The 51,237-nt window shown below is 32.8% G+C and carries 53 protein-coding genes and 1 tRNA gene; 44 read left to right on the top strand and 10 right to left on the bottom strand.

Going from position 1 to position 51,237, the window contains the following annotated elements; genetic code table 11:
- Positions 1–100 precede the first annotated feature (100 nt).
- Positions 101–979 carry a helix-turn-helix transcriptional regulator gene (locus tag DW761_RS19370; RefSeq protein WP_117451738.1) on the bottom strand — a complete coding sequence of 293 codons (879 nt, stop codon included), beginning with the start codon at positions 977–979 and terminating at the stop codon, positions 101–103.
- Between the two features lie 114 nt (positions 980–1,093).
- Between DW761_RS19370 and DW761_RS19365 the strand changes: the two genes are divergently transcribed.
- On the top strand, positions 1,094–1,291 hold the full coding sequence (locus DW761_RS19365) for a hypothetical protein (protein WP_117451740.1): 198 nt from the start codon (positions 1,094–1,096) through the stop codon (positions 1,289–1,291).
- A 7-nt stretch (positions 1,292–1,298) separates the two neighbouring features.
- Here the strand turns inward: DW761_RS19365 and DW761_RS19360 are convergent, their stop codons facing one another.
- Together DW761_RS19360 and DW761_RS19355 are read right to left on the bottom strand one after the other, a co-directional pair.
- Positions 1,299–2,144, bottom strand: a complete 846-nt coding sequence (locus DW761_RS19360) for a hypothetical protein (protein WP_117451742.1) — start codon at positions 2,142–2,144, stop codon at positions 1,299–1,301.
- The gene (locus DW761_RS19355; protein ID WP_117519083.1) at positions 2,141–3,373 is read right to left on the bottom strand and encodes a DUF6070 family protein; all 1,233 of its coding nucleotides are present in this window, start codon (positions 3,371–3,373) and stop codon (positions 2,141–2,143) included. Before DW761_RS19355 ends, DW761_RS19360 begins: the two co-directional genes overlap by 4 nt.
- Before the next feature lie 166 nt (positions 3,374–3,539).
- Between DW761_RS19355 and DW761_RS19350 the strand changes: the two genes are divergently transcribed.
- From DW761_RS19350 to DW761_RS19285, 15 genes are all read left to right on the top strand, one after another.
- A complete protein-coding gene (locus tag DW761_RS19350) occupies positions 3,540–4,433 on the top strand; it encodes a MurR/RpiR family transcriptional regulator (RefSeq protein ID WP_117451746.1) in 894 nt (297 codons plus the stop codon).
- A gap of 211 nt (positions 4,434–4,644) precedes the next feature.
- Entirely contained in the window at positions 4,645–5,904 is a 1,260-nt protein-coding gene (locus DW761_RS19345; protein WP_117451748.1) for a PTS sugar transporter subunit IIC, read from the top strand.
- 33 nt (positions 5,905–5,937) lie between these two features.
- Complete coding sequence (locus DW761_RS19340; protein WP_117451750.1) at positions 5,938–7,332, top strand: family 1 glycosylhydrolase; 1,395 nt, start codon at positions 5,938–5,940, stop codon at positions 7,330–7,332.
- Between the two features lie 97 nt (positions 7,333–7,429).
- On the top strand, positions 7,430–7,795 hold the full coding sequence (locus tag DW761_RS19335) for a VOC family protein (RefSeq protein WP_117451752.1): 366 nt from the start codon (positions 7,430–7,432) through the stop codon (positions 7,793–7,795).
- Between the two features lie 70 nt (positions 7,796–7,865).
- Positions 7,866–8,531 carry a TetR/AcrR family transcriptional regulator gene (locus tag DW761_RS19330; RefSeq protein WP_117451754.1) on the top strand — a complete coding sequence of 222 codons (666 nt, stop codon included), beginning with the start codon at positions 7,866–7,868 and terminating at the stop codon, positions 8,529–8,531.
- Between the two features lie 57 nt (positions 8,532–8,588).
- Positions 8,589–9,521, top strand: coding sequence for an ATP-binding cassette domain-containing protein (locus tag DW761_RS19325; RefSeq protein ID WP_117451756.1), 933 nt, complete (start codon positions 8,589–8,591; stop codon positions 9,519–9,521).
- The gene (locus DW761_RS19320) at positions 9,518–10,285 is read left to right on the top strand and encodes an ABC transporter permease (protein ID WP_117451758.1); all 768 of its coding nucleotides are present in this window, start codon (positions 9,518–9,520) and stop codon (positions 10,283–10,285) included. Before DW761_RS19325 ends, DW761_RS19320 begins: the two co-directional genes overlap by 4 nt.
- A gap of 12 nt (positions 10,286–10,297) precedes the next feature.
- Positions 10,298–10,588: a hypothetical protein gene (locus DW761_RS19315; RefSeq protein ID WP_117451760.1), complete on the top strand. Its 291-nt coding sequence runs from the start codon at positions 10,298–10,300 to the stop codon at positions 10,586–10,588.
- Between the two features lie 65 nt (positions 10,589–10,653).
- Complete coding sequence (locus DW761_RS21715) at positions 10,654–10,785, top strand: hypothetical protein (protein WP_255411977.1); 132 nt, start codon at positions 10,654–10,656, stop codon at positions 10,783–10,785.
- Positions 10,786–10,890: 105 nt separating this feature from the next.
- Positions 10,891–12,462 carry a ribosomal protection-like ABC-F family protein gene (abc-f, locus tag DW761_RS19310; RefSeq protein WP_117451761.1) on the top strand — a complete coding sequence of 524 codons (1,572 nt, stop codon included), beginning with the start codon at positions 10,891–10,893 and terminating at the stop codon, positions 12,460–12,462.
- Positions 12,463–12,527: 65 nt separating this feature from the next.
- The gene (locus tag DW761_RS19305) at positions 12,528–12,836 is read left to right on the top strand and encodes a DUF6881 domain-containing protein (protein WP_117451763.1); all 309 of its coding nucleotides are present in this window, start codon (positions 12,528–12,530) and stop codon (positions 12,834–12,836) included.
- 102 nt (positions 12,837–12,938) lie between these two features.
- Entirely contained in the window at positions 12,939–13,331 is a 393-nt protein-coding gene (locus DW761_RS19300) for an SRPBCC family protein (protein WP_117451765.1), read from the top strand.
- 57 nt (positions 13,332–13,388) lie between these two features.
- A complete protein-coding gene (locus DW761_RS19295) occupies positions 13,389–13,586 on the top strand; it encodes a hypothetical protein (RefSeq protein ID WP_117451767.1) in 198 nt (65 codons plus the stop codon).
- Between the two features lie 321 nt (positions 13,587–13,907).
- Entirely contained in the window at positions 13,908–14,570 is a 663-nt protein-coding gene (locus DW761_RS19290) for a DUF1648 domain-containing protein (protein WP_117519082.1), read from the top strand.
- A gap of 164 nt (positions 14,571–14,734) precedes the next feature.
- Positions 14,735–15,217 carry a prolyl-tRNA synthetase associated domain-containing protein gene (locus DW761_RS19285; RefSeq protein WP_117519081.1) on the top strand — a complete coding sequence of 161 codons (483 nt, stop codon included), beginning with the start codon at positions 14,735–14,737 and terminating at the stop codon, positions 15,215–15,217.
- 262 nt (positions 15,218–15,479) lie between these two features.
- Here DW761_RS19285 and DW761_RS19280 read toward each other — a convergent pair.
- Positions 15,480–15,562, bottom strand: a tRNA-Leu gene (locus DW761_RS19280).
- 223 nt (positions 15,563–15,785) lie between these two features.
- Here DW761_RS19280 and DW761_RS19275 point away from each other — a divergent pair.
- The 3 genes from DW761_RS19275 (at position 15,786) to DW761_RS19265 (ending at position 18,689) form a co-directional block, all read left to right on the top strand.
- Complete coding sequence (locus DW761_RS19275; protein WP_117451773.1) at positions 15,786–16,328, top strand: metallophosphoesterase family protein; 543 nt, start codon at positions 15,786–15,788, stop codon at positions 16,326–16,328.
- Positions 16,325–17,284 (top strand): 2-hydroxyacid dehydrogenase, encoded by a 960-nt coding sequence (locus tag DW761_RS19270; RefSeq protein ID WP_117451775.1) that lies wholly within the window; start codon positions 16,325–16,327, stop codon positions 17,282–17,284. Before DW761_RS19275 ends, DW761_RS19270 begins: the two co-directional genes overlap by 4 nt.
- A gap of 91 nt (positions 17,285–17,375) precedes the next feature.
- A complete protein-coding gene (locus DW761_RS19265) occupies positions 17,376–18,689 on the top strand; it encodes an MFS transporter (protein WP_117451777.1) in 1,314 nt (437 codons plus the stop codon).
- Between the two features lie 36 nt (positions 18,690–18,725).
- Here the strand turns inward: DW761_RS19265 and DW761_RS19260 are convergent, their stop codons facing one another.
- From DW761_RS19260 to DW761_RS19250, 3 genes are all read right to left on the bottom strand, one after another.
- Entirely contained in the window at positions 18,726–19,916 is a 1,191-nt protein-coding gene (locus DW761_RS19260) for a serpin family protein (RefSeq protein WP_158552193.1), read from the bottom strand.
- A gap of 37 nt (positions 19,917–19,953) precedes the next feature.
- On the bottom strand, positions 19,954–20,487 hold the full coding sequence (locus DW761_RS19255; RefSeq protein WP_117451781.1) for an adenylate kinase: 534 nt from the start codon (positions 20,485–20,487) through the stop codon (positions 19,954–19,956).
- A 64-nt stretch (positions 20,488–20,551) separates the two neighbouring features.
- Complete coding sequence (locus tag DW761_RS19250; protein WP_117451783.1) at positions 20,552–22,474, bottom strand: aconitate hydratase; 1,923 nt, start codon at positions 22,472–22,474, stop codon at positions 20,552–20,554.
- 141 nt (positions 22,475–22,615) lie between these two features.
- On the opposite strand from DW761_RS19250, the gene DW761_RS19245 reads away from it, so the two are divergent.
- Positions 22,616–23,950 (top strand): citrate synthase, encoded by a 1,335-nt coding sequence (locus DW761_RS19245; RefSeq protein ID WP_117451785.1) that lies wholly within the window; start codon positions 22,616–22,618, stop codon positions 23,948–23,950.
- 2 nt (positions 23,951–23,952) lie between these two features.
- Positions 23,953–24,954, top strand: a complete 1,002-nt coding sequence (locus DW761_RS19240) for an isocitrate/isopropylmalate dehydrogenase family protein (RefSeq protein ID WP_117451787.1) — start codon at positions 23,953–23,955, stop codon at positions 24,952–24,954.
- Positions 24,955–25,027: 73 nt separating this feature from the next.
- Here the strand turns inward: DW761_RS19240 and DW761_RS19235 are convergent, their stop codons facing one another.
- The gene (locus DW761_RS19235; protein ID WP_117451789.1) at positions 25,028–26,272 is read right to left on the bottom strand and encodes a glutamate-5-semialdehyde dehydrogenase; all 1,245 of its coding nucleotides are present in this window, start codon (positions 26,270–26,272) and stop codon (positions 25,028–25,030) included.
- A complete protein-coding gene (gene proB / locus DW761_RS19230; protein WP_117451791.1) occupies positions 26,259–27,062 on the bottom strand; it encodes a glutamate 5-kinase in 804 nt (267 codons plus the stop codon). Before proB ends, DW761_RS19235 begins: the two co-directional genes overlap by 14 nt.
- Before the next feature lie 184 nt (positions 27,063–27,246).
- Here proB and htpG point away from each other — a divergent pair, with 184 nt between their 5' ends.
- From htpG to DW761_RS21235, 13 genes are all read left to right on the top strand, one after another.
- Positions 27,247–29,184, top strand: coding sequence for a molecular chaperone HtpG (gene htpG / locus DW761_RS19225; protein WP_117519080.1), 1,938 nt, complete (start codon positions 27,247–27,249; stop codon positions 29,182–29,184).
- A 283-nt stretch (positions 29,185–29,467) separates the two neighbouring features.
- The gene (locus tag DW761_RS19220; RefSeq protein WP_117451795.1) at positions 29,468–29,707 is read left to right on the top strand and encodes a hypothetical protein; all 240 of its coding nucleotides are present in this window, start codon (positions 29,468–29,470) and stop codon (positions 29,705–29,707) included.
- Positions 29,708–29,765: 58 nt separating this feature from the next.
- On the top strand, positions 29,766–30,377 hold the full coding sequence (locus tag DW761_RS19215; RefSeq protein ID WP_117519079.1) for an HAD family hydrolase: 612 nt from the start codon (positions 29,766–29,768) through the stop codon (positions 30,375–30,377).
- Positions 30,371–31,726 carry a 23S rRNA (uracil(1939)-C(5))-methyltransferase RlmD gene (gene rlmD / locus DW761_RS19210; RefSeq protein ID WP_117519078.1) on the top strand — a complete coding sequence of 452 codons (1,356 nt, stop codon included), beginning with the start codon at positions 30,371–30,373 and terminating at the stop codon, positions 31,724–31,726. Before DW761_RS19215 ends, rlmD begins: the two co-directional genes overlap by 7 nt.
- Before the next feature lie 270 nt (positions 31,727–31,996).
- The gene (locus tag DW761_RS19205; protein ID WP_117519077.1) at positions 31,997–32,986 is read left to right on the top strand and encodes a DUF4062 domain-containing protein; all 990 of its coding nucleotides are present in this window, start codon (positions 31,997–31,999) and stop codon (positions 32,984–32,986) included.
- Positions 32,973–33,173, top strand: a complete 201-nt coding sequence (locus DW761_RS19200; RefSeq protein ID WP_117519076.1) for a hypothetical protein — start codon at positions 32,973–32,975, stop codon at positions 33,171–33,173. The genes DW761_RS19205 and DW761_RS19200 overlap by 14 nt, the downstream gene beginning before the upstream one ends.
- A 23-nt stretch (positions 33,174–33,196) precedes the next feature.
- Positions 33,197–33,868 carry an ATP-binding protein gene (locus tag DW761_RS21250; protein WP_199485667.1) on the top strand — a complete coding sequence of 224 codons (672 nt, stop codon included), beginning with the start codon at positions 33,197–33,199 and terminating at the stop codon, positions 33,866–33,868.
- 21 nt (positions 33,869–33,889) lie between these two features.
- The gene (locus DW761_RS21245) at positions 33,890–34,339 is read left to right on the top strand and encodes a hypothetical protein (protein ID WP_199485666.1); all 450 of its coding nucleotides are present in this window, start codon (positions 33,890–33,892) and stop codon (positions 34,337–34,339) included.
- 123 nt (positions 34,340–34,462) lie between these two features.
- Positions 34,463–35,830, top strand: coding sequence for a reverse transcriptase domain-containing protein (locus tag DW761_RS19190; RefSeq protein WP_117519075.1), 1,368 nt, complete (start codon positions 34,463–34,465; stop codon positions 35,828–35,830).
- Between the two features lie 196 nt (positions 35,831–36,026).
- Positions 36,027–38,045 (top strand): RNA-directed DNA polymerase, encoded by a 2,019-nt coding sequence (locus tag DW761_RS19185; RefSeq protein ID WP_117519074.1) that lies wholly within the window; start codon positions 36,027–36,029, stop codon positions 38,043–38,045.
- 371 nt (positions 38,046–38,416) lie between these two features.
- Positions 38,417–39,340, top strand: a complete 924-nt coding sequence (locus tag DW761_RS19180; RefSeq protein ID WP_117519073.1) for a recombinase family protein — start codon at positions 38,417–38,419, stop codon at positions 39,338–39,340.
- A 143-nt stretch (positions 39,341–39,483) separates the two neighbouring features.
- Entirely contained in the window at positions 39,484–40,062 is a 579-nt protein-coding gene (locus tag DW761_RS21240) for a hypothetical protein (protein WP_199485665.1), read from the top strand.
- Positions 40,063–40,106: 44 nt separating this feature from the next.
- Complete coding sequence (locus DW761_RS21235) at positions 40,107–40,889, top strand: hypothetical protein (protein ID WP_233513137.1); 783 nt, start codon at positions 40,107–40,109, stop codon at positions 40,887–40,889.
- Between the two features lie 369 nt (positions 40,890–41,258).
- On the opposite strand, the gene DW761_RS19170 is transcribed toward DW761_RS21235, so the two are convergent.
- Positions 41,259–41,606, bottom strand: a complete 348-nt coding sequence (locus DW761_RS19170) for a winged helix-turn-helix transcriptional regulator (protein WP_117519072.1) — start codon at positions 41,604–41,606, stop codon at positions 41,259–41,261.
- 91 nt (positions 41,607–41,697) lie between these two features.
- Here DW761_RS19170 and DW761_RS19165 point away from each other — a divergent pair, with 91 nt between their 5' ends.
- The 10 genes from DW761_RS19165 (at position 41,698) to DW761_RS19110 (ending at position 51,165) form a co-directional block, all read left to right on the top strand.
- Positions 41,698–42,375 (top strand): flavodoxin family protein, encoded by a 678-nt coding sequence (locus DW761_RS19165; RefSeq protein ID WP_117519071.1) that lies wholly within the window; start codon positions 41,698–41,700, stop codon positions 42,373–42,375.
- Positions 42,376–43,029: 654 nt separating this feature from the next.
- Entirely contained in the window at positions 43,030–43,167 is a 138-nt protein-coding gene (locus DW761_RS21550) for a hypothetical protein (RefSeq protein ID WP_233513136.1), read from the top strand.
- A 350-nt stretch (positions 43,168–43,517) separates the two neighbouring features.
- Positions 43,518–44,366: a helix-turn-helix domain-containing protein gene (locus DW761_RS21545; protein WP_233513135.1), complete on the top strand. Its 849-nt coding sequence runs from the start codon at positions 43,518–43,520 to the stop codon at positions 44,364–44,366.
- Positions 44,296–44,871: an ATP-binding protein gene (locus DW761_RS21540; protein ID WP_233513134.1), complete on the top strand. Its 576-nt coding sequence runs from the start codon at positions 44,296–44,298 to the stop codon at positions 44,869–44,871. The genes DW761_RS21545 and DW761_RS21540 overlap by 71 nt, the downstream gene beginning before the upstream one ends.
- A gap of 641 nt (positions 44,872–45,512) precedes the next feature.
- Positions 45,513–46,349, top strand: coding sequence for a MerR family transcriptional regulator (locus tag DW761_RS19135; RefSeq protein ID WP_117519069.1), 837 nt, complete (start codon positions 45,513–45,515; stop codon positions 46,347–46,349).
- 77 nt (positions 46,350–46,426) lie between these two features.
- Positions 46,427–46,903 (top strand): tRNA (N6-threonylcarbamoyladenosine(37)-N6)-methyltransferase TrmO, encoded by a 477-nt coding sequence (gene tsaA / locus DW761_RS19130; RefSeq protein ID WP_117519068.1) that lies wholly within the window; start codon positions 46,427–46,429, stop codon positions 46,901–46,903.
- Between the two features lie 9 nt (positions 46,904–46,912).
- Positions 46,913–47,470 carry a GNAT family N-acetyltransferase gene (locus DW761_RS19125; protein ID WP_199485663.1) on the top strand — a complete coding sequence of 186 codons (558 nt, stop codon included), beginning with the start codon at positions 46,913–46,915 and terminating at the stop codon, positions 47,468–47,470.
- 419 nt (positions 47,471–47,889) lie between these two features.
- Positions 47,890–48,690, top strand: a complete 801-nt coding sequence (locus DW761_RS19120; protein WP_117519066.1) for a hypothetical protein — start codon at positions 47,890–47,892, stop codon at positions 48,688–48,690.
- An 829-nt stretch (positions 48,691–49,519) separates the two neighbouring features.
- Complete coding sequence (locus tag DW761_RS19115; protein WP_117519065.1) at positions 49,520–50,023, top strand: hypothetical protein; 504 nt, start codon at positions 49,520–49,522, stop codon at positions 50,021–50,023.
- Positions 50,024–50,181: 158 nt separating this feature from the next.
- Complete coding sequence (locus DW761_RS19110) at positions 50,182–51,165, top strand: AbiH family protein (protein WP_117519064.1); 984 nt, start codon at positions 50,182–50,184, stop codon at positions 51,163–51,165.
- Positions 51,166–51,237 lie beyond the last annotated feature (72 nt).

The raw sequence follows: 51,237 nt of genomic DNA, 5'->3' as shown, positions 1-51,237 counted from the left end.
GGCACTTTACGGCACTCTATGAACTAAGACAAAAGCTACGCTGTAATAACAAGAGGAGAGTGCTAAAATGTTCAAATATTTTCATCAATGGATATTTTGATTATATAAAATACTTTTGTCTAAACTGACGAGGTGTCATTTGCATTATCATTTTAAATTCTTTTGTGAAATAGCTGGAGCTTTCAAAACCGCATTGATAAGCTATTTCTGTAATTGTAACATCCTGTGTGAGTAATAATTCTGCAGCCTTTGCGATACGATATTTCAAGACATAACGCATAGGGGAAATATGTAAAAAAGATGCAAAAGAGCGTTGACATTCTCTTATACTGATGCCACCAATTGCAGCGATTTCTTTTACACTGATACTTTCCTGATAGTGTTCATCAATCCAGAAAAGCATTTGTTTCATTCGCTGTTCCTGCTGGTATAATGTCTTTTTCAAAGTCACTGTCTGGTTGTTTTTTAAAATCAGCAGGATATGCGATAATGCTTCCCGTACAATAAACTCATAACCATATATTTCTTTTTCACATGCATGAAAAGCTTCATCAAAATATGATGAGATCACAGCATCTGACAATGGATAAAAACCAGCACCCTGTTCTATGAAAGGATGAAGATACAATAGGTCAAATGCACTACCAGGGGCGCCTGACAGCAAGGATGGATCAAATACCATGGAACGATAACGACAGGGACTTTCACTTTCACAAATGATACCATGTAACACATTTACATTCACAAAATAGCCATCACCAGCCTGTAATCTGACCTCCTGATCAATCAAAGACAAAGTAACACAGCCTTCTTCCAAATAGAATATTTCCATTTCCGGATGCCAGTGAGGCGCAATATCTCCACTTATAAAATCATGAATATCACAATGGTATGCACTACAAGGAAATAAAGATGTGCCTGCCTGAAATAATTGCCTTCCATCTCTGCTCTTTGATATATTGTTTACAGATGTAATCATTTGATTCCTTCTTTCTTGTCGCTTTTGTTATAGTATATGACGTTTTAATGAAAGAAACAAGTATCTGACTTCGTTATAATGATAATGTAAAAAAAGATAGAGAGGAGTATACTTATGGCAAGAAAATGGAAAGATACACTATTACAATTACTATTAAACAACCTTTTATACCTGCAACAAAACGCATATCATGAATCTGAAAGAAAGCTCTACAAGAAAAATACAATACAATTTTTATATTTATATCCTGATGCGCATAGGATATGTGAAAGTTTTCATGATTTAGATATTATAAAAGGAATCAATGCATGATTCCTTTTTAGGCCAGATGAATGGTTTCTTGTGTGTTGACATCTTTATGATGAAGAAATAAGCCAATGATGCCTGCAATTATCGCAAGTATGATCAATATCATACCAGCTGTTTTCATAGGTGAGAAATTAAAGAAAGTCGTTCTTCCAAGAATATGATTTGCTAATGTCGCAAGGATAGAATCAGCGATATTTGGTATTACAGCATACAGGCAAACAGCCGAGATGATACAACAGATTGCGATATGATAAACTGCCTTTTCAAGTGTGGATTGACGTATCAATAAATAGGCACAAGCTATTGACAAGAGGACACAGACAAATTGAAACAACAGAGAAGTTCCTATCGCATAGAGTTGAAATAAAAAGCCGTATTGTGGATTTGAAGCCATAGAGCTAAAGTAACTGATTGTGGATTCTAACTGGGATATCATAGTATCTTTATGTTCATCAATCATATTTTGAAGGGATTGTTTCTGAGTATCTGTAACCTTAATGCCAATATTGTCTTCGATAATAGATATCGCTTCATCACGTAAGCGATCAATATCTTTTGGACTTGTATATAATGTGCTAGTTTTACCACGGTTTTTGATAATTTGATCAATATACTTGCCAGTAATGTTTTCTATGGCTTTACTTTCCGCAAGCTTATTTTGCACCATCAGCATATCATTTGAGGCAGCATTCGGAAATTCTTTATAAACAAAATCCATGAATTGATGCGAAATCGCAGTACCACTCATATCTGTGGATATGGTTTTTACCACAAGGGGCTTTATAGAAAAACAAGCAGCTGTAAATGTTATTAAAATGCATAATAACACATCCAATAGAATCATTCTTTTTTTCATAAACAACCACCTTCCTTTTGGGATTTATTTGTAATACCCGGTGCATATTTTGGTATCTGATTGTTGTCATCTGGCTCGATATGATTTGATATATAGTGATAGCTGCCATCATCCAGCAATTCAATTTTCACAATGTGTGTATAAGCAACAGGATATCCTTTTTCATATCCAGTCGCATGAATGGTTAATGTTAGTATATTTTTTTCTTTTTGTGCTTTGACAACTTCTGGTCGAAGTCTTGGTGTAGCGACATGAGAAGCGATACAATATAATTCTGCGTAAGGATAGGCATGCTGGGTTTCACAATAATAATTTTGTGATCGAAGTATGGAAGTATCAATATCAAAATATTGATGCACGAGGTCTTCAAATACATTTGCATCGATATAGCTGATATACTGTTGACCACTATCTTTCATATACTTTTCAGGTATTGCTTGTTGATGCTCTATGGGATACAGGTATTCTACCAAATCGTTAAAACAAAGTTTGTCCACACTGTTTTCATCCCAATCCATCACAAACAGATTATTACAGTCATACTCAATAGGGGTGATATAAGTATTGGTATAGGTACGCAATGTTTCATCCATAGGATCTACACGAAAATATCCATTGGTAATATCACCTAAATCAAAAGGCTTTTCCAATACGATTTTTTTATATGAAAAATAGCCATATGTATCATAGTCAGCTTTTTCTATCTTCCATCCATTGGTATCTGATATGATCGCTTTTCCATTATCATAATAAAGGGATGTGGAAATCAGATACAAGACATCATGTTGATAGATGAAATCATCTCGACGAATACCACCAGTTGAGGATATTGTATAGTGTGTAAGTTTTGTATCTTTTTTCGCCTGATAATCTTTCCAGAAAGATAAAAAATGATCACGCCCTTGTAAATCATAGTATCCCTGTTCATCATTAACACAACTATTTTCATCCAAAAGCTTTTCATAAATAGCTTTCACGCCTGCTTTTGATAGAGCAGGAATACTCATATCTTTACGTATGCCATCCATAGCATCTTTCTGAATGATGGGCTGTAAGCTTTCACTTTTCTTTTTTAAATCCGTTTGAAGCGTTTGTTTTAATGAATCAGAAATATCGATGGAATTATCATCAAGTAAGTGGATATCGGATGGCTTATGGCTAGAAAAAAACAGTATAAATCCTAACAAGATAAGTGCAAGTATCACGATACCTATGTATTTTTTCTTCATAAGATTCTCCTTTTTATAGATTCATTATTATATAATTGGAAAGGAATGTCAATGAAGCTATCAGAATCGTAATAATATGTTAAGGATATCAGATATAGTACTTTTATATTTACAATATTTTTTATTGTTGATAAAATATGCTTATTAGAAAGATGGAAGGGATAACATGCTGATTATAGAAAAATTAAACCAAAAAAAAGATATGTCTTATAATGAAACGTGCGTTGCGGATTATGTTCTAGCTTTAGGAAAACGTATTGAAAAAAGCTCAACCAGAAGTATAGCTGAAGCTACATATACTTCACCTGCAACTACGATACGATTTTGTAAAAAGTTAGGCTTTCGTGGCTTTGATGATTTTAAAGAACAGTATCTAAAAGAAATTGATTATTTAAATCAGCAATATGGAAAATTGGATGTAAATTTTCCTTTCCTGAAAGAAGATACAGAAATAACAGCTGTAAATAAATTATCAAATCTTTATATGGATACCATACAAGATACATTATCGTTATTAAAGCAGGACTCTTTAAAATTAGCAGTAAACTTATTAAAGAAAAGTGATGCTATACATATTTTTTCATATGGAACAACATTAAATATTGCGGAATCATTTAGAGAAAAAATGTTAAAAATAAAGAAACCAGTGTATATATCAAGTAATCTAAATTATCAATTATATGAGGCCAATGCTTTACATGATGGGGATATAGCGATTCTTATATCATATTCTGGAGAAACAGAGAAAATATTAAAAATTGCTAATATTTGTAAAGATCGTAAAGTACCTATGATTATCATATCATCATTTGGAGAAAATACATTATCTACTTATTCGTCATGTAAACTTATCATTTCTACAAAAGAAAATTTATTTCATAATGTGGGAGATTTTAGTACGCATATATCCGTTAGTTTCTTATTAGATGCATTATATTCAGCATATTTTTTACAAAATTATGATCAACATTATCAAATGAAACTTGAAAGTGTAAAAGCTAATGAAGGGTATCGCAAGTCAAATAATCCGATCATTAATGATTCCATAGTAGAAAAATAAACAGTGTTTCATAATAAATACTGAAAAATATCTAAAATTTGAAACACTGTTTCAATGCATTTTGAAACTATATCTTTTAAAACCTTCTTTCAGTATAATGCAAGTGTCGAAAGAAGGTTTTTATTTTGGATAACAAAAAGGAGATGAATTATAAATTAGAAAGAAACCTTTAAGACATGAATGCAGAAAGCATAGAGAGAAAGGGAAAATTATGGAAAGATTTACAGCAACAATGGAAAAATTTTTATTGCCAATCGCCAATTTTATGAATAGTAATAAATATATTTGTACAATTCGCGATGCCTTTACAATGATGATGCCTATTATTATTGTGGGATCATTTGCTTTATTATTTAATATTTATATTTGTTCTACTACTGGCTTAGCACAATTTGAAAGCTTAAAATGGTTATCTAATTATTCTAAAATATTTACCACAGTGAATTTTGCTTGTATTTCATGTATGGCACTTTGGACAGTTTTTCTTGTAGGATATGTTTTAGGTGATAAAGAAGGACAAAAACCACTCATTTGTGCTATTATCGCTACAAGCTGTTTTATGGTAATGCTTGATCAAGAAAATATTGCAGGAAATATGGGAGCCTCCGCATTATTTTTAAGCTTTTTTGTAGGTATATTTTCAGTAACTTTATTTTCAAAATTAATGAACTTTGAGAAAATAAAAATAAAATTGCCTGAATCAGTACCACCAATGATTGTAAATAGTTTTAATGCTTTAATTCCTGCTTGGATAACTTTAACCGTTTTTGGCTTTATTTCAGGAACATTGTATGGAGCAACAGGTATGTATATCAATACGATTATTTATAATGTGATACAATTACCATTTAATCAAGTTGTAGGTTCACAATTAGGAGTCAGTATTATTGTTATTTTATCTCAATTATTATGGTGGACCGGTATTCATGGACATATGGCAATGAATGTAATAGCTAAACCTGTACGTGCAGCAGCGTTAGCTGCTAATATTGCAGCAGTAGCTTCAGGATTAGTACCTAAAGAATTTTATACACTGGCATTTGTTCATTTATTCATAAACCTTGGTGGTGGGGGAATTGTTATTTCCCTTGCGCTGTCCATTCTTGCATTTTCCAAGCGTCAAGAATATCGGGACATTACAAAAATATCAATGATTCCTATTATTTGTGGTATCTCAGAACCAATGGTTTTTGGATTACCAATCATGTTGAATCCAACATTCTTGATTCCATTTGTATTAGCACCATTAATTACTTGCAATATAGGATATTATGCAATAACTTCTGGCTTTTTACAAGCTTCTTATGTTGAATCTATAGCAGGTATGCCTATGTTTATTCAACAATTCTTAGCATTTAGCGGACAATGGCAGGCAATTTTATTGACACTGATCGTTATCATCGTTGGCTGTATTATCTATACGCCATTTGTATTAATGTCTAATAAACAGGTTTCTAAAGATATAGAATAAGGAGCGTAGTGATTATATCACGTGTATAAATATATGAGAAAAGATTTTTTATGGGGCGGTGCCATTGCCGCAAATCAATGTGAAGGGGCATATTTAGAAAATGGTAAAGGATTAAGTATTGCGGATGTACAATTATGTTCTTTGGGAAAAGGACATAGAGAAATACATAATGAAATAAAAGCTGGTGTTTATTATCCAAGTCATGAAGCCATAGACTTTTATCATCGATATAAAGAAGATATTGCTCTGTTTTCAGAAATGGGATTTAAATGTTTAAGACTTTCTATCAACTGGCCCAGAATATTTCCAAATGGTGATGAAGAAGAACCAAATGAGAATGGCCTAATATTTTATGACCATGTAATTGATGAATTATTATCGCATGATATAAAACCAATTATCACATTATCACATTATGAAACACCATTGCATCTTGTACAAGCATATGGATCATGGCGAAATGAAAAGCTGATTGAATTCTTTGTGAGATTTTGTAAAGTAGTATTTGAACGTTATAAAGATAAAGTAGAGTATTGGATGACTTTTAATGAAATAAATGAAATTATGAATAAGAAAGAACCATATAATCAAGCTGGTCTTTTATTTCATGAAGGAGAAAATCCGGATTTTATCAAAGTTTTAGCTAGTCACCATATGTTTCTAGCTTCTGCAAAAGTCGTCAAACTTGGTCATGAAATAAATTCAAAATTTAAAATTGGATGCATGATACAATATCCGACTACCTATCCAAAGACTTGTAATCCAATGGATATCATGGCACAACGCTATCAGATGATGCCTAATTTCTATTATACAGATATTATGGCAAAGGGAAGATATACAAATTTATGTAAAGCTCAATTAAAAAGAATGAAAATTGATTTTAAAATAAGTGATGAAGATTCTAGGATTTTAGAGGATGGTAAAGTTGATTTCATAGGATTTAGCTATTACTTTTCATCAATTGCATCAGCTACATCTGATAGTGATTGTAAGGTAGATAGAAAAAATATGTATTTAAAAAGAACTGATTGGGGATGGCCAATTGATGCTATAGGACTTAGAATTGCTTTAAATGAATTATATGATCGATATCAAATACCATTATTTGTTGTTGAAAATGGTCTGGGAGCCGTTGATAAAATTAATTCACAAGGAGAAATTCACGATGATTACCGTATAAATTTTCTAAAAGATCATATTAAAGAATTAAAAAAAGCGATAGAAGATGATTTTGTAGATGTGATTGGATATACAACGTGGGGACCTATCGATTTAATCTCTGTAGGAACAGGTGAAATGAAAAAGCGCTATGGTTTTATTTATGTAGATAAAGATGATTTAGGTCAGGGAACCTTAGAAAGAAAACGTAAAGATTCATTTTACTGGTATCAACAAGTGATTAAAACAAATGGTAATAATATATAAAGTGTTGAAAAGCATATGCTTTGATAGAGCTTATGCTTTTTTTATTTGTAAAGGATTAGAAAATAGGATATCATTATCTCATTCAAGGAGGTATCATATGAAACTAAATTATATTACCATCATGGTAAAAGATATTGAAAAATCAGTAATGTTTTATGAAGAACTGGTAGGTTTAAAGGTTATAAGAAAAATGCATCCAGGTGATGGGAAAATCGTATTTATGGCAAATGGGCAAGATGAAACAATGTTAGAGTTGATCCATTTTGATGATACAGAAAGTGTTTCCGTGAAAGGCATGGTTATGAGTTTTACTTCACAAATACCACTTGAAATGTTAAGAGAAAAAGTAGAAAAAGCAGGCTACACACCTACAGATATCATTGATCAGGGCCCTAAACCAAAATATTTCAGAGTAAATGATCCGGATGGTATAGTTGTAGAAATTTCAATTGATGAAAAATAAAGGTTGAATACATACACGATGTATGTTAATATAAAAACGTACACAGTGTATGTTTTTATATGGAGGTATTATGGCAGGATATAAACGATCAGAAGCAACTGTTCAAAAAATTCTTGATGTTTCTTTGAAATTATTTCTTGAAAAAGGGTATGAAGAAACGACGATATTAGATATCGTAGATCAGTTGGGTGGTTTGACAAGAGGTGCTTTTTATCACCATTTTAAATCAAAAGAAGAAGTATTAAATGCGATTAATGATCGTATGTTTTTAGAGAACAATCCATTTGAGAAAATACGCCATGAAAAAAATCTGAATGGTTTGGAAAAGTTGAAACAAGTCATTAAGTATCAGTTTCATAATCAGGATGTGAAAAATGTAAATATGATGAGTTTACCGCTTTTGAAAAATCCAAGAATTTTGGTAGATTGTTTAGAAACCAATCAAAGAGTGGTGGCTCCGATGTTTCAAGAGCTGATTGAAGAAGGTATTCAGGATGGTTCTATTACATTAGATTCCAAATATACAAAAACAGCTTCAGAGTTTATGATGATGTTTTCCGATTTATGGCTGGCACCAGTAATATTTCCATGTGATCCACAGGAAATGAAACTTCGGCTGTATTTCAGTAAAGAATTGTATGAAAAATTAGGATTGCCTGTATTTGACGATGAGATCATTGCGTATATGGAACATATGATTGATCAAATTGCAGAAGGAAATAAGATTGCCAAGTAGCAATTTTATTTTTAAGATAAAACATACATACTGTATGTATGTTATGGAAGGAGATATATGAAAAATCATACATATGCATTAGAAGTAAAAGGATTGAAAAAACGATTTAAAGACAAATCAGTACTAAACGGCGTAGATTTTCAGGTAGAGAAAGGCACGATATTTTCCTTATTAGGAGCTAATGGTGCTGGCAAAACAACAACCATCAAAATATTAACGACCCTTTTAAAACCTGATGAAGGTATGGCTTACGCAGGTGGTTATGATATCTTGAAGGATGTAAAAAAGATACATGAACAAATCAGTTTGACAGGGCAGTTTGCTGCAGTAGATGAAGCATTGAGTGGATATGAAAATTTAGTTATGATGGGTAATTTATACCATATCAAGGATCCAAAAATACAGGCACTAAAATTATTAAATTATTTCTCGTTAGATTCATCTAAAGATAAAAGAGTTTCTACATATTCTGGTGGTATGCGAAGAAAATTGGATATCGCTATGAGTCTTGTGCACAAGCCTTCTATTATCTTTCTGGATGAGCCGACAACCGGACTCGATCCACAAAGTCGAAGAGCTATGTGGGATATTGTGAAAAATCTGAAGAAAAGTGGTGTCACCATATTTCTGACAACGCAGTATTTAGAAGAAGCTGAAGCTCTGGCAGATCATATCGCCATCCTGCATGAAGGTAAAATCAAGCTGGAAGGAACACCACAAGAATTAAAAATGACATTGCCGAAGCATGTGTTGGAGCTACAGCTTAATGATCAAAAGGCATTTAATAAGACTTGGGATATTTTAAGCCATTATACAAAACAATCCAATGAAGAAAGTTTTACCATTTCAATTACATTCACCGATACGGTAAATGATGTAATTGATATCCTGCAAAGTATCAAACAGGCAGATATCCCATTACAGGATCTTCACTTGAAACAGACAACGATTGAAGATGTATATATGAAAATGATGGAGGAAACATTATGATGGAATTATTCAAGGATATGAAAACTATGTCTTGTAGAAGGATAAAGATTTCAATACGAAATCTGGATACCATATTAACAAGTGTGGTAACACCCAGTTTGATGATGATTTTATTTGTGTATGTATTAGGTGGCTCAATGCATGTGGAAGGCATGTCTTATGTAAATTATATTGTACCGGGTATTTTGATTCAGTGTATCGGACAATGTGGTTCTAATACAGCAATCGCCATAAATAATGATATCCATTCAGGGATTATCCATCGTTTTTATACGATGCCAATCATGAAATCATCAATTTTGTTAGGGCACATCATTGAGGCTTTTTTCAGGAGTATTGTGACAACGGGGATAATACTTGGAATTGCATATATTGTAGGATTTCGTCCGGATATGCAAATGCATAATATGTTACTGATTATTTTGTTGTTGGCAATGTTTATATTAATGATTTCATGGATGAGCATATTATTTGGATTGCTTGCACAAGGGCCTGAAGGTGCCGGTGCTTGTGCAGTATTCATATCTGTTCTACCTTATCTTAGCTCAGGTTTTGTATCTGTGGACAGTATGCCTGTAGCATTGGCAGTATTTGCGAAATATCAGCCTATGACTCCCATCATTGATTCTTTACGGGCTCTATTTATGGGAGAAGTGTTCTATATACAGGATTATTTATTAGGTATGATGTGGTGTGTGGTCTTTATTGTTATTTGTTTTGGTTTATCACAAGTACTATTCAAACGAAAATTACAAACATCATAGGAGGAAATGAAAATGACAGAAGAAAAATTTGAAGAAATGATGGAACGTGGTGGAGAAAAAATTGAAACGGCAGTAGAAAATGCTGCGCAAAAACTGGATGATACTTTAGAATCAACAATGAAACATCGACCTGCGCGTATAATCGCAAAAACACTTTCTTATGGAGGCTCTATTGGATTTATCCTTGCATCAGCAAAATTAAAACAAACCTATCATCCAGCCATGTCAAACATATGTTTGATCACAGGAAGTGTAGCACTTGCCACAAATATCATTCTATCATGCACCGTGCATAAAAAATGAAAGCTTGACTTTCATTTGAAATTCTAATAAACTAAAACAGTAGGCATAAAGGAGGTGGATGGCTTATGAATCGTAAGATAAAAGATATCATTTTGGATAAAATGCATAATCAGGATGTTTTTTGTCGTACGATAACATTCACTGTTTTTTCGATTATAGGGACAAGTGCGTCAATATTTCGGGAAAACAATGAGTAAAAGCCAGCCATCAAAAGAACATACCATTATAATGTATTGACGATGTCCCGCTTTTTTACTGGCGGGCTTTTTGTTTTCCCATAGAAAAAAGAAAGGAAAACATTTATGACAATACATTTACAAAATATTACAAAATCCTATACACAGGATATCATATTAGATGACTTAACAATGAAAATTACAGATGGCGAGCATATCGCCATTGTGGGTGAAAACGGATGTGGGAAATCAACGCTGTTAAAGGTAATTGCAGGAATAGAAAACATTCAGGAAGGAGAACGCATTGTATCAAAACATACCAAAATTGCGTATTTGAATCAAAACTTTGATGAATTTTCGGGCACTGTGGAAGCATATCTGATGCAGACTTACAGCGATATCATGCATTTGAAAAAAAAGATGGAAGCCTTAGAGAAAGCTATGGAAAAAGTTGATGAGGTAGAACTAGAACAGTTATTAAAAAAATATGGCAACATACAAGAGCGTTTTGAACAGCTGGATGGCTATCATATCTTTACCTTTGTGGATCAGATTGCCCATGGACTTCAGTTCTCATCGTTGTTATACAGTGAGTATGAAGTGTTGAGTGGAGGAGAAAAAGCAAGAGTGAATCTTGCACGGCGTTTATTGGAAAGACCAGATGTTTTATTATTGGATGAGCCAACCAATCATTTGGATTTTAAAGGGATAGCATGGCTGGAAAACTTTCTGGCAAATGATAAACAAACCATCATCGTCGTATCACATGATCGTACATTTCTCAATCATTGTGTATCAAAAATATACGAAATCAGTTATGGAGAATTATCTGTATACCATGGAAATTATGATGTATATCGAAAAGAAAAAAACGAACGCTTCTTACGTATGCAGGAAGATTATGAAGCACAACAAAATGAAATCAAACGATTAGAAGCGGCGATTCGTCAGTTTCGTCAATGGGGCAGAGAAGGCGATAATGAAAAATTCTTCAAGAAAGCCAAAATGTTAGAAAAACGTTTAGATAAAATAGAACGCATGAGGCGTCCAAGACTGATTCAAAGGAATATGGACTTTACTTTATCCATGGCAAAACGTTCATCTAAACATGTGTTGGAAATAAAGGAACTGGGGCACTGTTTTGATAAGCTATTATTTGAACATGTAAATGCCACGCTTTGTTTTAAAGAACGTGTAGCAATATGTGGAGAAAATGGCACAGGAAAAAGTACGCTGATCAAATTAATTATGGGAATTGAAGAAATTCAAGAAGGTAGTATCCAATACGGCAATCATATCGCTATTGGATATCTACCTCAGATGATCAGCTTTCCTAAAGATATGACGATATTGGAATATGCGAAAAAAGAACTTTGTATGAATGAAGAAGATACAAGGCGTTATCTAATGAAATATGGATTTGATCACATCGATATGATGAAGCATTTAAAAGCATTAAGCGGTGGGGAGAAAACTAGATTGAAACTAGCAGAAATGTTATCAAAAGAAATCAATATGATAATTTTAGATGAGCCAACCAATCATTTAGACTTCACCAGTATTGATATTATCGAAGAAAATCTTCAGGCCTTTGCTGGTACCCTTTTGGTGGTATCCCATGATCGATATTTTATACAAGCACTATGTGAAAAAGTCTGGATGTTGGAGGATCAGATAATGAAAGAATATATTTTATAATAATTTTTCTATCTTTACATAGGCCTTTCTGTATGGTACGATAAAACTAATATAAGGTGATAACAATGGAACGATATGAATACATAAAATGCAATTGGAACTATATTGATGATGAAACACCGGTGATCCTTTTCTATGAGGTAGATTTAGAAAATGAGCGCTATGCGAGAAGAATGATTGAGGTGTTTTCAAATGGCAGAATATCTTTAGGATTAGATGAAGGATGCGAATTTGTCACAGAAGCACCTGTACCCCAAGTGGATGAAATCAATCAGGATGAAGATTTTTTAGCACAGGTGATCACAAAAGAGGAATTTGAGAAAACATATCAATTACATGAATATTTTGAAAACCTTGGAATTTCTAAAAGATAAAGGGATATATTATGCAAACGGATAATTTACAGGCATGTGCACATCTTACAAGAATAGTTTTGTCATCTATGATATAATCAATGATAAATGGAGGGATAAAAGATGACAGTATCAAATATGAAAACAACATTAAATAGTAACATAAAAGATGTTTGGGAGATTGTGACTTCTTTAGAAAATTATGCATGGAGAAGTGATATTAGTCGAATTGAAATCGTTAATGAAAAGCAGTTTGTTGAATACACCAAGGATGATTATCCTACAACATTTACAATCACAGTGAAGGAGCCATATCGTTATGAATTTGATATGGACAACAGCAATATGAGCGGGCACTGGACAGGTATTTTCAATCAGTTAGCGGATGGTGTAGAAATTGATTTTACAGAGGATGTCACAGCTAAAAAGGTATTTATGAAACCTTTTGTGAAAGGTTATTTAAAAAAGCAACAGGAAACCTATGTGAATGATTTAAAAAAAGCGTTGTGTAAATAGTAATCAATAAATGAAAGCGGTGATCTGGTGGTGAATCAAAGAAAAATCAAGAGGATTATGTTGCTGATTATAACCATAGAAGGCATTATGGTTTTTGATTTCGCAAGTATTGTCGCTGATATTTATTCTAAGAAAGTTTTGGATACCGATCTGAATCTTTTTGGCCCCATGATTTTTAGAATCATAGGACTTGTACTTGGAATGATATTGACAGTGTATGGTGTCATACTTTATAAACGATATAAGAAATCGTAAAATGAAAAAGTTTCTGGCGTTAAAAAATAAGCCGGAAACTTTTTTAGATATTATTAGAAAATTACGTTGTTTTATGTATAATTAATCCTGTAAGTTTTAATCCATTTCATAATTTCCCATAGTATGAACTTACATTATTTATGCTAAGTATAGAGGTGGAGTACTTCTGGCTGTTTTTGGTTAGAATTTATGTGTGTATTAGAAGATTTTATATTTAAGAATTATTATTGTGTTTTTTTCAAAAGAACTATACTATTAACGTAGTTTTCATGATACTAAATTTAAACTAAAATCACATAGAAATAGAAAGGGCTGAATTTTATGAAAAAATATAATAACATTAATTTTGTTTTAGCTACTTTGATGTTTATAATAACTTTTGTTAGTTTGTTTTTCTTACCAGACAGAGTACCTACCCATACACATTTTGAAGGAGTTGATGGGTGGGGATCAAAATATACATATCTTATTGCCCCAGCGATTGCATATATCCTTTGGTTTTTTATGCCCAAGTTCATGTCACAAAAAAGCGATAAAACAAAGTTACTTGGAGATAAAGCTGGAAATATTTATCTTTTAAAAAACAAAATCATAATAAACATAATCTTTATATTATTTGTAGGATTTGATTTATATTGGATCTATCAGGAATTTTTGTATACTTCAAATAATATATCTTTAAATTTTTTCCTTCTTATTGGAATCGCTGTTTTGTATATAACTGCATCATTTTCTATCTTCTATATGGATAATGAAGAGTTGATGATGTTACATTGGAAAGAATTTACTTTAGCTGATAGCAGCTTGAATATAAGAAAAAAGAAATTACTATTTCTAATATCTGGTTGTGTTGTAGCGATGCTTATAATTGCAGATGCATTATTCTATACAAAATCTTTTCTATTCATATTTGTTCTGCTTTTATCATTGATTTTGAAATTTATGATTGGACCAATAAAAGCTCGATTAATGAGAAAAAAATAAATAGAAGTTTAAAATTTGAAAGATTCTTATGCTATTTGATGTATGGTTACAGGCAATAATTTAGATAAAGCATTCAGCTTAATTTGTGGTATAATTAAACAAATACTACATTGATAATGGATGATGTAGTATCAGGTTATTGAAATAATTAAAGAGGAATAGTTATGAATAAAGAAGAAATATATCAATATCTAAAGAAACATCAAATAAGTTATGAAGTAAATGAGCATAAAGCGGTTTTCAATATGGGAGAATTAGACTCTGTAAAGCTTCTTTATCCTGAATGGGATGCTAAGAATCTATTTGTTCGAGATGATAAGAAACGCAATTATTATTTAATTTCTGTTAAAGGGGATAAAAGGGTTGATTTAAAAAACTTTCGTAAACAATTGGGTTTAAGACCACTTTCTTTCGCTTCGGCAGATGATCTAATGGCAATTATGGGATTAACTCCTGGCTCTGTAACACCACTTGGTATTTTGAATGATATAGATTGTAAAGTACATTTTTATATGGATTCTGAATTTGCCGGTAATATCATTGGCGTACATCCAAATGATAATACTGCGACAATATGGATACAAGCAGATCAGCTTATTCATCTAATTCGTGAACATGGGAATGAAGCTGATATTGTCGAAGTATAAGTTTAGAGAAAAATATTGAAAAATGAAAGAGATAGGAATTAGAATAGATGATGGAAATTTCAAATGTAGAAATCATTCGTAGGATGTTATTTACTGTGTTTTTCTTATCATCTTTTTTTTATCAACGTTGGTCGATAAAATTAAAAATATCGTTTATGTGAGTATACATATGATGAGTATATGAAATGCAGACTTTTGTGATAAAATGATATCTTGCATGAAATATAAAAAAACTTCGATTCCTCGAAGTTCATTTATACAATGGTGCGGATGACAGGAATCGAACCTGCACGCCGAAGCACTAGATCCTAAGTCTAGCGTGTCTGCCAGTTTCACCACATCCGCATTTGCCTTGATATTATAACATCTAAATTTATAGAATGCAATACTTTTTTTAATTTTATGCATTATAGCGTAAAAATAATTATATAAAATAATTCCTGTGCTTGCTATCGTATCACAACACCGGTATAATGAAAGAAAGATACTGGGGTTGCATTCTGAAAAACGCACAAAAGGAACATATATGTTTTATGAAGATATAGAAAAATGAAATCAGGTGAGTCTTATGAAAATCTTATTAATAAGTGATACGCATGGAGAATTAGAAAATACTAGAAAACTGATCCATAAACATAAGGATGTGGATTTAAAAATAGATTTAGGTGATATTGGATTTGCGTTAAAAGAATTAGATGGTTTTGTGGTGGTTAAAGGAAATCATGATAAAGCGTTAAAGCTACCAATAGAGCGAATTGTGGAAGTAGAAAATCATCGCATTTTATGCGTACATGGAGATATATTTGAAGCAGATGTCATGGAGGAAGTCTTTTCCTTAATGATCGATGAGAAAGAAGATATCATGCAGGTATGTATGGATGTTTTATATCATCATATTGCTGATTATGCAAAGAAGAAACAATGTGATATCGTCTTTTTTGGTCACACACATATCCGAGTATGGGAAATTTATGATGGAATCACAATCGTGAATCCTGGTTCTTTATTGTTTGGAATGGATGGTAATGATAAAAGTTATGCCATTGTGAATGTCACAAAAGAAGATGTACAGGTAGAATTTTATGATATGAAAGGAAAAAATATAAAATGAAAGTCGTTTGTGTAAATATTGATAAAATTGATTATGATGGAAAATTAGATCGCTCATGTATACCGGGAGAAGTTACTTTTTATTCTGATAGTAGTAAAACGGAGTTTATGGAACGTGTGAAGCAGGCAGATATCATCGTCACAAAAGAATATGTAGTGAGTGAAGATATGATTATGCAACTACCGGATCGTGTAAAAATGATTTGTGAAGCGGGAACTGGGTATAATAACATTGATTTAGAAGCATGTCGAAAGCGTAATATTATGGTCTGCAATACACCAGCATATTCCACAAAAAGAGTTGCACATACAGCAATTATGCTGATTTTGATGCTGGCAAGCTCTATGCCAAAACAGCTGCACATGATACATAAAAAGGATCATCGTAATTTTACACAGCATATGATGGTTGAGCATATGGAAGTAAATGATAAGATATTAGGCATTATTGGAGAGGGCAATATTGGTAAGGAAGTTATAAAAATTGCGCAGGCATTGGATATGAAAATCCTAGTTTATACTCGTACACCAAAGAAAGATCATGATGGGATTTGCTATGTATCTTTAGAAGAATTACTAAAACAGGCTGATTTTGTTTCTCTACACTGTCCACTTACACCAGATACAAAACATATCATCAACAAAGAAACGTTATCCTTGATGAAAAGTACAGCATTTTTGATCAATACATCACGCGGCGCCCTGATCGATGAGGAGGCATTGCTTCATGCTTTACAAAACAAAAAGATTGCGGGGGCAGGATTAGATGTACAAGAAGTAGAACCGCCAAGAGAAGATCATCCTTTCTACGAAATGGATCAGGTGATTCTTACTCCACATATGGGATGGCGTGGTTTAGAAACAAGACAGCGCTTACTACAGCTGGTTTCCAATACATTAAATGCATATATTGAGGGACATCCAATCAATGTAATCGTCAATACAAATAACATGTGATGATTTGTAAAATAAATGTAAAAAATATAAACGGAATAGGAATTATATGAAATACTTGGTATAATGAAAGAAAGTAAAGAGAGGATTCATTATGTTATTAAAACTTTTAGAGAGAATGGGTTTCACAAAAGAAGAGGGAAGCTGGATTCTATATGATGTAGGAAACAGCGCACAGGTATTAACGACATGTACCGTTATTTTTCCATTGTTGATTGCGAAAATCACACCGGGTGACAGCAGCGTCTATGTTGGATGGGCAAATGCAGTATATGCGATTATTCTGGCACTTATTTCACCAGTGCTGGGAACGATGGCAGATTATAAAGATACGAAAATGAAAATGTTTAAGTTCTTCCTGTTTATTGGTATTGCGGGAGGATTTGGTCTGGCGTTGCCATTTATTGATTATAAAACAGCGATTGTTGTATTCGTCATTGCCATGCTGGGATACAATGGCTCTATCATTTTCTATGATGCATTTATTGTAGATGTGTGCGATGATGAGCGAGTGGATAAAGTGTCTGCGGCAGGCTATGCATGGGGATATATTGGCAGTGTGTTGCCTTTCTTGATCTTTGTGATTCCATTTGCGGCAGTAACCTTATTTGGAGATACGAATGGTGATTTGGTATTAGGCGGATTCACATTGACCTATCGTGTCGCATGTGGTATTACAATGGGACTTGCGGTATTATGGTGGTTATTTTATTCTTTGCCAATTATGAAGAATGTAAAACAAACACATTATCATGAACCTGTACCACATGTTGTGAAAGAATCATTTTCACACTTATATCATACATTCCGCGATGTTAAGAAAAATAAAAATATTTTCCTGTTTTGTATTTCTTATTTCTTTTATATCGATTGTGTAAATACCGTTATTAAAATGGCTGTATCACTTGCAAGTGAAATGGGAATTGATGATACTATGAGTCTTGTGGTTGTAATCTTGATTAATATTGTGGCTTGTCCTGCATCTATTTTCTTTGGCAGACTGGTTGGCAGATTTGGTTCTAAGAAGATGATTTATTCTGGCATTATCGGATATACAGGCGTTGTTTTATGTGGTGCGATGATTAAGACATATCCATCCTTTATCTGGGCAGTAGCATTGTTGGTTGGGTTGTTTCAGGGTGGTATTCAATCTGTATCAAGAAGTTATTTCGCAAAGCTGATTCCTGATAAAGCAGACAGTAATGAATTCTTTGGATTCTTCTCTGTATTCTCAAAATTCTCTGCGATTTTAGGTCCAATTGCAGTATCTGTGATTATCATGATTACAGGGGAAACACGTTATGGAATACTTGGATTGATACCAATGATGTTGCTTGGTGCACTGGTATTGGCATTTGTAAAAGATCCGGAAAGTGAACAAAAGTTTCATAAAAAGAAGATAAAATAAAGGAAAGGATTGGCGTGATCACCAATCCTTTTTTGACTATGCTGTTGGATTTTCGATATAACCAATGAATAAAGGGGTACCCTGAGCGGAAACAATTGTATATAGGAAAGGTCTGTTAAACTGGATATCAACACTTTCCATAAAAGCACTACCGGTTTTCATTTCGATTTCACTATAAGCCGCAGCCTCAATACCTTCTTCATTGACCGCTAGATAGGTTCCCTGATGCATATCATCAAGATAAAGCGGTTCATGATCATTTTTAGAAAGAAATTGTGCATCTGTTTTTGATAAAGCACGATTTACGCCCATAGAAGAAAGCATATTGGTTAAAGAATAATCCTGTTTTAGCGTAAATGAAGGAAGTGAAATATTTAACATTTTCGTATCATTCGTTTCATAGAATTGAGAAATCCATGCTGGATCTTTTAAAATATCTAAAGGATTTTGATGTTCCTTTGGTAAAAACAACAACATTTGTCCACCTTTTTCAAGTGGTAGATTGATTGCTTCATAGTTTTCTTTATCCATATAGTATCCGGATCGACTGGTATGCATGAAGGACGTCTGAATTTGTTTTTGATTAGAAGTTGTAAAAGTATCTGTTTTTGTGTTCTTTTTATCAAAAGGAGTATCCCAACGATCCTGTAAATATAAAGTATTGAAGTAAATAATTGCAGTATTCTTAGAAACTGGCTGCTGGAAGGTAAGCTTTTTATTGGTATTTGATTGTATCCATCTGTTGATCTCACTGGTTAATGACGATTTTTTGAAATCCCTTGTGAAGATATCAGATTGATAAAGCGATGATGCATCTTTTAGTTTTTGACTTAGTGTAACATTTTGATCATTCCAGATGGAAGTATTAGACTGAACATTTTGCTGGCTTAAGGTGTTTAGCTCTTTCACAAGCTGTTGATTCAAATCTTGTATATCCCCTTTATAACACAACGCATGTAAAAGCTGTTGCTGGGTTTCATCTATGGCATCATTGCTGCATAAAGCTAAGGCAAGATATGCACTGTAAGGGGAATACAACAGATTTTGATCCTGTTGCCATAGTCTGGAAAAACTGGATATAGAAAAAGCATTCAGACTGTCTGGTAATGATGTATGCATGGTTTCTTCAATATACACCTTATTGTTTGTCGGTTTATTTGGTGTTGTACAACCAATGCATAAAGATAAGCAAAGTGGTATCATGAGTAATTTAGATTTATGTTTCATAAACATTCTCCTCTCTACTAATGATACCTTAGGATACTTATTTTTGTTTCAAAAAAGCAAAATTATTTTCAATATCTATAGCATAGGTGTTATCTATCAGAATATAAGGCAAATGATACTGTTTACAGCTTTGTAGATGATTGAGATTATCTTTAATCAATGCATCGATATCCAATGCTTCCTCCTTACGTTGTTCTATACAATTCGCATATTGAAAGATCTCTTTTTGGTGTTGCTCGATATACGATTTAGAAAAAATCAGGCAACAGTAATGAATTTTTTTTCTTTCCTCTTCTGTAAAATCCTTCTGCCAGTCAAAGGGGATGTAACAGCCCTCTATGATGAAATGCTGATTGTTTTCAATCGCGGTTAGAATGATTTCTTTCATAATTGGCCAAAGATATGAAGTTAATGCTTTATCATCTTCAACACAAATATCACTTATATGTGCACGGATTAATCCCATTTTGATATGATCAATAGAATAATAAGGGATGTGGTAGGTTTCCAAAAGTTTTTGCGCAAGTTTGGTTTTGCCACAATGTGTCGCACCGCCCAACAATAGAATCATGTTATCACCTCTTATGTTCATGATAGCATAAGGCATGAAAAAAAGCACTCGAAAGTGCTTTATGTTACTTTTGATTCTGACGAATTAGATTTAATGTTCCACCAGCTTTGATGGTATCAATATCCAACTGTGTTAGATTATGTTCTACCTGGAAGGTTTTGCCTTTGGTTACGTTCTGTACAGTGATAGGTGTATTTTCTTTGATATCTAATAAATCAGTTATTTTTAAGGTATCCATTTCATCAATATCATTATAATCTTTTTCATTAACGAAAGTGAATGGAATGATACCAAAGTTAATCAGATTTGCACGATGAATTCTTGCGAAGCTTTTTGCGATAACAGCTTTAATACCCAGATACATAGGCGCAAGTGCCGCATGTTCACGAGAACTTCCCTGGCCATAATTGCTGCCTGCCACAATGAATCCACCATCATTCGCGATACAATCATCATGGAAGCTTGCTTTCACATTCATAAAGATGAATTCAGAAATCTTTTCAATATTAGAACGATAAGGCAATACTTTTGCGCCTGCTGGTGCAATGTGATCGGTTGTGATATTATCATCTACTTTGATCATGACTTTCTTTGTGATTGTGTTTTTTAATGGTGTATTGATAGGTAATGGCTTGATATTTGGTCCACGAACAACTTCTGTTTCCGCAGATAATTCCATATCCGGTTCAATGATCATAGAATCATCAATAGTAAAATATTCAGGATCCTCAGGAATATCAAATTCTAAAACTCTTGGATCTATAATGTATCCGGCAATTGCACTTGCGGCAGCTGTTTCTGGAGAAACCAAACATACTTTAGCACTCAGGGTTCCACTTCTTCCATAGAAGTTACGGTTGAAGGTACGCAAGGATAAAGCGTTGGTGATAGGAGATTGTCCCATACCAATACATGGTCCACATGTTGTTTCCAGGATTCTTGCGCCAGCAGTAATCATGGTAGATAATCCACCATTGCTAGCAAGCATATTCAATACCTGACGAGAACCTGGTGAAATAACAAGAGATACCTCAGGATCAACAGTTTTTCCTTTTAAGATATTGGCAACTGTCATCATGTCACGATAACTAGAGTTTGTACAACTTCCAATGGCAACCTGATCAACTTTCATGCCAAGCACTTCACTGATAGGTAAAACATTATCAGGAGAATGAGGCATTGCAATCATTGGTTCCAATGTATCTAAATCAATTTCATAAGTTTCATCATATACAGCACCTTCATCAGCCTTTAATTCAACATAGTCTTCTTCACGATGCTGTTTCTTTAAGAATTCATAAGTGATTTCATCACTTGGGAATACAGAAGTTGTTGCGCCTAATTCTGCCCCCATGTTAGTAATGGTTGCACGCTGTGGAATACTCAGGTTTTTTACACCATCTCCACTATATTCAATAACTTTTCCAACACCGCCTTTTACACTTAACAGCTGTAACACTTTTAAGATAATGTCTTTAGAACTGACACCACGCTGTAAAGAGCCGTGCAGGATGATATTTACTACTTTTGGCATTGTTAAATGGAATGCTCTTCCTGCCATGGCACAGGCAACATCAAGTCCTCCGGCACCAATTGCCAATGCACCTATACCACCAGCTGTAGGTGTATGAGAATCACTTCCTAATAAAGTTTTTCCAGGTTTTGCGAATCTTTCCAAATGTACCTGATGACAGATACCATTGCCTGGTTTAGAGAATTTTACGCCATGCTTCATAGCGACAGTTTGTAAATATTTGTGGTCATCAGCGTTTTCAAAACCACTCTGCAGTGTGTTATGGTCAACATAACTGATGGATAATTCAGTTTTTACCTGGTCTACCCCCATTGCTTCTAACTGCAGATACGCCATCGTACCAGTTGCATCCTGTGTCAGGGTCTGATCGATATGAATCGCAATTGGTTCTCCTCGATGCATTTCACCTTCCACCAGATGAGCTTTTATAATTTTTTCTGTAATTGTTAGCATATTTTTTCTTCCTTTCCGCTATATTTTTAGTGTACGTGTTTTATTATAACATAAAATCTGAAAATATTTCATTGACTTTATGAAAATTATGATATAATATTGAAAGACATTGAAAAATAAATAAAAAAGGGAGGTACCATCATGAATAAACAGTTAAATTCATTATATAAAAAGTCACTGGAATTTACAGATATCCCCAATGATCTGTTTCGCAAATATGATGTAAAAAAAGGTCTTCGTAATGAAGATGGCACAGGTGTACGTGTCGGATTAACCAAAATTGCCGATGTTGTCGGTTATAAATACGTAGAAGAAGTCAAACGGGATGCCCAGGGGCAGCTGTTTTATCGCGGTATAGAATTACGTGATATCATCCACGGACGTGATTGGAACCGTCCTTATGGATATGAAGAAGTATGCTTTTTACTATTGTTTGGATATTTGCCAAATGGAGAAGAATTACAGACCTTTGTGAAAATCTTACAGGATCATTATGAACTGCCTGGTGATTTTCTTGAAACAAAGTTTTTGCATATGCCAGGTAAAAATCTAATGAATCGATTACAGCAGGCAGTGCTTGCCTTATATGATTATGATGATGCACCAGATGATATCAGTGTAGAAAATACGTTGGAACAGGGGTTAAATATATTAGCGAAACTGCCAAGTATTATCTGTTATGCCTACCAAAGCAAGATGCATTACTATCATAAAGAATCATTAGTTATTCACCAGTGTCAGAAAAATATGTCCATTGCGGAAAACATCCTTTATATGTCCAGAGGAGATCATTCCTTTACGCATCAGGAAGCCCTGGTATTAGATATGATGTTAATTGTACATGCTGATCATGGTGGTGGAAATAACTCTACATTTACCAATGTGGTGATTTCATCAACAGGTACTGACTTTTATTCCAGTATGGTAGGTGCAATCGGGGCATTGAAGGGGCCACGTCATGGTGGTGCAAATTTGAAGGTTTCCGGCATGATGAAAGCAGTCATTGATGAAATTGGATATTGTGAAAATGAAGTAGAGATCAAAGCGTTGATTTATCGTATCATGCATAAACAGTTCTATGATTACAGTGGGCTTGTTTATGGTATGGGACATGCAATCTACACTTTATCCGACCCAAGAAGTGAAGTGCTTCAAGAACATATCGCAAAACTTGCACAGGAAAAAGGTAAAGAAAAAGAATATGCCTTTTATCAGCGTTTTGAACAATGTGCAAAAGAAGTCATTCTGGATGTAAAGGGAATTAATGTTTCCAGCAATGTAGACTTCTATAGTGGCTTTGTATATCAGATGTTAGGGATTCCAGAAGATATGTATACCCCATTGTTTGTATTAGCAAGAACAATAGGATGGTTAGCACACAATATTGAAAACAAGCTGTACGATGGAAGAATCATGCGTCCGGCTACGAAATATGTAGGATCAACAAAAGAATATAAGAAGATGGAGGAGCGATAGAAATGAAAACAATTACTGTATTTAAGGGAGATGGCATAGGACCAGAAATCTGTGATGCGACTTTACAGATACTAAAAGCGGCAAAAGCACCACTTGCATTTGAGTGCTTTGAAGTAGGAGAAGCCGAATATGAGCGCAATGGAAAACTGATTCCTGATGAGGCATATGCTTCATTTGAAAAAAATCGTATTTTATTAAAAGCACCAATCACAACGCCGATTGGAAAAGGGTTTAAATCGTTGAACGTTACTTTACGTAACAAATATGATTTATATGCAAATATTCGTCCCGCAAAAAGCAATACTGCTGTAAAAACACCATTTCCAGATGTAGATATTGTCACATTCCGTGAGAATACAGAGGATTTATATGTTGGTGTAGAAGAAAAAATTGATGAAAACACTGTACATGCGACTAAAATTATCACAAGAAAAGCAAGTGAGCGTATCATTCGTGATGCATTCCAGTATGCAGTAGATCATGGACGTAAAAAGGTTACTTGTGTACATAAAGCGAATATTTTAAAAATGAGCGATGGTATGTTTTTGGATATCTTCCATGAAATCGCAAAAGAATTTCCAACGATTGCATCAGATGATAAAATCGTCGATAACGTTTGTATGCAGTTAGTTATGCGCCCTGAAACTTTTGATATCATGGTCATGCCAAATCTTTATGGGGATATCGTATCAGATTTAACAAGCGGATTGATTGGTGGATTAGGATTACTTCCTAGCTGTAATTTAGGCAGCGATTATGCAATGTTTGAAGCAGTACATGGAAGTGCGCCAGATATCGCCGGAAAGCATATCGCTAATCCTACTGCAATTCTTTGGTCAGCATGTATGATGCTGGAATACTTAGGAGAAGACGCATGTGCCGCTAACATTCGTCAGGCAGTAGATGCTGTTTTACAGGAAGCGAAAGTCTTGACACCTGATTTGCATGGAACTTCCACAACAGAAGAATACCGTGATGCAATCATTGCACATTTACAAGCATAACAAAAACAGAGCAAAATCATGCTCTGTTTTTTCTGCAATATAAAGAAAAGGTACAGGAGAATATCCTGTACCATTATTGTCGTATCTGCCCATTTCCCAAAATGATATATTTTTGGGTTGTTAAGGCTTTTAACCCCATAGGACCTCTTGCATGAAGTTTTTGGGTACTGATACCAATTTCTGCGCCAAGTCCAAATTCAAATCCATCAGAGAATCGTGTAGAAGCGTTGGCATATACGCAGGCACTGTCTACTTCTTTAATAAACTGCTGGATACTGCTGTAGTTTTCAGAAACAATGGTTTCACTGTGATGGGTACTGCAGGTGTTGATATGATCAATCGCTGTTTGTAAAGAATCAACTTTTTTCATGGATATTTCCAAATCAAGATATTCTTTGTGATAGTCATCTTCACTTGCCAATATACAAGTATCATCTAATAAGCATATATCCTGATCAGCGTGAATGATAACATTGTGCACTTTTAATGCATCAATGACTTCCTTTATAAAAGTATCAGGAATATCTTTATGGAACAAGACACTTTCACATGCATTACATACACTGGTACGACTTGTTTTCGCATTAATTATGATGGAAAGGGCATCCTCAAGCTTTGCGTCTTTGTCTACATAAACATGACAGTTTCCTGTCCCAGTTTCTAAAACAGGTACACTGGCATTTTCTACACAGGTCTTAATTAAAGAAGCACCGCCTCTTGGAATCAAAACATCTAAATAATCATTCATACGCATCAGCTGACTGCTGGTTTCTCTTGAAGTATCCTCTAATAATGTGATGATATCAGGATTCATGTTTTGTTTCTCAAGAGCATGACGCATGAGTCTTACCAACACGATATTAGATTGAAGAATATCTTTACTACCCCTTAAAATTACAGCATTTCCAGCTTTTAAACATAAAACTGCAGCATCTACCGTAACATTTGGTCTGGCTTCATAAATCATGCCGACAACACCTAAGGCAACACGCATTTTCCCTATTTGAAGACCATTTGGTGAGGTTTTCATATCTTCGATTTCACCAATAGGATCATTTAATGCTTTCACCTGACGAACACCGACAACAATCTGTGCTAAACGTTCTTTTGTTAAATGCATACGATCAATCAGGCCTTTATTCATGCCACGTTTTTCACCTTCATCCACATCTTTTTGATTAGCAACCATGATTTCATCCATATGCTGTTCAATTTCTTGCGCAATACTTTCTAATACCGCATTCTTTTGTGCAGTAGATGCTTTCATGATATCCTTGCTTGCTGTTTTTACTGCCTTACATAATTCAATGAGTTCCATATGACTCCTCCTTTACATCAAATAATGTTCCTTTATAATTGTCTTCTAATATATCGTATAAAATAGATGGCTGTTTACCATTGGCGATTATCATTGGAATGTTATGCTCACTTGCATATTGTGCCGCATGTAATTTGGTAATCATTCCACCCGTTCCAACATTGCTGGAAGCATCCTCTGCCATAGAAAGTATATGCGAATTGATACCATCTACGACGGGAATTAGTTTTGCATCATCATACTTACTGGGGTTTTTATCATATAAACCATCAATATCACTTAAAATCACAAGCAGATCTGCATGTACTAAGTACGCTGTAATCGCAGATAAAGTATCATTATCACCATAAGCAATTTCATCAAATGCAATAGAATCATTTTCATTTACGATAGGAATTACCCCATACTGAAGCAGAGTTTCCATTGTGTTGATTACATTGACACGTGGTGTTTCATTGGCAGTTATCGTTTTTGTGATCAATAACTGTGAGATCGTCTGTCCATATTGTGAGAAGAATTTATCATAGATAAACATTAATTCACATTGACCAACACTTGCTGCTGCCTGTTTTTCACGCATAAGGGAAGGGCGGGTTTTCATTTTTAATTTACTGGCACCTGCACTGACAGCACCACTACTGACAAGTACTACATCAATTCCTTTATTTTTTATATCACTTAACACCATAGCGAGCTGATCAATTTTTCTTAAATTTAATCCGTTTTCTCTCGTAATCGTGGAAGAACCTACTTTGACAACAATTCGTTTTATATCTTTCATTTCTTTCATTCTTTTACAACCCCTTTGTAAATTGTTTCTTATATTATAGACGAGTTTTTATGAACGAGCAATGATAAATTGGAAAAGGCGAAGTTTTCTATAAAATTTAGCACTAGGGTGTTGACAGTGCTAAGAAAAAGTCCTATACTATTAGCAGACTTATGAAAAGAGTGCTAACAGGAGGTAAATGAACATGGCAAGAAAAAAACAGTTTAAGGCTGAATCAAAACGTCTGTTGGATTTAATGATCAATTCTATCTATACACATAAGGAAATCTTCTTACGTGAGCTGATTTCCAATGCAAGTGATGCAATCGATAAATTATACTATAAATCACTAAGCGAGAATTTAAGTGATGTTGATCAGAATGCATTCAAGATCCACCTGGAAATCGATAAAGAAAACCGTACTTTAAGTATTAGTGATAACGGTCTTGGTATGAACAAGGAAGAATTAGAAGAAAACCTTGGTACGATCGCAAAAAGTGGTTCTTTCGCATTTAAACAGGAATTAGAAGAAAAAGATGAAAAAGAAGATGCAGTAGATATCATCGGACAGTTTGGTGTTGGTTTCTATTCCGCATTCATGGTCGCAAACCGTGTAGATGTTGTATCTAAAAAATATGGAGAAGAAACAGCATATATCTGGAGCAGTGATGCAAGTGATGGATATACAATTGAAGAAACAAGCAAAGATGATTGTGGAACAACCATTACTTTATATCTAAAAGATAACACAGATGATGAAAACTATGATGAATATTTAGCGCAGTATGAAATTGAACGTTTGATTAAGAAATACTCTGATTACATCCGTTATCCAATCGAGATGTGGGTAGAAGAACAAAAACGTATAGAACCAGAAGATGGCGAAGAACAAAAACCAGAAGATGTGAAATATGAAACAGTAAAAGAACTGAAAACATTGAACTCTATGATTCCATTATGGAAGAGAAGTAAAAATGAAATCACAAAAGAAGAATATAACGATTTCTATAAGAGTAAATTCAATGACTTCACAGACCCTCAAAAGACAATTCACTTCTCTGTAGAAGGTAATGTAAGCTTTACTTCCTTGTTATTTATCCCAGGTAAAGCACCTATGAACTATTATTCACAGGATTACAAGAAAGGTTTACAGTTATACAGCCGTGGCGTATTCATCATGGATAATGCGGATGAACTGATTCCAGAACACTTCCGTTTTGTGAAAGGTCTGGTAGATTCTCAGGATTTAAATCTGAATATTTCTCGTGAAATGCTGCAGCATGATCGTCAGTTAAAAGTAATCGCAAATCGTATCGAAAAGAAAATCAAATCTGAACTGTTATTGATGTTGAAGAATGATCGTGAAGAATATGAAAAATTCTGGAATACATTCGGTCTACAGATTAAATTCGGTGTATACAATGGCTTTGGCGCAAATAAAGAATTGTTACAGGATTTATTATTGTTCTACTCCAGCAAGGAACAAAAACTGATTACATTAGATGAATATGTTGCACGTATGGAAGAAGGACAGGAAAACATCTACTTTATGAGTGGAGAAAAGATTGAAAAAATCGATCAGATGCCTGCTGTTCAAAAGGTTAAAGACAAAGGCTATGAAATCCTGTACTTAACAGATAATGTTGATGAATTTGTTTTACAGATTTTAGGCACATTCAAAGAAAAGAACTTCAAAAATATTTCTCAGGGTGATTTAGACTTAGATAGTGAAGAAGAAAAGAAAGAATTAGAAAAGAAAGCTGAAGAAAACAAAGATATGCTGGAAGGCTTAAAAACAGCTTTAGGTGAAAAAGTAAAAGAAGTTAAGATTTCTACACGTTTGGTAGATGATCCAGTATGCTTATCAAGTGATGAAGGTATGTCATTTGAAATGGAAAAAGTATTAAGTGCTATGCCAGAAGGCAATCCTTATGGTATGAAAGCTTCACGTATCCTGGAAATCAATCCAAACCATCCAATCTTTGAAGCATTACAGAAAGTATATGCAGAAGATAAGGATGCAGTAAAAGAATATGCAGACCTGTTATTTGATCAGGCATTATTGATTGAAGGATTCCCAATTGATAATCCAGCTGAATTCTCTAAAAAGATCTGTGAATTCATGGTAAGAGCAACAAAATAATCGTTTTGCATGATGTTGAATGAAGTGGCAGAAAAAGTTTACTGTCACTTCTTTTTTTCGCTTTTCAATTGACTTTTATAGGGGATATAAATTATACTGATATCAGGGCTTTTAAAATACATAATATGGAAATCAGCAGCATTTTGTTTCATAATGTATAAAATATGAGATAGTCCTGTTTACAATAAAATTTAGGTTTATAAGGTATAAAAACGCCGTTTTCTATAAAAAAACGATATATATAAAATAGTATACATTTTTATACAGAAAGGAGAATGTGAATATGAGAGAGGAATTGTTGGAATATATATTCAAACATACTGGTGAAGATTGTTTATCTGATTTACGTATTCCAGCAATCTTTCGGATGCATATCGTATTTGTGATGAAAATTAATGATGACATGTTTCCCGTTAGTGAATGGAATCAGTTAATTGCATATATTTGTAAAGATGGTATAGAAGTTTGTTCTGTAGATGAGGCAAAAGAGAAATTATATCGATGGTCATTAGGAAGAAAGTGAGAAATCACTTTTTTTCATTTACAATTTCTAGTACAATGTATCTGTGAGGTAGATAGATATGATAAAAAATATTATTTTTGATATTGGAAATGTTTTAATGACATTTTCTCCTGTAACGTATTATAAAGAAATTTTTCATGATGAAGCTTTGACAGAAAAGGTATGTCAGGCGATATTTTCACATGATGCATGGTTAAAATATGATCAAGGCGTTTTGTTTATGAAAGACTTATATGAAATATACCATAAAGAATACCCTCAATATCAAACAGAAATTGATATTATTTTAAAAGATTGGATGAAATTAATGCAGCCAATGAAAATATCTTTTTCACTTATGCAAAGATTAAAAAAGGAAGGATACCATATTTATATCTTGTCAAATATCAGTAAAGACAGTGCAGATTATTTAAAAGCAAATCAGTCGTTCTTTGATTGGAGTGATGGCTGTGTATTATCTTATGAAGAAAAAATCGTAAAACCGGATACAAGAATCTATCAGATTTTATTAAAACGATATAACTTAAAAGCAGAGGAATGTTTGTTTATTGATGATAATGAAAAAAACATTATCGCCGCAAAAGAAATGGGAATACATGGGATTACATTAGATCATAGTGATCAAATAGAAACATATGTGAATACATATTTGGAGAAAACAACATGTTAAAAGAAAAGCAGATGGTAAAAGGTAATATTCAATTTATTGATGAAGATGGCAACGGTGTCTTTTATGCAGGAAAAGATAAAGTATTGGTTCGTCATGTATTTGAAAAGGAACAGGTACAGGCAAGGATACAAAAGCGTATTCAGAAAGGATATGTGGCAGAACTTATTCGTGTCGATCAAAAACATCCGGGAAGAATTAAACCAGCTTGTCCTATATTTGAAAAATGTGGCAGTTGTCATTTGTTACATATGGACACAAAGGCGCAAGCTGATTTTAAGAAGAATCAATTGATTAAGTTGTGTAAAGATGCAAAACTGCCTTTACAAGTTAAAGATATTCTAACAATGAAGGAACCATATCATTATCGTAATAAGATGATTATAGGATTTCAGAAAGATAGAAACAGACATATTCAAGCAGGGTTTTATGAAGAATTTTCGCATAAGATCATTCCTTATAAACGATGTTTGTTGCATCCGGAAATCTGTGATGAAATCATTGAAGAAATCGTATCCTTGATGGAAAAACTTCGCATTGAACCATATGAAGAAGATAAAAGGCGTGGCTTACTTCGTCATGTATTATTACGTTATGGGAAACAAAGTGGTGAAATCATGGTGGTATTGGTAATCAATCAAAATGTGTTCCCCGCAAGAAAGAACTTTGTGAATGCGTTGCTACAGAAGTTTCCTAATATCACAACGATTGTACAAAATGTAAATACACGGAAAACAAGTGTTGTATTAGGTGATCAGGAGCGTGTACTGTATGGAAAAGGATATATTGAAGATACACTATGTGGTTTAAAATATCGTATTTCTTCTAAGTCGTTTTATCAAATCAACCATGAACAAACACAGGTGTTATATCAAACAGGCATTGATCTACTTGATTTAAAAGGAAATGAAAAGGTTTTGGATGCATATTGTGGCATTGGAACGATTGGTATGAGTATGGCACATAAAGTGAAACAAGTCATTGGTGTAGAAATCAATAAGGATGCAGTGAATGATGCCATTGTGAATGCAAAAATTAATGATGTAAAGAATATTCGATTTATCTGTGATGATGCATCTACCTATATGAAAAAAGCACAACAGCGTAAAGAACGTTTTGATGTTGTGATTATGGATCCGCCAAGAAGTGGAAGCAATGAACAGTTTCTGTCTGCATTAGTGAATATGAAACCAAAACAGATCTTATATATTTCATGTAATCCGATCACACAGGTTAGGGATATGCTGTATTTGAAGCGTTTTGGCTATGTTGGAGATATGATGCAGGGAGTAGATATGTTTCCGAATACGAATCATGTGGAGACGATAGTACTTTTATCTAAGAAGTCATGAGATAGTACGATTAATGTGAATAGCGTGACAGTTGATAGATAAAAATTCAATAGTGAAAGGTAATATACGGGATGTAGTAATGCTAAATTTATCATTAGTACATGCCAATTTATAAAGTTATAATGCAGGTTTGATGATCAAAGAAAGATGCATAAAGAGTAAATGGGATTACTGTGGCAACTGACGGTACAGCCGTTATAGACGTTGGAGGCAACGAATTAAAAATGATACAAAAGTGATAAAAGAAAAATATATGAGGAGAATATTGATATGAAGAATAAACGAAAGTTTTCTATTTTTATAAGTTCTACCTATGAAGACCTTAAAGAAGAAAGACAGTCATTGATAGGCGTAGCACTTGAGAATAATTTCATTCCTGTAGGAATGGAGCAATTTCATGCTGCCCCTACAAGTCAATGGAATGTCATAACGAAGATGATTGATGAGTGTGATTTTTACCTTCTTGTTATTGGAGGACGGTATGGATCAATTGATGAAGAAACCGGTATAAGTTACACAGAGAAAGAATACAATTACGCAAAAACTAAGGGACTACCTGTGCTCGTTTTGATTAAGCAATCTTCAGCTATTGCTGAAAGTGAAAAGGATACTGGAGACGGCAAATATGATAAAATGAAAAAACTTGATGATTTTAGAGAAAGGGTTAAGAATGATAAGAATACTGTTGATTTTTTCACAGATATAAACAGTTTAAAGTATGTGGCATCACCGACATTTAGGAATGCCATTAATTATGTTGATGATAATGCTGGATGGATTCGATATCGAGATATAGTAGATGTAATCAACGAAGATGCAAAAGGACTGTTAGAGAGTAACCAGTTCCCCTTGAAGAAAATTCCCACAATGTTTCAAAACATGGGAAATCAAGAAAAAGATAAAACAGTTATAGGTCAAGATGATGTTGGTAACATTTCTGTGGAATCAGCTTTTCTGTTAGTGTATGCAGCTGATGGTGACGGTCAAATCATGAAGATACAGATACTTAGTGCACCTACTCAGATTTTTGTATCGGGTAAGCAGTTTATGGCTGAAAACTCAAAAAGAGAATCAGCAAGGTGGATAGAGGCGTTAGACCATCTTATTGAGTGGGGATGGGTTAAAGATGTAGGATATAAAGGTGAAATATTTGAATTAACAGGAACCGGTTACAGAAAAGCAGATTTCTTGAAGGATAGAATGGAAATTGATACTTCAAAAGATCCGCTAGATGAGTTAAAAGAGTATGAAAGAATGTAGCAAATCAGTAGAAGATTATAATACCATTGAGATAATGAACACCTATGTAGAAATCCTTGGTTTAGGCGCTTTTTTCAAGCATATAGTGTTCCCTAGTGATGGTGAAAAATGCAGAATTATGGTGATAAAAGATTACACCAATGTTTCTGTGGTGGTTGATATAGAGTATGGAGATACAACAGAATAGGATTTAAAAAAAGAGGTGTTAAAATGGTAAATTTAAAAGAAGAAATTCAGGATTTGATTTCTCTTAAACAAGAAGGTGCATATTGGGATTTTAAAAAAGAATGGTATGATGAAAGACATAAACAAGATTTGCTTCATGATATTATATGCATGTCAAATAACTTAGCTAATAGAGATGCGTTTATAATAATCGGTGTTGATGAAGAAAACAATTATGAGATATTAGATATGAAATCTAATTCGAATAGGAAGAATACACAAAAAGTGGTTGATTTTCTAAAAGATAAAAAGTTTGCAGGTGATGTTAGACCAACTGTAGTAGTTGAAACGATTGAAATACAAAAAAATCACATAGATATCATAGTCGTAAAAAATAGTATGAATACACCATTTTATCTAAAAGAAAAATATTTAGGCGTTTGTGCTAATCAAATATATACTAGAATTCAAGATACAAATACACCAATAAATACTTCAGCTGATATAGATAAGGTAGAATGGTTATGGAAGAAACGATTGGGACTAATTCAATCTCCCCTTGATCGTATTGAAACTTTCTTTCAAAATCCTAATGATTGGGAAAATAGTCCACATGGTGAAATGCAGAAATATTATAAGTTCTTTCCAGAATATACATTGCAATATGATTATGCTGAAGATGGACGAGATGGATATGAGTATTATTTATTTTCTTAAACTGATACTACTCCTCGATGGATGGATATTAAAATATTTTATCATCAAACTTTGATGGTAGATGTTGGTGGTATTTTATTGGATGGTGGAAGATATATGGCTGTATGTCCTGAAACTAGTGGTATTAGTTTAGATAACTGGTCAAAATGGGATATTTCCTATAAATATATGACAAAGGATTCTTTTCTATATAAATTGAATGAATTCCTTTATCGGCATGAATTTTCTGATGAAGCTAGATATTCCCATGACCGTTATTTTGAAGTGATTTTATTGTTTGATAGTGAGCAAGAAAGATTATCGTTTAAAAACTATGTCATTGAACATTGGGATGAACGTGAGGAATATTTAAAACAGATTTTTTGTCCGCATATACCTCAACTTGAAGGATATGTGAAAGATACATTTAAAAAAGATTATGAAAATGCATTAATATTAAAGTTAATGTTAAAAAAGTTTCGAAAAAATTAGTTTTAGATGATTTTAATTGATAACCTTAAAACAGTAAAGATTTTGATAAAGTTATGTTATTTACATACACGAGTCTTTAAAAATCAATGATTAAAAGTTTAAATGTTTTGAAGAGGTGAGGATATGAGCATTGAGAAGGAAATCGAGAGAGCTGTAAAGAAAATTAGTTCTTTAGATACAGAATCAAATAAAAATGATGTAGAGCTTGAAACTATAATAAAAAATGTAGTGGAAACAGTTAAGAAACAAGAATATGATTTTTCTAATACTATTACAATGACATTGAAACAAGATGGAAAAAAAAGATATGTTAAGCAATATAGTGATTTATACAGTACTGAAAATATTTTAAGTCAAAGCATTAAACAAATTCTTGATAGATCATTTAAGGTAAGATACTCAAATCGAAATAAAACAACTAAAAAATTATTCAATATTATATTAGCAATTAAACAGATGTCTGATTTTACTATAATCAAGTTTGATTTTAAAGATTATTTTAATTCAGTTTCGGCTATTTATGCATTTGAAAAATATATTAAATCAAATATTTTAGATCGTGCCGAACAAAATTTAATTGCAGATTATGTTTATCAAACAAAATATGCATATGCTGGATTAAGAACTTCAAATTCTATTTCTGAGATTATAGCAAATCAATTTGATAAATTAGTAAAAGAAACCTTTTTAGATAAAGGTATTGTGTTTTATGAAAGATATATAGATGATAGTATTCTTATCCTAAATGAGTATATTGATCAAACTGATGTTAAAGAAATTTTGAACAATATTATTAAAAATATTTATCATGATAAAGAATTTTTATTAGATAATAAATGTAAAACGAAATTTAATAAGAATAAATTCTGCTATATATCTAGAAGATTTTTAAATTCTGTTTCTAGTTCATTAGATTTTTTGGGGTATAAGTTTGATTTTTCTATTGTAAATAAAAAAGTTGAAGTAAAGTATGGAATAACTGCTCAAAAACAGAAGAAATATAATAGAAAAATAGACCAATTTATTAAATGTTATATTACACCAGGAACATCTGATTATGATAATTTAGAATTATTAAGACATAGAATTCGGGCGTTTACTTGCAGAGAAGTATATCTTGGTAAAAAGTATAATTCAAATGTTTGGAAGGTAAAGGGATTTATATCTAATTATGGAGAGTTGAGATATTTTCTAGATTCAGATTTAATCGAGGATACTACAATGGATTTTTTAAAAAATATGATTATTAATGCATTTGATCGAAATGGAGTTTCTAAACCGAATTTTCTTAATACTAATGGATATAATTTGTTTGATAGTATGAAAACTAATAAAACAATATTGTTAGTTGAACATATTGGATATGATTACAATTCACTTGTGAATTTGTGTAGAAAGGTTGGAATCAGTAATATTGATAACTTAGGTCATCATAGAGGATATGGAACTCTAGTAAGAGATTATTTAATTAAGATTAAAGTTGGATATTAATATACAAAACGGCAAAGTTACCTTTTGATGGTTTCTTTGCCGCTTTGGAACATTTGCCGTAGCTATGTTCTTAACACTATATAATTTTACCAGTGTTGATAAGTTATTGTATAGTGCCGATGATGTGTGTACATTTTAATGTACTACAAACATAATGTTCGCATTTTTATAATAAGAGAAAAGGAGGAATTTGTCAATGTCATGGAATGGACTAGAAAGAAATCGATTAGATTTTATTTTAACCGATTTACTTCCTGTTGAACTATCAGAACTTTTTTCATTTTCACAGTTTTATTCGTTTCTGTTGGAAAAAGAACAACAGAAAACTATCGCGTATCTTATTGAACAATTAAAAATAAATAAGCATAAAGATAGGAAAATGTTTGAAAGTAATTGGAGTACTAAGCCTTTAAAATATAAGGTATTAAAAGGAGACAATTCTATGCGTGAAATGAGCTTATTACAACCATTTTCTGCAATTAACTTATACTTATTTATGGAATGTTATCAAAAAGATATTATTAGTTTTTTTGAGGATAATCATATTTTTTCAATTCGTTATCATAAAAAAAGTACAGATTTATATTATAAATCAAAAATCAACAAGGCTGTACATTATTTTGATGCTATTTCTACACGAAATGGGAAAGGTGTAATTCAACAAATTGGAAATTATATGAAAATTATACCTTTTCAGTCAATTAATTCATTTACTGGTTCTAGAGTTTGGCGTATGTCTAATTTTAAATACAATTTATATGCTAAAATAGACTATAAAGCTTGTTTTGATAGTATATATACACATGCATATACATGGATTATTGAAAGAAATGTAGTTGATGCAAAAAAAGCATCTAATTCCCATTTGTTTATTACGATTGATAGAATACTTCAAAATATAAATGGACGTTCTTCAAATGGGATAGTTGTAGGTCCAGAATTTTCCAGAATGATTGCAGAGATTCTTTTACAGCAAATTGATAATGAAGTTGCTCTATCCTTATCTAATGAGGGTATTATTTATGAACATGATTATGTTATTTTCAGATATGTAGATGATATTTTTTTGTTTGCAAATGAACAAAGAGTAATTGATACGATTATAGATAAATATAAAGATGTTAGCGGAAAGTATCTATTAAGATTGAATGACGCAAAATTAGTTAAAGAGATGACACCATGGTTGCCTAAAGAATGGTTAGAAAAGACTAGGACATTATCGGATATAATAAGTAATTTCTTTTATCAAGGAAAAAAGTCAGAATATGATTCTCTTCCAGATGAACGAAAATTTCTAGTTAAAACGGATTTTATTTCTGTTGATAGAATAAAAGATGAAATTGCAATCATAATGAAAAAATATAAAGAAGATAGGAGAACTATTGTATCGTACTTATTATCTACTTTTTTGAATAATATTAGTAAGAAAAAAGATGGTTATCAACTGTTTGGTGAGCAAAGGATTGGAAAAGCACTATTATTAATCGATTTTGTATTATATATTTATGCATTTTATCCTTCTTTTGACCAATCAAGAAAAGTTATTTCAATAATTTCATATATTAATAGCGAACTTGATTTTAAAGGAAATGTAATACATAAAGTTAAATTAAAACGAGCAATAGTTCGATATTCTTTTATATTTCAATCTGGAAATTTATTTGATTTATGTGACTGGTTTCCATTTTTATTAGAATATGGAATTTCACTTGATACAATTACAGAGAATGAAATTATCAAGAAAGCGAAAATCCATAATGATCCAATTATATGGGCAAATTTATTACTGTATTCTAAGTATAACGAAGTGTTTTTTACAGACATGTTAAGTAATTTAGAAATAATTGTACAAAAGCAAATCGATAAAATAACGGATGAAGAACCTATGATGCAAGTTGAATTTTGGTATATATTGATTTTTCACAATTGCCCTTTTTTATCAGCGGGAATAAGACAGAAAATGTTTGATATAATTGAAAAGATTAAAGTAGAGGCTACTAATAAAGGGAATAAATATCCATCGACATATGTCGAAATATTAGTGTGTGATTTTTTGCAAAGACATTCACCTGCTGGTAATAAGCCTGAAGAAAGTCTTTTCAATTGGAAAGGTATAAAAAACTTTAGTGATTTAGTAACGTACAGAACTTATCAAAGAACTATTTTCAAACGATATGGTAAGAAAGTTTCTGGTTTATATGTAAGTGTAGAATAAAAAAATTCTCTTCAACAAGGGGTTACTGCACCCAATTCATAGCAGTTACGAACATGCGAGTCATGTTGAGTGCGTAGTATTGATGTCAAGAGTAGGAAAGTAAAGTGTAAAAACAGCGTGAAAACAAGGGATTTCCGTGATTTGAGGTTCGACAGCCTGTCGGGATTTCTGTCATGATTTTTTCTTTCAAGAAACATATCCACTGTTTTTTTCTATAAGGTTGAGTTGACAGGATGAAAACAGGGGGAGGTTGTGGAGATAGGATTGTTATGAGGGTAGGTTGAGTGGATAAGATGGTTGCAATTTGGCTAATCAACATAAACCAAAAACAAGGCTATGATAAGTAGACGATAAAGAAGGGGTGATACTTTATGTCGGATAATAAAAGAGTGCATTTTATTCCACCCATACCAAAACGTGAAAAGCGTGTTGGTATTTATTGCCGTGTCAGCACGAACAGTGTGGAGCAATTGCAAAGCTTAACGGCACAGGTATCGCATTTAACCAGAATAACAGCGGCAACACCTCAGTGGCTCTTAGCAGATGTCTATATGGATATCTCAACTAGTAAAACGGGTTCGTCCAGAAAAGAATTTAATCGAATGCTGGAAGATTGCCAATCTCGAAAACTGGATATTGTCATAACAAAAAACATAAGTCGATTTGGGAGAGACACGGTTGAAACGTTCGATGCGTTGAATCAGCTAAAAACACTTGGGATTCGTGTAATATTTGAACAGGAAGAATTAGACACTGCGAATACAGACAGTGATTTGATTATTTCTGTGATTGAATCCGTGGCACAGGCAGAAAATGAATCCCGCAGTGAAAATATAAAATGGGGAATCAAGAATCGTGCTGCGTCTGGAAAATCAAAATTGTACGATAGAAAATGCTATGGATACAAGCACGATGCGGCAGGTCGATTAATAATTGATGAGGAAACAGCAAAGAATGTAAAGCTCATATTCGATTTGTATCTAAATGGACAAAGTGTTATAGGGATTATTACAGAGTTGGAACGAAGAAAGATTCCAACACCAACCGGAAAAGAAAAATGGTGCAAAAGAACAATTGATGTTATGCTGAGTAATGAAAAGTATACAGGTGATGTTATGCTTTTGAAATCAGGAAAAAGTGAAGTTCAGTACCTGTCTTCAGATAACAATCCTGCAGTAATCTCGAAAAAAATCTTTGAAGCGGTGCAGGCTGAGAAGAAACGTAGAAGCAATGTTGTAAAAAATGAGAGTGGTAGTAATAGAAAAAATAGCAAATATAGTTCGAAGAAAAGGTGAGGTATATTTAATTTTCTATATTAGGCACATCAAGAATAATGAATTGAGTAAAAAAGATGAGACATATATGGAACCTTATACAATATATAGCACATAAAATTTATAAATTTGAAGGACTCAAAAGAAAAAAGGAGGATACAATCATGTCTGACTTGGCATATAGTAAATATTCTTATGCATGTGAAGCATTAAATATTGATGTTTATTTTAAATTTAATAATTCTGTTATATTTAATACAGAAAAAGAAATTATTACGCATGACGGTGTATCTACAAAAAAATGCAGAGAGGTAGTAGTAATTACTGAATGCAGCGTTGAACAATATAATGGCCCAATGGAAGTAAGTAGATATTGCAGGGGTCAAATATTAATAATACAAGGGATTCTCTCTTTTTTTACAGGTTTTCCGTTAACAGTGTATAATGTTGATAATTCATCGGCAGGACTTACCCCAATACAATATCATCAGCAAGAGACCCACTTAAGAATAGATGATCTTGAGTTTACATCAGATTTAATAAAAATGCTTGAGCGAATTAATGAGGAACCAAAACTTATTGTAACACTTTTAGACAGATGGAGAAAAGCTATATATATGAAAAGTGAAAGTTGCGATGCTGATTTATATTATGATGAGGCTACGTTAAATTTTTTTCATATACTTGAGTTGTTTGGAGAATGCAATGCAAAAGAATTAAAAGATAAGTTAGAAAAAATATAGAAAATATGTTGGAGAAACATTTCAAGCTATTCTATTTTAATGAAATGCAAGTAAAACAGATGGTAAGTCAAAATAAAAAAGCAATTAATAGCATTTTAATAGGTGATTATTTAAATTTATCCATTAAAATAAAATATTTTTTAGAAAAGTATGGTATGCTAGATGATAATGTTTCTTTTTTTGTGGATAATATGATAAAAATCAGAAATGCAATTGCTCATGGGAGAATTACTTATCAGGATAAATTTATTTGGCCGTTACCGCCATTCTTTAATCTGGCGAAAGATTCATATGAAAATATTGAGTTTCTTTTCTTTATGACGGCAAATATGATCTCAAAATATGTGGGAATAAACTGTTGGGAAAATGAATGGGAGGAGGCAAAAGTATATTTACTACCACCTAAAGATATTATTGAAAACTTTATCAATGATAAATTGGAAATTGAAAATTTTAAAAGTACAATGCTGTTTGATGGAAATGAATATAACATAACATGGAGAACCATTTTTAATCATTATATAAAGAGCCCTAAAAAAGCGTTTTTGGAAAAAATGGAAATAAAATTAAAAAAATATTTTGTAGAATTACATATAAATGAAGAACAGGCACCGGATATTTTTAACATCTCATTACTATTTGCGGATTCTGCTGATAGTAGTATCAGAGATAAGGCAGTTGACAATATTAAAATTATTATAATGAATAAATGGTATGGGTGGTCAAACTTTAAAGATGCATATTCATATTTAGACTTCTATAATGTTAAAATAAAATGGTACAAAGAATTTTTGGATAGTATAGAATATTTGAATTTATCAAAATAGCCTAAGCAAAATAACATAGTTGCGGTGACATCGTGGATGTAAAAAACTTGAAAATATGGGCTTTAGGCGCTTTGGACTTATTTTCTAAATAGCCTAAGTTTCACATGTGGAGACGATAGTGTTGATGTCAAGAAAAAATAAGTAGGATTCACTGAAACTAAATATCAGCGTGTCGGTGGTCTTGAAGATCATAAAGGTGATATACGAATCAAATAATCACTTGTCACCGATTAATGACCTGCTGCAAGAACTGCAGAAGGAACTACTCAAGAAAGCACACAATAATCAGAAGTATGATGAGTTTGTAAAGGAAATCTACGAGCTGCTTGAAGAAAAACAAAGGGTGATTATAAGCAAGTTTTATGAGATTTATTTTAGTTCCCAATCATCTGGAACATGTTCGTGTCCCCAGGCACATAATGCATCAAGGATTGGCATCAGTGATATTCCAAGTTCTGTAAGAGAATATTCAACTTTTGGTGGTATTTGTGGATATTCATTGCGAAAAATGACACCATCAGCTTCTAATTCCTTTAGTTGATTACTTAACATTTTGTAAGAAACATTACCTAATCTGCGTTTCAATTCATTATATCGTAGGATATCTTCATGCAAAATCCAAAATAGGATATGCATTTTCCATTTGCCATTTATGAGAGAAATGGCATAACCAAAGGGTCTGATGTCTATAGGGTTATCTTTATTATTAGATTTCATTTTACACTCTCCTTTTAGTAAGTATCTAACTAAAAAGTGCATACTTACTTTAGTATGAATATTATTGTAAAATTTCAATAGGAATTTGTCAATGAATCAGGAGGATAACGAGAAGAAAGTAATGATAGTAAATGGAAGTAGCCATACAAATGGAACAACAATGGTAGCAATAGAAGAAATGATCAAAGTATTTGATGCAGAAAAAATAGAAACCGAGGTTGTTCAACTTGGAGGAAAGCCGATAGCAGACTGCCTTCAGTGCAATGTGTGCCAGAAGACAGGTGAATGTGTTTTCAAGGATGATGGTGTCAATGAATTTGTAAAAAAGGCAGAGGATGCAGACGGATTTGTGTTTGCGACACCTGTATATTTTGCTCATCCAAGCGGACGAATTTTCTCCTTCTTAGATCGAGTATTTTACAGTGCAGGTTCAGAAGAAATCTATAAAGCATTTCAATTTAAGCCAGGGGCAGCTATTGCAGTTGCCAGAAGAGGTGGATGTTCAGCAACAATTGATGCTTTAAACAAGTATTTTGGAATTGCACAAATACCAATAGCAAGTTCTACTTATTGGAATATGACGCATGGACTTACTGCTGATGAAGCATTTAAGGATGAAGAAGGTATGCAGACAATGAGCAATCTTGCCAGAAATATGGTATGGATGATGCGTTGTTTTGAACTAGGCAAGAAGAATGGTGTACCTTACCCACAGACTGCTACAGAGGCATGTACAAATTTCATCAGGAGAGATGATGGTCAAAGATAAAAACGGACGATAAAACAAATCTATTAAAATTTGTATTAGTGTAAAGATCAGTGAGTAAAATTGCTGGTCTTTTCTGTTAGATTGAAATTGAGAATTACACCAATTTGTGTTAAAATATTTATTAGCTTTATGGCTTATTTTGATATGGTCGTTTGTACGTACGGAATGGATAGCAGGCATAATTTAGTGGGTGACCTAATGTATGTAGTTGATTGACCACAAAAATAGGAAATACGTAACATTGATTCAATTTGGCAAGTTGTAAATGAGGAATTTGCAAATTAAGAAAATTGAAAAGAAGCATTAGAAATTAGAAAATTTATATAGAGAAAAGTATGAGAGATGATTTTTCGCAAGCTATAAAGGATTTATTGGCAAATAGAGTGGGATGGAAATGCAGTAATCCCAATTGCAGAAAAGCGAAATGTGGAGCTGGAACAGAAAAAACGGATATTGTAAACATAGGAGTCGCATCTCATATTGCTGCCGCGTCTGAAGGCGGGTCCGAGATACGATGAAAATATGATAGCGCAGGAAAGGAAGTTTCCTGAAAACGAAATATGGTTATGCCAGTCTTGTTCTAAATTGATAGATTCTGATGTAAAAAGATATAATGTTGATAAGTTGAAATAATGGAAAGAATTTTCGGAACAGATGGCGATTTTAGATTTGGAAGAGGCTGTAGTAGGAAAAACGGATGAAGATAAAGAAATGATAAAATTCTTTAAACAATGTTTTGATAGGGCGCTTTTCATGATAGAATATGTCAAGAAGGAAAATGGAAGATTTTGATAAAGCTATGGAGAGGATGAAGTGATGTACTGCTTTTATGACAGAGAATTAGGGATGTGGTTTGATTCTACACGGGAAGAGATTCTGAAAATAATATCTTCAATTTGTGAAGATATAGGAGTACAGGGATTACAATTTCACAGAAAGCCATATAAATGGTAACTAATTATGATGGGGATAGAAAGGATTGTTTCAGGCAGTATCGAGTTTTTTTTCGTAAAAGGTGCATTGTATCAAAGACAATACTCCTTAAGAAGCTGCCTGTGAAAGGGAGATATCTTGCCTTATATAGAAAACCATAGGATAGTATTAATTAAGCAAATAATTATAATTTAGGAGGTGATGGCACTATGGCAGAGAGCCAAAACATAGAATGGAAAGAGTCGTGGCGTGACGAATATCTGAAATGGATATGCGGATTTGCCAATGCGCAGGGTGGCAAAATATATATTGGCACACGGGATGATGGCACAATTATTGGAGTGAAAAATTCCAAAAAGCTGTTGGAGGATATCCCCAACAAGATTCAGAATAAATTAGGAATTGTGGCAGATGTAAACCTGCTTACCAAGGATGGCTTGGATTACATTGAAATTGTAGTTAGCCCATGGTCGTTTCCTGTGAATTACGATGGTGAGTATCATTATCGCAGTGGCAACACAAAACAGCTGCTTCGTGGCAATGCTCTGACCAATTTTCTGATGGCAAAGACTGGACTGAAATGGGATGCCGCCACGATTTCAAATATCGGGATTGATGATTTGGATAAGGAGAGCTTTGATATTTTCCGAAGAGAAGCTTTACGCAGTGGTCGTATGTCCAAAGAGGACTTGGATATTCCAAATGCAGGACTGTTGGAGAAGCTAGATTTGGTGGCAGATGGCAAGCTCAAGCGTGCTGGAGCTTTATGCTTTTACCGGGAACCAGAGAAAGTCATCGGAGGCTGCTATGTAAAAATCGGTAAATTTGAAGGCAGTGAACTGCTGTATCAAGATGAGGTACATGGTTCTTTACTTATTATGGCGGATAGAGTGATTGACCTGATTTATCTGAAGTACCTGAAAGCTGCCATTTCCTATCATAAAGAAACACGGGTGGAAACCTACCCATTTGCCCGTGATGCTGTACGTGAAGCAGTTTTTAACGCTCTTATACATTGCAATTGGGCTGACAATGTTCCCGGTGCAGATACGAATTGAAGATGATGCAATGTTCATCAGTAATTGCAGTATGCTGCCATTTGGTTGGACAGCAGAGAGGCTTTTAGAAGCCCATGCCTCAAAGCCTTACAATCCGGATATTGCAAGGGTGTTCTATCGTGCCGGATATATTAAAAGCTGGGGACGTGGTATTCAAAAAATCATTGATGCCTGCAAAAACCTTGGTGCGGACGAGCCGGAGTACATTGTTAGTGGCGGAGATATTATGATCAAGTTTATTGCACTCCAAAGCGCCAAAGTGATTGATTCAAAAGCGCCAAAGGGTCACGATGAACCTTTGAAGGAACCTATGGAGGAACCTTTAGAAGAAAAGATTCTTCAGGTTTTGCGGAATACACCAAATTGCACATATGATGAGCTGACTGAAGCACTTGGAGTATCACGCAGCACGGTAAAAAGGTCAATCAAGCTGCTTTCTGAGCATGACAAAATCGAGTGTAAAGGCGGTAAGAGATACGGATATTGGGAAGATCATGAAGAATAAGCGGAAGTTTCAGTTGTAAAGAAATACTTAATAACTAATGTTGGAGAACTAATAAAGTGATTATTGCAGATTTTGCAATAACCACTTGCTATTTCTAATCCTTATGAAACAAGAGGTATTTTAATTGGAAATTATTCTTCCAATCAAGCAATAGATAATTTTGCAAATAATACCACCACCTAAAAATTCTAGATATGCAAAGTGTACTTTTTATAGGGGTGTAGATGGGTTGAAAAGAATATTAGACTTGGCATGGAATCAAGGCCAGTATTATTTAGGAGAGTGGCACTATCATCCAAATTCATCATCGGCACTAAGTAATATAGATAAAAGTACCTCGACCAGAGGACAAAGGCAGCACAGATTTCACAATTTGAGCTTGAGCTTGCTAAGACAGGTGGAAACTGGAAGATTGTAGGATAATATGAAAAAAGACGTGTCGTATATTTCTGGTTCTTTCTTGTTTTATGGTAAATTAGGAAAAGAGATTTCAAAAATGATTATAACCATTAATCATCTAGAAATCTCTTTTTTTCAAACTACCCATTAACGAGTAAGAACCATATTTCTAGGATGAGTTTTTTCTTATTGAAGTATAAAATAACAACGTCTATAATTAGTGGTAGGGATGGAGGGATAGAATGTTTAGAATTGGTGAGTTTTCAAAATTAACGCAAGTATCTGTTCGCATGTTACGATATTATGATGAAACAGGTCTGTTAAAACCTGCTGAAATTGACACTTGGACAGGATACCGTATGTACTCTGTTGAACAAATTCCAACTTTAAACAAAATCATATATCTACGTGATAGTGGATTTAATGTATCTGAGATAGCCATCGCACTGAGTTGTGATGATAATACTTTAACAATTGAACTGCTTGAGAAAAAACAACGTGAAATAAAAAAGAATATGCAACTAGAACAAGAAAAGTTAATGAAAATCGAAACAGCAAAACAAGAACTATTGAACGGAAAAAATGAGATACATTATAATGTTTCTATTAAGTCTATTCCCAGTTATTACGTTTTGTCACTTAGAAAAGTAATACCTAATTATTATGCAGAGGGTGAATTGTGGAAAGAATTATCTGATTTTGCTAAAGAAAGAAACATTGACCTTTCAGAAGATACATTCTCCATTTACTATGATGAGGATTATCGAGAAAAAAATGTAGATGTTGAATTATGTGCAAAGGTAAATAAGTCTGGACAAGATATAGGTGGCTTTAAGTTCTATTATACGAACCCCGTTCCTATCATGGCTTGCACTATGGTTTACGGTGATTTCTCCAATATATCTATTGCATATAATGTTTTTGCCAAATGGCTTCAAAAAAACAGTCAGTACATGATGTATGGTGAAAACAGACAAATCGTACACCGTGGTCCATGGAATGAAAAAGATCCACAAAAATATCTAACTGAAATTCAAATACCATTGAAAGAAATGGAAAAAACGTCTTGTGATAATTAGCAAGATGTTTTTTATTGACTCTCACATGGTGTGAGGGTTTATCGTTAGATTACAGATAAATAGAAGGAGGAAAAAATATGACGACATATAAAGTAAATTCAATTGGAGTTATCTGTAACAACGAGGAGAGAGTGTTTATTAAACTTGAGCCGCAATTTATACCAGCTTTAAAAGCACTTGAGGGTTTTAGCCATATCAATGTATTTTGGTGGTTCAGTGATTTTGATAGTGAGCAATTTAGGTCTACATTAGTAACAGATCAGCCTTATAAAAATGCTCCCGAACAAATGGGTATTTTTGCTACGAGGTCACCAATACGACCAAACCCTATTGCATTAACGGTAGTAGAAGTTATTAAAATTGATTATCAAAATGGTATCATACAAATTGGATATATTGATGCTAATGATAACACTCCATTACTTGATATTAAACCTTACACGCCTAGTCTGGATAGAGTTGAAGTGCCTGTTGTGCCAGAGTGGTGTAATCATTGGCCGAAAAGCTTAGAACAATCCGCTTCCTTTGCGTGGAAAAATGAATTTAATTTTTAGGAGTGAAGAATGATGAGTTTACAGGATTTTGTATATGAAAAACCAATGATTGATACAGAACATCTTACGTTAAGAGTCTTAACTCCAAATGATATTGAAGATTTAAAAGAATGGATTAGTGATTTATCAATATATAAATATTGGGGAAAACAACCCTCTAAGGGTGAAAAAAAGCCAGAGCTATTATTTGAAAAACAAGAAAAACCAACGAAAAGTTTTCATTGGGGTATCGTACACAAAAATGATAATAAAGTAATTGGTGAAATGTGGGTTTATCTTATTGAAAATAATAGGATGGCAAAAGTTGCCTTTCGCCTTTCCCCTGCTTATCAAGGAAATGGTTTTATGGCAGAAGCACTAACAGGTGTTGTCCAATTCTGTTTTAAAAACACAGAATTACAACGGTTGTGGAGTGATGTGCATATATTAAATCATGCATCTTACAAAACAATGGAAAAAGTCGGATTCATAAGAGAGGGACATATTAGGCAGGGGAAGATGGTGAATACCTACTGCGATTATTATTTATATGGATTACTTAAAAGTGATGTAATGCCTATGCAATAATATACTAGACTATGAACACCTTTTTAAGCCAACAGTTTATGTACATCTGTTGGCTTATTTTTGCTTCATGCTACATATTTATATTTTTCAATCATGGAGGATTTAGTTTTCCCCCCTTCTTTAGACTTAACAATATCATTAGCAACAATCTCCATAATTACCATATCTTTGTTGGAGAATGTTTCAAGTTATTTCTCTAGCTGCCTGCGTCTTGTGCTTTTTGATTGACTGATGGCAGGCAGGAAAAATTCATCTTAAATCAAGAAGTGTTGACTTAAGGTATTATAATTGAATAGACTTTATAAAACTAAATATAAGAGATATTTATAAATTTAGTTAATATTACTACGAAGACTATACATCACATTTTTAAAGCAGTATAATTGAATCATTAAATATGAGAGGGAGGATATAGTTAAGTGGAAAAGCAATGTAAAACATGTGAGTTTAATTTTAATGGTACTTGTGCAGAATATAATTCTTTATACGGATATGGCAACAAAATAATAGACAACACAACATACTGCGACAGTTGGGCGGCTGGATTAGAATATTTTACAGATATGATGGAAAATGCACCCCGCTTTCTTCTAGAGAAATATAATGAATTTAAAATTTCTTATGAAGATCTGTTAAAATTTTACGACGATTATAAGTGTGGGAAAAGTATTCCTATTGATTTTTTTGATGCAGTAAAAGTTGTATATGGTTTAAGCATAGTTGATATAGCTGTATTACTAGATGTCTCATTTGGTGTTGTATATCGAGCGAAAACACGAGGAATACCAGAAAAACGCAGAAAACAATTTGCGAAGGTACTATGCATAAATACAGAACTTTTGGATTTGAAGGATACATCAAGTTTGGGTGAATTATCAAAATCTCGTGATATTTTCTATAGCCAACCTAATATAATGAGTCAAATTCTAGCAATGCCTGTATGGAAGAAAGAACTGGCAAGTGCCATTAGTTCCACATATTTACACTGTCCGATTCATTTAGCAAAAGAATTTGCTCGTATTGATAAATTTAATTGGGCAAATAATATGAAGTTAGATGAGTTAACAGAGGTGGAAAAAGAATTGATTAATTTCATGAAAAAGAAAAAGTTTGATGATAAAAAATTCGTAGGTATTGAATATAGCTTAGATATTGCTTGTAAGCCGCATTGCTGTTTAAAATTCAATTCGGTTGATAAAATAAATGATAATAATCAATAGGAATAGCCACCTGTAACATTATAATTGATAAGGTCAGCTAAAGTAGTGATGATAGCAACATGACATTATCAGGATTATGACATCAATTTGGAGAAAAAATTATAAAATCAAGAAGTGTAGTATTCATGATATAATTCAAAAGGGAGTGATAAAATAGCTGAGCAGGAACAAATCTTTTTAGCAATTCTTGATGATATTGAAGAAGCATTAGCTTGTAAATGCTATTATGTTACTTAAGTACAAGCACTTACCATTCCAAATATATGTGGAAGAGCTAAATATCCTTTATGTACATCATCAAAATTCCGTTATATTGCAAGGTACAGTGATCCTAAGCTACAAACAAAACAAACAGACCTTGTGAGATACCATGTAAAAGTTATGATAAAAAGCATATGGCCTTCATAAACGGAAAAGTGATTTATGATTTCTCTGCTCTTTTGTTTATTCAGGAAATCTAGGTTTAGCAGAAGGTAGAATACAACGTTTTTCAATTTTGGTAGGGGTTGGTGATTGGTGTGATTCTGGTAGTACAACTTCTTATGAGATACATTTGAAAAATCTTTGTGAGAAACTGATATGTACTGAAAAAACTATTATGAAAAGAATAAGGGGAAATTCAATTTTTTTAATTATTCGTTTATTGATGTTGATGCAAGGATAAAGGTTGATAAAATCTTATATGAAGAAAAATAAACATATTATGATTTCTGTATATTATCAAATGTTAGAAAAATATGAAAAATACATAAGTACTATTAGTGAAGTTAAAGACCAAATTAACATAATGATTTGCTTATTAAGTTAATTAAGTAGTATAGGAGGAAAAATGACAAATCAAGAGGTATATAATTATATTAAAAAACATGTAGATGACCATGTGAATAAAGATGGCAATGAATATCTAGCAGACTTTTATGTTAAAAAAGGATATGGCCAAGTCAAAGGAGGATATTTTGAAGAGGCTTATATACTCGAAAAGAAAATATATAAACCAGAGGCTGAACCAAGTCAAAAATGGCACTTAATAGTTTCATACTATGATTATAAAATAGAAAAGCAGCAGATTAATATGCAAGAAAAAGCAAATCTTGGTAGAATTGTTTGTCCTCAGTTAATGTTGTGGATTGCAGAAATTGCTGGTTTAAATCAAAATATTTTAAAAAGTGCCATGGAACATGCTATTAAATATGAAAAAGACAATAAAACTAAGGATAGCCGCAAGATTAAGAATATGGTATTAAAAAAAGAATTACATTGGACAGAAATTATAAACTGTATAAAAAATGCAGATACATGGGAAGATGTTGTAACTAGAATTGACAGTATTTGATTTAAAGTATAGTAAGATGTTTTTTGAAAGAACATTTATGTGTTTTGTGTTTTTATGAATAAATCATATGGATTTTATAAATAAAGAAGTGGTAGAATACAGGAAAAAATGATATAACAATTTATGTAATAAGTATAATGTAGAAAGGAAGGGATAGTATGAGCAAAATTATTATAGTTGGAAATGGCTTTGATTTAGCACACAGATTAAAAACAAGCTATAAAGATTTTGCAGATTCTTATAGGGATAATCCAATATTAATTAAATTCCAAGAATTATTTAATAATGCGATGGATGATAGCTGTAAAAAAACTACTTGGTTTTCTTTTGAAGAAAGCATGCACATAATTGCTGATTCAATTTTTCAAAAAAATTTTTGTGATGATCTAGATCAAGATAAAATTGATAGTATTGAATTTGAACAAGAAGAGTGTAATAAACTTTTTTCAAATTTAAGTAATCTTCTTTTTGAATATTTAAATACTGAATATGAATCTAAGAAAGGTAAAATAGAAATATTGAAAAATATAAAAAATGAAATTGGAAAAAATGATTATGTGATATCGTTTAATTATACAGATACAGTAAAGTTATATTCTCAAAATATTAGGTTTATCCATGGTTCAATTAATGAGGATAATCATATTATTCTAGGTTATCCCAATAATGAGGTATCAGATCTTTCATCGTATCAATATAAAAATTATTGGAAAGAAAAAATGAAAGAAAGATTAAATTTTATTCGATTTCTGAAATTAAATGACATAAAATCAATGAAGGGTGTGTTAGAAGAATTTGCAGTACATTTGGATTCGTTATTTAGTGGTAAAGGGGGATATGAAGATTTAAATTATACCTCAGAAGAAATTAAACAATATGCAAAATTAAATGATTATAAGGTGTCAGAAGATGCGTTAAAATTTGATTATAGTGATATAAAAGAGGTTATTATAATGGGACATGGATTAGAGTCGGATTTAGATTGCTTAGAAACAATTTTTAAAAAAATTGCCCATTTGGACAAGGTAAAACTATATACCTATAATGGAGAGGAAGATTATGAATTACATAGAAAGATAGATGTTTTACAAAAAATATCTAACTTTGAAAAAATTGATTGTTACAATTATTTTGACAAATAAAAAAAAGGAGCAAAAATATGCAATGCCAATAAGTTAAGGGTATTGACAACAATGAAAAGTGATATCTAGTGA

The sequence above is a fragment of the Absiella sp. AM29-15 genome (assembly GCF_003434225.1).
GTDB classification, from domain to species: Bacteria; Bacillota_I; Bacilli_A; order Erysipelotrichales; family Erysipelotrichaceae; genus Hoskinsella; species Hoskinsella hominis.
The sequence above is the reverse complement of the archived record's forward strand: the minus strand, read 5'-3'. Positions and strand labels throughout refer to the sequence as shown.

Coding starts and splice junctions, on each gene's coding strand:
- DW761_RS21245 (WP_199485666.1), top strand. CDS start 33,890: ATGGATATTAAAATATTTTATCATCAAACTTTGATGGTAGATGTTGGT.
- DW761_RS19275 (WP_117451773.1), top strand. CDS start 15,786: ATGAAAATCTTATTAATAAGTGATACGCATGGAGAATTAGAAAATACT.
- DW761_RS19370 (WP_117451738.1), bottom strand. CDS start 979: ATGATTACATCTGTAAACAATATATCAAAGAGCAGAGATGGAAGGCAA.
- htpG (WP_117519080.1), top strand. CDS start 27,247: ATGGCAAGAAAAAAACAGTTTAAGGCTGAATCAAAACGTCTGTTGGAT.
- DW761_RS19350 (WP_117451746.1), top strand. CDS start 3,540: ATGCTGATTATAGAAAAATTAAACCAAAAAAAAGATATGTCTTATAAT.
- DW761_RS19335 (WP_117451752.1), top strand. CDS start 7,430: ATGAAACTAAATTATATTACCATCATGGTAAAAGATATTGAAAAATCA.
- DW761_RS19170 (WP_117519072.1), bottom strand. CDS start 41,606: ATGAAATCTAATAATAAAGATAACCCTATAGACATCAGACCCTTTGGT.
- DW761_RS19360 (WP_117451742.1), bottom strand. CDS start 2,144: ATGAAAAAAAGAATGATTCTATTGGATGTGTTATTATGCATTTTAATA.
- tsaA (WP_117519068.1), top strand. CDS start 46,427: ATGACGACATATAAAGTAAATTCAATTGGAGTTATCTGTAACAACGAG.
- DW761_RS19235 (WP_117451789.1), bottom strand. CDS start 26,272: ATGGAACTCATTGAATTATGTAAGGCAGTAAAAACAGCAAGCAAGGAT.
- DW761_RS19365 (WP_117451740.1), top strand. CDS start 1,094: ATGGCAAGAAAATGGAAAGATACACTATTACAATTACTATTAAACAAC.
- DW761_RS19355 (WP_117519083.1), bottom strand. CDS start 3,373: ATGAAGAAAAAATACATAGGTATCGTGATACTTGCACTTATCTTGTTA.
- DW761_RS19205 (WP_117519077.1), top strand. CDS start 31,997: ATGAAGAATAAACGAAAGTTTTCTATTTTTATAAGTTCTACCTATGAA.
- abc-f (WP_117451761.1), top strand. CDS start 10,891: ATGACAATACATTTACAAAATATTACAAAATCCTATACACAGGATATC.
- DW761_RS19290 (WP_117519082.1), top strand. CDS start 13,908: ATGAAAAAATATAATAACATTAATTTTGTTTTAGCTACTTTGATGTTT.
- DW761_RS19240 (WP_117451787.1), top strand. CDS start 23,953: ATGAAAACAATTACTGTATTTAAGGGAGATGGCATAGGACCAGAAATC.
- DW761_RS19340 (WP_117451750.1), top strand. CDS start 5,938: ATGAGAAAAGATTTTTTATGGGGCGGTGCCATTGCCGCAAATCAATGT.
- DW761_RS19260 (WP_158552193.1), bottom strand. CDS start 19,916: ATGAAACATAAATCTAAATTACTCATGATACCACTTTGCTTATCTTTA.
- DW761_RS19265 (WP_117451777.1), top strand. CDS start 17,376: ATGTTATTAAAACTTTTAGAGAGAATGGGTTTCACAAAAGAAGAGGGA.
- DW761_RS19255 (WP_117451781.1), bottom strand. CDS start 20,487: ATGATTCTATTGTTGGGCGGTGCGACACATTGTGGCAAAACCAAACTT.
- proB (WP_117451791.1), bottom strand. CDS start 27,062: ATGAAAGAAATGAAAGATATAAAACGAATTGTTGTCAAAGTAGGTTCT.
- DW761_RS19285 (WP_117519081.1), top strand. CDS start 14,735: ATGAATAAAGAAGAAATATATCAATATCTAAAGAAACATCAAATAAGT.
- DW761_RS19330 (WP_117451754.1), top strand. CDS start 7,866: ATGGCAGGATATAAACGATCAGAAGCAACTGTTCAAAAAATTCTTGAT.
- rlmD (WP_117519078.1), top strand. CDS start 30,371: ATGTTAAAAGAAAAGCAGATGGTAAAAGGTAATATTCAATTTATTGAT.
- DW761_RS19305 (WP_117451763.1), top strand. CDS start 12,528: ATGGAACGATATGAATACATAAAATGCAATTGGAACTATATTGATGAT.
- DW761_RS19215 (WP_117519079.1), top strand. CDS start 29,766: ATGATAAAAAATATTATTTTTGATATTGGAAATGTTTTAATGACATTT.
- DW761_RS21240 (WP_199485665.1), top strand. CDS start 39,484: ATGTCTGACTTGGCATATAGTAAATATTCTTATGCATGTGAAGCATTA.
- DW761_RS19300 (WP_117451765.1), top strand. CDS start 12,939: ATGACAGTATCAAATATGAAAACAACATTAAATAGTAACATAAAAGAT.
- DW761_RS19125 (WP_199485663.1), top strand. CDS start 46,913: ATGATGAGTTTACAGGATTTTGTATATGAAAAACCAATGATTGATACA.
- DW761_RS19115 (WP_117519065.1), top strand. CDS start 49,520: ATGACAAATCAAGAGGTATATAATTATATTAAAAAACATGTAGATGAC.
- DW761_RS19185 (WP_117519074.1), top strand. CDS start 36,027: ATGTCATGGAATGGACTAGAAAGAAATCGATTAGATTTTATTTTAACC.
- DW761_RS19165 (WP_117519071.1), top strand. CDS start 41,698: ATGAATCAGGAGGATAACGAGAAGAAAGTAATGATAGTAAATGGAAGT.
- DW761_RS19245 (WP_117451785.1), top strand. CDS start 22,616: ATGAATAAACAGTTAAATTCATTATATAAAAAGTCACTGGAATTTACA.
- DW761_RS19190 (WP_117519075.1), top strand. CDS start 34,463: ATGAGCATTGAGAAGGAAATCGAGAGAGCTGTAAAGAAAATTAGTTCT.
- DW761_RS21545 (WP_233513135.1), top strand. CDS start 43,518: ATGGCAGAGAGCCAAAACATAGAATGGAAAGAGTCGTGGCGTGACGAA.
- DW761_RS21715 (WP_255411977.1), top strand. CDS start 10,654: ATGAATCGTAAGATAAAAGATATCATTTTGGATAAAATGCATAATCAG.
- DW761_RS19295 (WP_117451767.1), top strand. CDS start 13,389: ATGTTGCTGATTATAACCATAGAAGGCATTATGGTTTTTGATTTCGCA.
- DW761_RS19325 (WP_117451756.1), top strand. CDS start 8,589: ATGAAAAATCATACATATGCATTAGAAGTAAAAGGATTGAAAAAACGA.
- DW761_RS19345 (WP_117451748.1), top strand. CDS start 4,645: ATGGAAAGATTTACAGCAACAATGGAAAAATTTTTATTGCCAATCGCC.
- DW761_RS19270 (WP_117451775.1), top strand. CDS start 16,325: ATGAAAGTCGTTTGTGTAAATATTGATAAAATTGATTATGATGGAAAA.
- DW761_RS19320 (WP_117451758.1), top strand. CDS start 9,518: ATGATGGAATTATTCAAGGATATGAAAACTATGTCTTGTAGAAGGATA.
- DW761_RS19315 (WP_117451760.1), top strand. CDS start 10,298: ATGACAGAAGAAAAATTTGAAGAAATGATGGAACGTGGTGGAGAAAAA.
- DW761_RS19110 (WP_117519064.1), top strand. CDS start 50,182: ATGAGCAAAATTATTATAGTTGGAAATGGCTTTGATTTAGCACACAGA.
- DW761_RS19135 (WP_117519069.1), top strand. CDS start 45,513: ATGTTTAGAATTGGTGAGTTTTCAAAATTAACGCAAGTATCTGTTCGC.
- DW761_RS21235 (WP_233513137.1), top strand. CDS start 40,107: ATGCAAGTAAAACAGATGGTAAGTCAAAATAAAAAAGCAATTAATAGC.
- DW761_RS19200 (WP_117519076.1), top strand. CDS start 32,973: ATGAAAGAATGTAGCAAATCAGTAGAAGATTATAATACCATTGAGATA.
- DW761_RS19250 (WP_117451783.1), bottom strand. CDS start 22,474: ATGCTAACAATTACAGAAAAAATTATAAAAGCTCATCTGGTGGAAGGT.
- DW761_RS21250 (WP_199485667.1), top strand. CDS start 33,197: ATGGTAAATTTAAAAGAAGAAATTCAGGATTTGATTTCTCTTAAACAA.
- DW761_RS19220 (WP_117451795.1), top strand. CDS start 29,468: ATGAGAGAGGAATTGTTGGAATATATATTCAAACATACTGGTGAAGAT.
- DW761_RS19180 (WP_117519073.1), top strand. CDS start 38,417: ATGTCGGATAATAAAAGAGTGCATTTTATTCCACCCATACCAAAACGT.
- DW761_RS21550 (WP_233513136.1), top strand. CDS start 43,030: ATGGCGATTTTAGATTTGGAAGAGGCTGTAGTAGGAAAAACGGATGAA.